Origin of the sequence: Lysinibacillus sp. UGB7, from assembly GCF_049058285.1 — a bacterium.
Lineage (GTDB): Bacteria > Bacillota > Bacilli > Bacillales_A > Planococcaceae > Lysinibacillus > Lysinibacillus sphaericus_B.
Genome location: NZ_JBMGUV010000011.1, coordinates 1 through 57,671, shown reverse-complemented (window position 1 = coordinate 57,671; position 57,671 = coordinate 1). Strand labels below are relative to the sequence as shown.

59 protein-coding genes, 3 pseudogenes and 1 other annotated feature (1 of these 63 running past the window's edge) are annotated in these 57,671 nt (G+C 34.2%); of the genes and pseudogenes, 44 read left to right on the top strand and 18 right to left on the bottom strand.

Translation table 11 applies throughout. The features are described 5' to 3' along the window. From ACOMCU_RS11820 to ACOMCU_RS11805, 4 genes and pseudogenes are all read left to right on the top strand, one after another. A protein-coding gene (locus ACOMCU_RS11820) for a leucine-rich repeat domain-containing protein (protein WP_421050291.1) crosses the window boundary here: on the top strand, window positions 1–675 show its 3' portion. The gene continues 177 nt to the left of window position 1, outside the view; the window shows 675 of its 852 coding nt (coding positions 178–852); its start codon lies off the left edge, out of view; its stop codon occupies window positions 673–675. 460 nt (window positions 676–1,135) lie between these two features. After that, a complete protein-coding gene (locus ACOMCU_RS11815) occupies window positions 1,136–1,594 on the top strand; it encodes an SRPBCC domain-containing protein (protein ID WP_421050290.1) in 459 nt (152 codons plus the stop codon). Window positions 1,595–1,666: 72 nt separating this feature from the next. Then, window positions 1,667–1,836 (top strand): annotated as a pseudogene (locus ACOMCU_RS11810) (23S rRNA (adenine(2503)-C(8))-methyltransferase ClbB); the annotation flags it as partial. 487 nt (window positions 1,837–2,323) lie between these two features. Then, complete coding sequence (locus tag ACOMCU_RS11805; RefSeq protein ID WP_421050289.1) at window positions 2,324–3,802, top strand: Lsa family ABC-F type ribosomal protection protein; 1,479 nt, start codon at window positions 2,324–2,326, stop codon at window positions 3,800–3,802. 466 nt (window positions 3,803–4,268) lie between these two features. Here ACOMCU_RS11805 and ACOMCU_RS11800 read toward each other — a convergent pair whose 3' ends face one another. Beyond that, on the bottom strand, window positions 4,269–4,484 hold the full coding sequence (locus ACOMCU_RS11800; RefSeq protein WP_010860998.1) for a DUF3923 family protein: 216 nt from the start codon (window positions 4,482–4,484) through the stop codon (window positions 4,269–4,271). A 473-nt stretch (window positions 4,485–4,957) separates the two neighbouring features. Here ACOMCU_RS11800 and ACOMCU_RS11795 point away from each other — a divergent pair, with 473 nt between their 5' ends. From ACOMCU_RS11795 to ACOMCU_RS11775, 5 genes and pseudogenes are all read left to right on the top strand, one after another. Further along, window positions 4,958–5,080, top strand: a complete 123-nt coding sequence (locus ACOMCU_RS11795; RefSeq protein ID WP_419185169.1) for a helix-turn-helix domain-containing protein — start codon at window positions 4,958–4,960, stop codon at window positions 5,078–5,080. Window positions 5,081–5,252: 172 nt separating this feature from the next. Continuing rightward, entirely contained in the window at window positions 5,253–6,077 is an 825-nt protein-coding gene (locus ACOMCU_RS11790; RefSeq protein ID WP_421050288.1) for an MBL fold metallo-hydrolase, read from the top strand. Window positions 6,078–6,645: 568 nt separating this feature from the next. Continuing rightward, window positions 6,646–6,888, top strand: coding sequence for a hypothetical protein (locus ACOMCU_RS11785; protein ID WP_421050287.1), 243 nt, complete (start codon window positions 6,646–6,648; stop codon window positions 6,886–6,888). A 178-nt stretch (window positions 6,889–7,066) separates the two neighbouring features. Next, entirely contained in the window at window positions 7,067–7,708 is a 642-nt protein-coding gene (locus tag ACOMCU_RS11780) for a hypothetical protein (RefSeq protein WP_421050286.1), read from the top strand. Between the two features lie 536 nt (window positions 7,709–8,244). Then, window positions 8,245–8,871: pseudogene (locus ACOMCU_RS11775) on the top strand (class I SAM-dependent methyltransferase). A gap of 462 nt (window positions 8,872–9,333) precedes the next feature. On the opposite strand, the gene ACOMCU_RS11770 reads toward ACOMCU_RS11775, so the two are convergent. Together ACOMCU_RS11770 and ACOMCU_RS11765 are read right to left on the bottom strand one after the other, a co-directional pair. Continuing rightward, complete coding sequence (locus ACOMCU_RS11770; protein WP_036132183.1) at window positions 9,334–9,777, bottom strand: hypothetical protein; 444 nt, start codon at window positions 9,775–9,777, stop codon at window positions 9,334–9,336. Then, entirely contained in the window at window positions 9,774–10,079 is a 306-nt protein-coding gene (locus tag ACOMCU_RS11765; RefSeq protein ID WP_010860990.1) for a PadR family transcriptional regulator, read from the bottom strand. The genes ACOMCU_RS11770 and ACOMCU_RS11765 overlap by 4 nt, the downstream gene beginning before the upstream one ends. A gap of 895 nt (window positions 10,080–10,974) precedes the next feature. Here ACOMCU_RS11765 and ACOMCU_RS11760 point away from each other — a divergent pair. The 4 genes and pseudogenes from ACOMCU_RS11760 (at window position 10,975) to ACOMCU_RS11745 (ending at window position 15,192) form a co-directional block, all read left to right on the top strand. Beyond that, complete coding sequence (locus tag ACOMCU_RS11760; RefSeq protein WP_010860989.1) at window positions 10,975–11,313, top strand: hypothetical protein; 339 nt, start codon at window positions 10,975–10,977, stop codon at window positions 11,311–11,313. 138 nt (window positions 11,314–11,451) lie between these two features. Beyond that, a pseudogene (locus tag ACOMCU_RS11755) lies at window positions 11,452–12,625 on the top strand (hypothetical protein). Between the two features lie 510 nt (window positions 12,626–13,135). Next, a complete protein-coding gene (locus ACOMCU_RS11750) occupies window positions 13,136–13,600 on the top strand; it encodes a phage holin family protein (RefSeq protein WP_010860987.1) in 465 nt (154 codons plus the stop codon). 1,130 nt (window positions 13,601–14,730) lie between these two features. After that, entirely contained in the window at window positions 14,731–15,192 is a 462-nt protein-coding gene (locus tag ACOMCU_RS11745; RefSeq protein WP_421050285.1) for a GNAT family N-acetyltransferase, read from the top strand. Window positions 15,193–15,256: 64 nt separating this feature from the next. Here ACOMCU_RS11745 and ACOMCU_RS11740 read toward each other — a convergent pair whose 3' ends face one another. Beyond that, the gene (locus ACOMCU_RS11740; protein WP_421050284.1) at window positions 15,257–15,922 is read right to left on the bottom strand and encodes a Ger(x)C family spore germination C-terminal domain-containing protein; all 666 of its coding nucleotides are present in this window, start codon (window positions 15,920–15,922) and stop codon (window positions 15,257–15,259) included. A gap of 33 nt (window positions 15,923–15,955) precedes the next feature. Next, complete coding sequence (locus tag ACOMCU_RS11735) at window positions 15,956–16,459, bottom strand: hypothetical protein (protein WP_421050283.1); 504 nt, start codon at window positions 16,457–16,459, stop codon at window positions 15,956–15,958. A 307-nt stretch (window positions 16,460–16,766) separates the two neighbouring features. Here ACOMCU_RS11735 and ACOMCU_RS11730 point away from each other — a divergent pair, with 307 nt between their 5' ends. Both ACOMCU_RS11730 and ACOMCU_RS11725 read left to right on the top strand, forming a co-directional pair. After that, window positions 16,767–17,642 (top strand): alpha/beta fold hydrolase, encoded by an 876-nt coding sequence (locus tag ACOMCU_RS11730; RefSeq protein WP_421050282.1) that lies wholly within the window; start codon window positions 16,767–16,769, stop codon window positions 17,640–17,642. Between the two features lie 1,020 nt (window positions 17,643–18,662). Continuing rightward, window positions 18,663–19,325, top strand: a complete 663-nt coding sequence (locus ACOMCU_RS11725; RefSeq protein WP_421050281.1) for an MBL fold metallo-hydrolase — start codon at window positions 18,663–18,665, stop codon at window positions 19,323–19,325. A gap of 450 nt (window positions 19,326–19,775) precedes the next feature. Here ACOMCU_RS11725 and ACOMCU_RS11720 read toward each other — a convergent pair whose 3' ends face one another. Then, window positions 19,776–19,955: a YjcZ family sporulation protein gene (locus tag ACOMCU_RS11720; RefSeq protein ID WP_421050280.1), complete on the bottom strand. Its 180-nt coding sequence runs from the start codon at window positions 19,953–19,955 to the stop codon at window positions 19,776–19,778. A gap of 469 nt (window positions 19,956–20,424) precedes the next feature. Here ACOMCU_RS11720 and ACOMCU_RS11715 point away from each other — a divergent pair, with 469 nt between their 5' ends. The 3 genes from ACOMCU_RS11715 (at window position 20,425) to ACOMCU_RS11705 (ending at window position 21,178) form a co-directional block, all read left to right on the top strand. Then, the gene (locus ACOMCU_RS11715) at window positions 20,425–20,706 is read left to right on the top strand and encodes a hypothetical protein (RefSeq protein WP_010860981.1); all 282 of its coding nucleotides are present in this window, start codon (window positions 20,425–20,427) and stop codon (window positions 20,704–20,706) included. Between the two features lie 122 nt (window positions 20,707–20,828). Then, entirely contained in the window at window positions 20,829–20,990 is a 162-nt protein-coding gene (locus ACOMCU_RS11710) for a hypothetical protein (protein ID WP_421050279.1), read from the top strand. A gap of 2 nt (window positions 20,991–20,992) precedes the next feature. Continuing rightward, window positions 20,993–21,178 (top strand): hypothetical protein, encoded by a 186-nt coding sequence (locus ACOMCU_RS11705; RefSeq protein WP_010860980.1) that lies wholly within the window; start codon window positions 20,993–20,995, stop codon window positions 21,176–21,178. A gap of 635 nt (window positions 21,179–21,813) precedes the next feature. Here the strand turns inward: ACOMCU_RS11705 and ACOMCU_RS11700 are convergent. Genes ACOMCU_RS11700 through ACOMCU_RS11690 form a run of 3 tightly spaced genes read right to left on the bottom strand, consistent with a single transcriptional unit; the run spans window position 21,814 to window position 22,763 of the window. Beyond that, complete coding sequence (locus ACOMCU_RS11700) at window positions 21,814–22,182, bottom strand: membrane lipoprotein lipid attachment site-containing protein (protein ID WP_010860979.1); 369 nt, start codon at window positions 22,180–22,182, stop codon at window positions 21,814–21,816. Window positions 22,183–22,242: 60 nt separating this feature from the next. Then, the gene (locus ACOMCU_RS11695) at window positions 22,243–22,581 is read right to left on the bottom strand and encodes a hypothetical protein (RefSeq protein ID WP_421050278.1); all 339 of its coding nucleotides are present in this window, start codon (window positions 22,579–22,581) and stop codon (window positions 22,243–22,245) included. A gap of 59 nt (window positions 22,582–22,640) precedes the next feature. After that, window positions 22,641–22,763 (bottom strand): hypothetical protein, encoded by a 123-nt coding sequence (locus ACOMCU_RS11690; RefSeq protein WP_421050277.1) that lies wholly within the window; start codon window positions 22,761–22,763, stop codon window positions 22,641–22,643. An 840-nt stretch (window positions 22,764–23,603) separates the two neighbouring features. Here ACOMCU_RS11690 and ACOMCU_RS11685 point away from each other — a divergent pair. Together ACOMCU_RS11685 and ACOMCU_RS11680 are read left to right on the top strand one after the other, a co-directional pair. Continuing rightward, a complete protein-coding gene (locus ACOMCU_RS11685; protein ID WP_421050276.1) occupies window positions 23,604–24,311 on the top strand; it encodes a DNA alkylation repair protein in 708 nt (235 codons plus the stop codon). Between the two features lie 117 nt (window positions 24,312–24,428). After that, a complete protein-coding gene (locus ACOMCU_RS11680) occupies window positions 24,429–24,902 on the top strand; it encodes a hypothetical protein (protein ID WP_010860975.1) in 474 nt (157 codons plus the stop codon). A 44-nt stretch (window positions 24,903–24,946) separates the two neighbouring features. Here the strand turns inward: ACOMCU_RS11680 and ACOMCU_RS11675 are convergent, their stop codons facing one another. Continuing rightward, window positions 24,947–25,120 carry a hypothetical protein gene (locus ACOMCU_RS11675; protein WP_155242507.1) on the bottom strand — a complete coding sequence of 58 codons (174 nt, stop codon included), beginning with the start codon at window positions 25,118–25,120 and terminating at the stop codon, window positions 24,947–24,949. 814 nt (window positions 25,121–25,934) lie between these two features. Beyond that, on the bottom strand, window positions 25,935–26,234 hold the full coding sequence (locus ACOMCU_RS11670) for a hypothetical protein (RefSeq protein WP_421050275.1): 300 nt from the start codon (window positions 26,232–26,234) through the stop codon (window positions 25,935–25,937). Window positions 26,235–26,599: 365 nt separating this feature from the next. Between ACOMCU_RS11670 and ACOMCU_RS11665 the strand changes: the two genes are divergently transcribed. The 9 genes from ACOMCU_RS11665 to ACOMCU_RS11625 all read left to right on the top strand — a co-directional run bounded on the left by ACOMCU_RS11665 (window position 26,600) and on the right by ACOMCU_RS11625 (window position 34,601). After that, a complete protein-coding gene (locus tag ACOMCU_RS11665) occupies window positions 26,600–27,067 on the top strand; it encodes a MarR family transcriptional regulator (RefSeq protein WP_010860973.1) in 468 nt (155 codons plus the stop codon). A 22-nt stretch (window positions 27,068–27,089) separates the two neighbouring features. Then, on the top strand, window positions 27,090–28,286 hold the full coding sequence (locus ACOMCU_RS11660; protein ID WP_421050274.1) for an MFS transporter: 1,197 nt from the start codon (window positions 27,090–27,092) through the stop codon (window positions 28,284–28,286). 327 nt (window positions 28,287–28,613) lie between these two features. Beyond that, window positions 28,614–29,648, top strand: coding sequence for a serine hydrolase domain-containing protein (locus ACOMCU_RS11655; protein WP_421050273.1), 1,035 nt, complete (start codon window positions 28,614–28,616; stop codon window positions 29,646–29,648). Between the two features lie 100 nt (window positions 29,649–29,748). Continuing rightward, window positions 29,749–30,288, top strand: a complete 540-nt coding sequence (locus tag ACOMCU_RS11650) for a DUF3986 family protein (protein WP_010860970.1) — start codon at window positions 29,749–29,751, stop codon at window positions 30,286–30,288. Between the two features lie 799 nt (window positions 30,289–31,087). Next, window positions 31,088–31,489, top strand: coding sequence for a hypothetical protein (locus ACOMCU_RS11645; RefSeq protein ID WP_010860968.1), 402 nt, complete (start codon window positions 31,088–31,090; stop codon window positions 31,487–31,489). 483 nt (window positions 31,490–31,972) lie between these two features. Further along, window positions 31,973–32,311 carry a hypothetical protein gene (locus ACOMCU_RS11640; RefSeq protein WP_421050272.1) on the top strand — a complete coding sequence of 113 codons (339 nt, stop codon included), beginning with the start codon at window positions 31,973–31,975 and terminating at the stop codon, window positions 32,309–32,311. A gap of 56 nt (window positions 32,312–32,367) precedes the next feature. After that, on the top strand, window positions 32,368–32,784 hold the full coding sequence (locus ACOMCU_RS11635) for a hypothetical protein (RefSeq protein ID WP_421050271.1): 417 nt from the start codon (window positions 32,368–32,370) through the stop codon (window positions 32,782–32,784). 48 nt (window positions 32,785–32,832) lie between these two features. Next, window positions 32,833–33,642: a GNAT family N-acetyltransferase gene (locus tag ACOMCU_RS11630; protein ID WP_421050270.1), complete on the top strand. Its 810-nt coding sequence runs from the start codon at window positions 32,833–32,835 to the stop codon at window positions 33,640–33,642. 35 nt (window positions 33,643–33,677) lie between these two features. Next, entirely contained in the window at window positions 33,678–34,601 is a 924-nt protein-coding gene (locus ACOMCU_RS11625) for a LysR substrate-binding domain-containing protein (protein WP_421050352.1), read from the top strand. 202 nt (window positions 34,602–34,803) lie between these two features. Here the strand turns inward: ACOMCU_RS11625 and ACOMCU_RS11620 are convergent, their stop codons facing one another. Then, a complete protein-coding gene (locus ACOMCU_RS11620; RefSeq protein WP_421050269.1) occupies window positions 34,804–35,793 on the bottom strand; it encodes an aldo/keto reductase family protein in 990 nt (329 codons plus the stop codon). Between the two features lie 208 nt (window positions 35,794–36,001). On the opposite strand from ACOMCU_RS11620, the gene ACOMCU_RS11615 reads away from it, so the two are divergent. The 6 genes from ACOMCU_RS11615 to ACOMCU_RS11590 all read left to right on the top strand — a co-directional run bounded on the left by ACOMCU_RS11615 (window position 36,002) and on the right by ACOMCU_RS11590 (window position 40,335). Next, window positions 36,002–36,295, top strand: coding sequence for an RNA polymerase alpha subunit C-terminal domain-containing protein (locus ACOMCU_RS11615; protein WP_421050268.1), 294 nt, complete (start codon window positions 36,002–36,004; stop codon window positions 36,293–36,295). Window positions 36,296–36,746: 451 nt separating this feature from the next. After that, the gene (locus tag ACOMCU_RS11610; RefSeq protein ID WP_421050267.1) at window positions 36,747–37,631 is read left to right on the top strand and encodes a GNAT family N-acetyltransferase; all 885 of its coding nucleotides are present in this window, start codon (window positions 36,747–36,749) and stop codon (window positions 37,629–37,631) included. A gap of 17 nt (window positions 37,632–37,648) precedes the next feature. Further along, window positions 37,649–38,116 (top strand): GNAT family N-acetyltransferase, encoded by a 468-nt coding sequence (locus ACOMCU_RS11605; protein WP_421050266.1) that lies wholly within the window; start codon window positions 37,649–37,651, stop codon window positions 38,114–38,116. Window positions 38,117–38,321: 205 nt separating this feature from the next. Further along, window positions 38,322–39,038 carry an SDR family NAD(P)-dependent oxidoreductase gene (locus ACOMCU_RS11600; RefSeq protein ID WP_421050265.1) on the top strand — a complete coding sequence of 239 codons (717 nt, stop codon included), beginning with the start codon at window positions 38,322–38,324 and terminating at the stop codon, window positions 39,036–39,038. 27 nt (window positions 39,039–39,065) lie between these two features. After that, the gene (locus tag ACOMCU_RS11595) at window positions 39,066–39,617 is read left to right on the top strand and encodes a hypothetical protein (RefSeq protein WP_421050264.1); all 552 of its coding nucleotides are present in this window, start codon (window positions 39,066–39,068) and stop codon (window positions 39,615–39,617) included. Window positions 39,618–39,825: 208 nt separating this feature from the next. Beyond that, on the top strand, window positions 39,826–40,335 hold the full coding sequence (locus tag ACOMCU_RS11590) for a hypothetical protein (RefSeq protein WP_010860957.1): 510 nt from the start codon (window positions 39,826–39,828) through the stop codon (window positions 40,333–40,335). A 182-nt stretch (window positions 40,336–40,517) separates the two neighbouring features. On the opposite strand, the gene ACOMCU_RS11585 is transcribed toward ACOMCU_RS11590, so the two are convergent. From ACOMCU_RS11585 to ACOMCU_RS11565, 5 genes are all read right to left on the bottom strand, one after another. After that, complete coding sequence (locus ACOMCU_RS11585) at window positions 40,518–41,699, bottom strand: multidrug effflux MFS transporter (RefSeq protein WP_421050263.1); 1,182 nt, start codon at window positions 41,697–41,699, stop codon at window positions 40,518–40,520. Window positions 41,700–42,351: 652 nt separating this feature from the next. After that, window positions 42,352–43,464 (bottom strand): Ger(x)C family spore germination protein, encoded by a 1,113-nt coding sequence (locus ACOMCU_RS11580; protein WP_421050262.1) that lies wholly within the window; start codon window positions 43,462–43,464, stop codon window positions 42,352–42,354. Further along, complete coding sequence (locus tag ACOMCU_RS11575) at window positions 43,461–44,540, bottom strand: GerAB/ArcD/ProY family transporter (protein ID WP_421050261.1); 1,080 nt, start codon at window positions 44,538–44,540, stop codon at window positions 43,461–43,463. The genes ACOMCU_RS11580 and ACOMCU_RS11575 overlap by 4 nt, the downstream gene beginning before the upstream one ends. A gap of 30 nt (window positions 44,541–44,570) precedes the next feature. Then, window positions 44,571–45,941, bottom strand: coding sequence for a spore germination protein (locus ACOMCU_RS11570; protein WP_421050351.1), 1,371 nt, complete (start codon window positions 45,939–45,941; stop codon window positions 44,571–44,573). A 417-nt stretch (window positions 45,942–46,358) separates the two neighbouring features. Continuing rightward, a complete protein-coding gene (locus tag ACOMCU_RS11565; RefSeq protein WP_421050260.1) occupies window positions 46,359–46,757 on the bottom strand; it encodes a glucosamine 6-phosphate synthetase in 399 nt (132 codons plus the stop codon). A gap of 89 nt (window positions 46,758–46,846) precedes the next feature. Here ACOMCU_RS11565 and ACOMCU_RS11560 point away from each other — a divergent pair, with 89 nt between their 5' ends. The 8 genes from ACOMCU_RS11560 (at window position 46,847) to serS (ending at window position 56,164) form a co-directional block, all read left to right on the top strand. Further along, window positions 46,847–47,044, top strand: a complete 198-nt coding sequence (locus ACOMCU_RS11560; RefSeq protein WP_421050259.1) for a hypothetical protein — start codon at window positions 46,847–46,849, stop codon at window positions 47,042–47,044. 286 nt (window positions 47,045–47,330) lie between these two features. Beyond that, complete coding sequence (locus ACOMCU_RS11555) at window positions 47,331–49,154, top strand: IucA/IucC family protein (RefSeq protein WP_421050258.1); 1,824 nt, start codon at window positions 47,331–47,333, stop codon at window positions 49,152–49,154. Next, window positions 49,126–50,880 (top strand): IucA/IucC family protein, encoded by a 1,755-nt coding sequence (locus ACOMCU_RS11550; protein ID WP_421050257.1) that lies wholly within the window; start codon window positions 49,126–49,128, stop codon window positions 50,878–50,880. Before ACOMCU_RS11555 ends, ACOMCU_RS11550 begins: the two co-directional genes overlap by 29 nt. 2 nt (window positions 50,881–50,882) lie before the next feature. Next, window positions 50,883–52,115, top strand: coding sequence for an AMP-binding protein (locus ACOMCU_RS11545; RefSeq protein ID WP_421050256.1), 1,233 nt, complete (start codon window positions 50,883–50,885; stop codon window positions 52,113–52,115). Next, on the top strand, window positions 52,112–52,369 hold the full coding sequence (gene asbD / locus ACOMCU_RS11540) for a petrobactin biosynthesis protein AsbD (protein WP_010860948.1): 258 nt from the start codon (window positions 52,112–52,114) through the stop codon (window positions 52,367–52,369). Before ACOMCU_RS11545 ends, asbD begins: the two co-directional genes overlap by 4 nt. A 13-nt stretch (window positions 52,370–52,382) precedes the next feature. Further along, complete coding sequence (locus ACOMCU_RS11535) at window positions 52,383–53,357, top strand: DUF6005 family protein (protein ID WP_421050255.1); 975 nt, start codon at window positions 52,383–52,385, stop codon at window positions 53,355–53,357. Further along, window positions 53,354–54,178, top strand: a complete 825-nt coding sequence (locus tag ACOMCU_RS11530; protein WP_421050254.1) for a sugar phosphate isomerase/epimerase family protein — start codon at window positions 53,354–53,356, stop codon at window positions 54,176–54,178. Before ACOMCU_RS11535 ends, ACOMCU_RS11530 begins: the two co-directional genes overlap by 4 nt. 367 nt (window positions 54,179–54,545) lie before the next feature. Beyond that, window positions 54,546–54,761: a binding site (T-box leader), on the top strand. A gap of 122 nt (window positions 54,762–54,883) precedes the next feature. After that, the gene (gene serS / locus ACOMCU_RS11525) at window positions 54,884–56,164 is read left to right on the top strand and encodes a serine--tRNA ligase (RefSeq protein ID WP_421050253.1); all 1,281 of its coding nucleotides are present in this window, start codon (window positions 54,884–54,886) and stop codon (window positions 56,162–56,164) included. A 350-nt stretch (window positions 56,165–56,514) separates the two neighbouring features. Here serS and ACOMCU_RS11520 read toward each other — a convergent pair whose 3' ends face one another. Then, window positions 56,515–56,988: a DUF2975 domain-containing protein gene (locus ACOMCU_RS11520; RefSeq protein WP_421050252.1), complete on the bottom strand. Its 474-nt coding sequence runs from the start codon at window positions 56,986–56,988 to the stop codon at window positions 56,515–56,517. Between the two features lie 303 nt (window positions 56,989–57,291). On the opposite strand from ACOMCU_RS11520, the gene ACOMCU_RS11515 reads away from it, so the two are divergent. Continuing rightward, window positions 57,292–57,453 carry a hypothetical protein gene (locus tag ACOMCU_RS11515; RefSeq protein WP_421050251.1) on the top strand — a complete coding sequence of 54 codons (162 nt, stop codon included), beginning with the start codon at window positions 57,292–57,294 and terminating at the stop codon, window positions 57,451–57,453. Window positions 57,454–57,671 lie beyond the last annotated feature (218 nt).

The window sequence follows — 57,671 nt, the reverse complement described above, 5'->3', positions numbered from 1 at the left end:
CCTGCTGAAATAGAGAATTTAACAGAACTTAAAATGCTGGATGCAGGGCATAATGAGATTGACGTTCTTCCACCTGAAATTGGCTCCCTTCATAATATGGAGGATTATTTATACCTTCATAATAATAAATTACAATCCATTCCACCTGAAATCTCTAAGATAGTCAAAGTGAAATATTTAAATCTAAGTGATAATCAATTAATGAAATTACCTGAAGAACTTGGACATTTGAGCAATCTTATAGAACTGCGTGTAATGAATAATCAATTAAAAGAGTTGCCGTACAGTATTAGTGGATTAAGTAACTTGAAGGAATTACATTTAAAAAATAATCAAATCACAACTCTTCCAGTAAATTTAGGGGAATTGTCGTTATTACGTGTTTTAGATATGGAAGATAATCAATTAAAAGAAATACCTCAATCGTTACATAAATGTTTAAGGTTGAGACGATTAAATTTGAGACATAATCAATTAACCACATTGCCTGAAGAGCTTGGACAATTGAAGAATTTATTAGAAATTGATCTAAGAAGTAATATGCTAACGGACTTACCAAAATCATTGCTGGAAATTAAGGGGTTAGAACGTCTGGATCTTAGATGGAACCACCAATTAAACGTACCAAAGTGGTTAGGTGAATTAGAAGAAAAAGGGTGTATTATTTATTTATAATTGTTTTAAAAGCACTTAAACTAATTGTCGAACCGTCTTTGAAATCTATTCTTCAAGATTTAGAAATTTCTGTTGCCGAAAGTTATAGGTTATTTATTATTTATCATAAAATAGAGAAACAGAACCGCAATCACGCCATATTGATCCTTATGGTCTTGTTTATTGGAAAGGTAATATGTCAGCATTGGTTATTTAGTCATGCTTTAATCGAACGAAAAAACAAAGCTCTTTTTAAGGTTGATAAAGAGTCTATTTATTGCTTTTGTACCTTACTTTCTTCTCCCCTATGGTAAATCTATCACCATTTTGAAACCAACTTTATTACAAGAAAAATTGGCAACTATCAGCTTTGAATTATTCAATCATTATCAAAATACTTCACTTCACTGACCGTACTTGTCAGTGAAGTTTTTTTATAATGTACATGTTCCAAATTAAATTTTTAGGAGGCATAAAAATTATGAAGAATTTGAAGTATCAATTTTATATTGCAGGTACACCAGAGGAAGTTTGGAAGGCACTTATCTCTCCTGAGGGTACAAAAAAAATTTATTATGGGTCCGTCATTAAATCTACATTTCAAGTGGGCGATCTCTTGGAGTATGTCGGTCCTGGCGTAGATGGAGATGAAACGGTGCATGTATACGGAAATGTATTGGAATATGAACCAAATCAGTTACTTCGATTTACTCACTATCCTGGAAAGTCTTATATAAAAGATGATCATGCATACGAGTCAAGGATTTCTTATCTTTTAGAGCCTACTGGTTCATGCACGAAATTGACACTCATTCATGACCAGTGGAAAGAAGCAGATTCCACTTATGAGAACAGCGACAAAGCTTGGTGGATGATTTTAAATAATACAAAGACTTTAGTAGAAACAGGAAGTACTCTAGACTTTGGTGAAGGTTCATAGGTCCATTACAAATGATTTAACAGAAGGAGTAGTAGAGCACAACTCCTTAACTAATTGGTATTTTAAGATTTTGTCAGTTCTCCTTTAAGGTTTGGTGAAGTTGATGAAGGTCATGTTGTTAATTTTTGCAAAAAATTAAAATCATCAGGTATAATGTGACCATTAGAAGTCAATTTGGAATTGATTTAGATGCTGCTTGTGGTCGATTGTACGGAAATTATCAAAAGAGCAACAAGCAGTAATTTGAGGTGAAAATGATGCTGAATTGTATTCCAGAAAAAAATTTGTTAATATGAAATTACAATTATGAGAGGACTGATGGATGGACAATGATTAACTAAACTATATTTTTATTTGAAATGAATAACTTCAAACTACAAAATATAGGATTAGTCTGTCCATTTTTATAAATCAGTTTAAACTTTATTTGTCATGATTCCAATGGCAAAAAAGAACTTATTTAGTATAAGTGAAAGACTAATCCTTCCAATGACAAATTGGGAGGATTTTTATTCTCTCATGATTAAAATTCATTATTTTAATCTGTAACTTTAATCTAATAAATAAAGGAGAGAGAAAAATGAGCAATTCAGACACTATTGTTACGCATGTAATACTCCGTATAAGTCGTTAATATCCATCAAACTTATACGGAGAAGTTTACAATAGATGGATGTACCGACTTTGTATAAAAAGTAAAAAGTGTTGATATACAAAGGAGGAATTATCATGTCAATGATAAAAGTTCAAGATTTAACTTTTTCTTATCCAGGTAGCTTTGACAATATTTTTGAAGGGGTAAACTTTCAAATAGATACGGATTGGAAACTTGGATTTATTGGTAGAAATGGGCGAGGTAAAACAACATTCTTTAATTTATTATTAGGGAATTATGACTATAGTGGGAAAATTACTTCTTCAGTAGAATTTAATTATTTCCCGTATCATGTTGCAGATAAAAACAAGTATACTTATAAAATTTTTGAAGAAATTTGCCCTCAAGCAGAAGATTGGGAATTTCTTCGTGAAATATCCTATCTAAATGTTGATGCCGAGGTCATGTACCGACCATTTAAAACATTATCAAATGGAGAACAAACAAAGGTGTTGCTTGCTGCACTTTTTTTGACTGAGAATCAATTTCTTTTAATTGATGAGCCAACCAATCATCTAGACACTGATGCACGTAAGATGGTCTCTGATTATCTAAGGAAGAAAAAAGGGTTTATTTTAATTTCACATGACAGAATCTTTTTAGATGGATGCGTTGACCATATCTTATCTATAAATAGAGCAAATATTGAAGTTCAAAGTGGTAACTATTCAACTTGGAAGTTAAATTTTGATCGACAGCAGGAACACGAAGAGGCAACAAATCAGCGTCTACAAAGAGACATAGGAAGATTAAAACAGTCTTCAAAGCGTTCAGCAGGTTGGTCTAATCAAGTGGAAGCTTCCAAAAATGGGACAACGAATTCGGGTTCTAAGTTGGATAAGGGGTTTGTAGGACATAAAGCGGCAAAGATGATGAAGAGAGCAAAGAACCTTGAATCAAGGCAACAAAAAGCTATTGAGGAAAAGTCAAAACTGCTAAAAAATGTGGAAAAAACTGAATCATTAAAATTAGGACCATTGGAATTTCATTCAAATGAATTGATTGTTTTGGCTGATTTGTCCGTTAAGTACGATGACCAAATAGTGAATAAGCCAATTAGCTTTAAAGTTGAACAAGGTGACCGAATTATACTTGATGGAAAGAATGGAAGCGGAAAAAGTAGTATCCTAAAACTAATTCTAGGAGATCCGATACAGCATACTGGCTCAATAAATTTAGGTTCAGGCCTCATTATTTCCTATGTCCAACAAGATACTTCTCATTTGAAGGGACTGCTATCAGACTTTATTGAAGAGCATGAGATTGATGAAACGTTATTTAAATCCATCCTACGTAAGATGGATTTTGACCGAATTCAATTTGAGAAAGATATATCTCATTATTCTGGTGGACAAAAGAAAAAGCTGCTTATAGCAAAAAGTTTATGTGAAAAAGCTCATTTATATATTTGGGATGAACCGTTAAATTTTATTGATATTTATTCGCGCATGCAGATTGAAGAGCTTATTCAAAGATTTAATCCCACAATGGTTATTGTTGAGCATGATCAGGCATTTCAACAAACAGTTGCAACAAAAACTATATATATGTAGTTAAATATGAAAAATTGAAGAAATAATCAGTAAATCAGGTATTAAACTATATGGTGCATTAGTTGAATACGCTTTAAGAAGACCACTCCGTGATGGGTGGTCTTCTTATTTATTTCCTTATTTATGTTTTTTCATTTATGTGCCTATTATCGTAACAGGTCAGGTTAGATGAACAACAAACAATAGGTAAATAATAAAATCTATTTTAATAATTTGGGGATTATATGTTGATTTACTTCATCATAAGAGATAATCCAAGTGGTAAAGAAGACTCTGGAAATGGATTGGATTGATATTGACAATGTTCGAGAACTCCTTGTCCACAATCATCATTATTGGGCGGTAAATGAGGGTTTAAAGAGGAAAAGCTAAAAGTTTTCTTGTTTAACGTGATGAACTACACTTCCAATTGAAATAGTGTCTAACAATTGGGGTGCAGTTCAGTTGAGATGGTCTTTTTGTTAAGTTATTGCGTTGTACTTTTTCTAACAAAATAAAGAAAAATCAGTTGGAATAGTACAACACCTATAAATACAATACCCAAAATAGCGAATGATACCAGTCTGATTTCAGGAGTTTGAACTGCCCCTGCAGCATCAACTTTCCTTACCCCAATAAATATTGCTCCAACCGCAAAAATGATTAGCCACACAATATTTATAGCCCACCAAATTATTCTCATAATAAACATCTTCTTTCTATCTTTAATGCTCTAATTAATGATTTTTTTTCCTTTAATGGTGTAATTGTAATGCTATTTCTTTTTATTGGCAACAATCTTTAGGCGGTGAGACCTCTCAGCCTTAAGACTGATTTCCTAGTTGAGGTACGTTCTTATTTTCAGAAACGCTATGGCGACCGTTACAACCTAGGAAGTAGAGAAAGACAGTTTGACGGTTACTGGGGCGGTTATATTTATTTCGATGATGTAGACGGACAACCTGCACAAATAAGAGAAGGCGGATCAGTACATGTAGTTTACTAAGTTGTTAATGGAAGAGAGGTGAAAACGATGGCATTTGAATACTTAGCACAATATACAACATTTGAATCAGTAACAGAAATGGATAAGAGTGTGGAGGACCACATAGCAGTTCATACTATGACTTAACAGAATCAGAACGTGCGATTGTTTTCAAGCCTGCTAGCCATTCATTGGAACATCCAGGGGCGTGTCACCTTAAAGTGAGAACCATAGCAGAAACTCTGGAGATTAGTACAAAGACGGTTTATCGAAGTATTAAGAAAAAAGAATCATTGGGCATCAGTGAAAACTAGAAAGGGAAAGTTGATGAAAGAATAAATAATAGCTTTCACAAAATCAATAAACTACATAATTATGAATTTCATCCTAAAGTTGTAAATAATTTTCAGGGTTTTGTTGGTAAAATAAGGTGTGTAATGACTTGAAGTAAAGAATAAAATAATACTAATTTAGGGGGAGTTAATTTTGAATTACTATATTTGTGAAACTTGTGGGGCACAATATGAAATCTCTATTGAAGTGCCAAAGCAATGTACTATATGCTCAGAAGAAAGGCAATTTGTCAGTGTAAATGGGCAAACTTGGACAACTTTGGACAAAATGACTTCTTCTCAAATCTATAAAAATAATATTAATCTTGAAGAAGATGGTCTATCTAGCATTACTACTAGTCCAACATTTGGAATTGGGCAAACAGCTTATTTAATTCAAGAACAGGGTTTTAATTTGTTATGGGATTGTATTTCATATATTGATCAGGAAACTATTGACAAAATAGAGGAGCTAGGGGGGGTTGATGCCATCGCATTATCTCATCCTCATTATTATTCAAGTCAAGTTGAGTGGGCAGAAACTTTTAATGCAACTATTTATATACATGAGGATGATAAAGAATGGATTACAAGATCAAGTGACAAGATTATTTTTTGGTCTGGTGAATCACTTACTTTACAGAATGGGTTAACTCTTTATCGTGCAGGTGGTCATTTTAAAGGAGCCACTATACTAGAATGGAAAAATGGTTATCAACAAAAAGGCATATTATTTGTTGGAGATATCATTCGTGTAGTTGCTGATCGCAATTGGGTGACGTTTATGTATAGTTTTCCAAATTTTATTCCTCTTCCTGTTAACACAGTAAAACGAATCTTGAATCAAGTAGAGAATCTACACTTTGAACAAATATATGATGCTTTTCTCCGTATTGTTAAAAAGGATGCCAAACAATCTGTTCATAATTCAGCTATAAGGTATATAAATGCTTTAGAGGGTAAGCTGTTCAATACTTAAACTAACGATGAGCTTTTAGTTGAATAATTCATAACAAGGCCACTCTGTGATGGGTGGTCTAATTTTTTGTCTATAAATAGAGTAGTTGTATATAGAAGAAAGAGCCCCTTTTTAGGGGCAGTCTTTGTTAAAAACAGGAGCCTTTAGGCGGCCAAAAAGCGACTAACATCTAAAATCAGGTAACTTTATAAAAAGTTTGAGAAAATTAAATAAATTGGCTGCACCGTTAGTTGAATAACTGATTAATTAGTTGTTTGGTATAGTGTAACGCTTTCACAAATATTAGTATATAATTATGGTGAGATTGCAGTAGCACATCATTAATTTGGTGTGCTTTTTTGACAGCATAATATTTTTATCGAAAAAGTATAGGTAACAATCTATAATTAATTAAGAATAAATAGAACAAAAGGAGAAATAAGTAAATAAAGAAAATGGGCATGTACATTGGTATAACGGTTATAGGTATAATAGCTGTATTCACAGGTAATTTACTTTTTACTGAATATCAATCGTACAAGTTTGAAAAGGAAATAGAGAAATTAGAAGAAGAACAAGAAAAAAAGAAATGGCAGAAGCAAAGGAATATGCTATGGAGAATGTTAAGTTTGGTAAACCTATAATTATGGAAAATGAAGATAAATGGGAACTAAAGATTTCTAATCGGGGGAATCAATATATCTATGGCTATTTCAAAGTTGAAATGTTTGATGAAAATGGAAATGAGGTTTTGAGTGAATTTGTAAATATTTCTTCGAGGCAACTACTTCCTTATGGAGAATTTATTTATAAGGGGGATATTGATAAATAATATAAAGACAAAGTTTATAATTACAAAATTAATAATGCTGAATTATATGCTAGTGAATAATAGCCATTTGGATAAATACATTGTTATTTTGGTGGAATTATTTCTTGTTGCCACAGTACGGTCATAATACATATTCCTCATATATAATTAATCAATTGGTAATATATGCTACAATTAAATGCACACTTATATAGAGGGGGAAAAGTTTTTGTTACACATATCCAAAAAAGTTGGAATAATAAGCTGGGTTGCTACTTGTTTGTATTTTGTGATTGAACCATTTTTTATTATGACTTCAATTGCCCCTTATAACATTATGAACCAAGCTATGAGTGATCTTGGAGTGACATCATGTGGTAATTACACGTATTCAATTGCACCTCACGAAATTTGTTCCCCTTTTCATTTTTGGATGAATGTATTGTTTATAGTAAATGGCTTAACATTTTCTGTTGGTGTTTTGTATCTTTCGCAGAACCTAACGAAGACCTGGTTAAACAAATCGGCAACAGTATTTATTCTCATTTTTGCTTTAGGAAATATTGTATCCGGTTTTATACCAGCTAACATCGATTTATTTTGGCATTCTATAGTAGCACAAGTAGGCATGATTACCGTTTTATTTGGACTGTGGATTTATGCAAAATCATTAACTAAAGGTAAGCGATGGACCTATTTTAATTTGTTTGTACTTATAACTATTCTTATCCTTATCGTTCTATTGTTTTTCTTTCCTTTGCCAGCAGGTTTATTACAAAGACTGTTTTATGGCGTGATTTTCTTGTGGGGTACTGTGTTAACAATTCTCTTAAGTGATTAATTTCTTAGAAATCTGCATATCAATTAAGCCCTTAAAAAGATATTGAAGAATTACATTTAAGTTCATCAAAATAAATAACCAGGTACTCAATTATGATATGCTCCCCATTAGGTAGACAGATTAAGAAATAAAAATCTGTTATCTAAGGGGAGTATTTTTTATGGTTCGAATTAAGCATCCAGTTGAGTTGAAATTAAAAATTCTTCATCTACTAAAGCAGGGGCATTTTTCTATCTGTTAATTATGTAAGCAATATGAAGACGTTGGCGAAATCGTCTTGAAATGAAAGGCGAAGAAGCGTTGAAAGATTTGAAGTCATGGAAGAAGTATCGAAGGAAAAATGGTAAATTTAACAATGAGATTGACTGATACAAGAACTGAGTAGTAGCTTCATAGAATCGTAGACCTATGATGTTGAGGCGGAAGTTAATGATTATTACTAATGAAGAAAGAAATAATGGCTTTGATATGATTGTTTTATAATATAAAACTCAAACACAAACACAAACGCCAAGCAACATAGTAGCCCAAGAGATATGACGGAATTCTGGGAATCGAGTTTTATAGAAAAACAAACGATGTGGGAATTTGATGATACACACTCCGCAATCTTAACAAAGGACTTTTTCCTTGAAAGGAATGTTAAGGATATACTTGTATCAGGTATTGGATATGGTAGGAATGCAAAGGTTTTTATTGGCAATGGAATAAATGTTACAGGTATGGAGATTTCAAAAACTGCGATTGATTTGGCGAGGCAAAATGGGCTTAATACTAGTATTTTTAATGGTTCAGTAACTGACATGCCGTTTGATAACAAACTCTATGACGGTATATTTTGCTATGCACTTATTCACTTATTGAATAATCGTGAGAGAAATAAGTTTATTAAAGATTGCTATAATAGTTAAAGCCAAATGGATATATGATTTTTACAACTGTTTCAAAAAAAGCCCCAATGTTTGGTAAGGGTAAACAATTGGATAAAGACTATTTCTAGATAATGGAAGGTAAAAATGTTTTTTTTTGATTCTGACTCCATAAAACAAGAATTTGGAAAATATGGACTGGTAGAGTTTTCAGAAATTGACGAGCCAAGTAAGAACATCAAAAATAAACCTCCAATAAAATTTATAGTTGTAAAATGTAAGAAAGAATTATAAAGATCATCATACAAAAAGTTTATAACAGTGAATTGTTAGGAGATAGGATGGATATGCTAAGGCTCTCCTAAAATTATAGGAAGCTTTTTTTATGTAACAATCTTAGTAGCATTCCTGTAATAAATGAGTGGAAAAAAGTGAAAAAAAAACAAGTTTGTGAATAAATCTACTTAAACTAAACCAGCTAATAAAATGCCAAGGAAAACATTTTAAATCGAACTTATGTTTCAGCATTGGATGCTCCAGGAGAAAACATTCCTTTAATCATACAGGTGAAGTTATTTATTAGAAAAAACTTCCCTAAACAGCAAAGACCAGCAAGCTAATTTAGTCGAGCTGGTCATTTTTTCAGGAACATTAGTTTTAAAATTAAAACAAAAGAATTTTCATAATAGAAATAAAATGTATATTTTCAGAAAAATTAGAAATTACGTGCGCATATATTTGAATCACTTAATTGAGTTAGTTTGCTAGTACCAAAAATACTATAAAACTCAGCCCATATAAGCCCATAAAACTGACAGCAATTTTCGATAATTTTGTTTTGACTGAGAAAGATCTTTGAATGCCAGCCTTAAAAAGATCTACAATGAAAATAGATACTGCTACAAAAAACGATACCATAGCAATGATTAATGCAACTTGTTCCATTAAAATAACCTCCCGTAATGATATATATTGCAGAATAATAAGTATATTAAGCAAACCAACAAGCAATAATACGTTGCTCATACGAATACCATAAACTTCTCGTTTATTTATTTCGTTCATCCAAGCATCAACTATACCTCTCAGTAAATCAATAGTCATGAAGAATGTCCAATCTGTTTGTTCTAGTAGATCTGTTATTTCATCGCCATATCGTTTTCTCCAACTTCTTGGATACAAATAGATCAACCACTTCATATGAGCCCAAGCCTTTTTGCGCCCAATGCAGTTATTTCTTGAATTTCTTTAATTTGGTTACTTAAATATTCACGTCCTGCATCTGTTAGCTTGTAAGGCTTTTTACGATCATTTGATTCAAGCACTTGGATAAAACCTGCTTTTTCTAAACGTGTAATTGCTCCATATAAAGTCCCAGCACCTAATTTAATATTATAATTCTTTTCTATATCTTCCATAATTGCGTAGCCATGACAATTTTTCTCCGCGAGACTAATTAAAACAAACAATGAGGGCTCTGAAAATCTATCTTTCTTTTTCATACAATACCTCCTTTTCTAATTTTATTACGTTTGGCGATATAACGTATAACGTAATAGTAATTGTTATATTGAATTAATGCAATAGTTAGATCATAAAAATGCAGAATATTTTTGAACCTGGTATTTTTTTATTGTTAAACAAAGAATATTTGTTCTTTAATGATATAAAAAGAACGAATGTTTCTATTGATGGCGTGTAGTTATTGAAAGTGCAATTGATTATAGAAATGCAGCGTAATCAATTTCTAAACATGATGTATGTATGGAGATTCGTTTTTCAAGCGTTTTGTTTTACAAGATATATGAAGCGTACTTTTACTATACAATAATGTTTTGCAATTATTTCAACCCTTCATAGAGAACGTAAAGTTATATGATTAATGGAGAACAACGCAAGCTATTACATGAATTTTTAATATTGACTTTAGCTATACAATCGTTGCAATGTAATTATGAAGTCATTGAAAACTTAAAATGAGCAAGGTTTATCTACCGGTTCTAAACGGTTATTAAAAAGCTATTCGCGACGATTATTTCAACCTTAAAAGTGTGCTGGCTAAAAAAAAATAACGATCGTTAAATGGGAAAAGGTTAGTGAGTATTTAGTGATTTGAAGTTCACAAGTCCGGGCAATGAGTATGTGTTTCGTTATGCAAATTTAGCCTTGAAAACACAGGTGGAAGAAATATTAATGAGTAGGCAAATGAATAAATGAAAAATAAAACACATCTAAAGAAATCTTATTCACAATAATTATTTATTGTTTTACGATAAAATATGATTGACTTAAAATATATTTTTGTTTATTATATCGATATTAAGTTAAGGAGGTCTTTTTGAAAAAAAAATTAACAAGTTGGTTGAAATTTAGATTAGAATGGAGAAATGAATGTTCATGAAAACGAAATTATCAAGATTCTTTTTTGTATTTGGTAGTGCTGTGTTATTGGTTATGGCTGCATGGATGTATGCTATTATGGATTTTGGTACGCCAGATGAATTCAGTAAAGAAGCATGGCCAAAGACAAAAGAATCAGCTGAACTAGCAACTATTGAACACTTTAAAAAAGAAAAAAATGTTGATGTTGTGATTAATGAAATTAGTTATTCAGGAGAGTATGCGACACCTGAAATATATATAGAGGGATATGTTACTGGAAATGAGCAGAAGAAAATCTCCGCTACTGTAAATTCTTCTGAAAATTATCAAGTTGAAATTACATCGGAAAACTAAGAATTATTACCTTCCAATTTAGACTCATGGATGAGAAGGATATTATGTACATAAAAAACACATTACTAATCTTAGCTCAAAGAAGAGGTAATGTTATTTATGTTATCTATTAAGGGGGATTACACAAAGGAGATTAGTATGAAAAGATTTTTAAAAAATATTTTTGGCTCTATTAATAATTTTTGTAGTGATTATTTTAGTTAACATCATCTTCAATAAGAATTATCATACGAAGTTTGTCTCGTTGGACGAAACGGATCAACGAATGTTACAAGAGTTATCAACCATATATAAAAACTTTGAAGATTCTAGCGAAAAGCTTTGGAATCAAGAGTATCATTTTGAAAAAAAACCTTTAATTCTTATACGTACGAATAAAGATGGTGGAATTATACGGAAACAAGTCTATGCCTTAAATGGGAAAGAAATGGAAAATAATATATTTGCAAAAGAGATTCAAGTCCCAAAATCCTTACATTTACCTAAGGTATATCGCCTTAGCAGTTTTGACCTTAGAACTATTTCTACATGGATTTCTTGGAATTTTGGGGAATTAAATATAAAAGATACTGATGTGTTTTATTTGAAATACTATCCTAAAATGTTTGAAAATCCAGAAGTATACTTAGATTTTTCTTCTTTTTTATTACATGAGTCTTTTCATGCTTATAAACAAAAAAGTTGGACATATGATGCAAAGGGTGGAGAGTCTATTAATGATTATCCTGTAAATAAAGGAAATTATGCGTTAATGGGATTGGAATTTAAGCTATTAGATAGGGCGATGGAAAATAATAATCCAGAAACTTTAAAACAAGTGTTACATGATTGGACCATTGTGCGTAATTATCGCTACAAAAAATGGCCGCAACTAGTTGGTGAAACAAATGCAGAAGCGATGGAAGGTTCTGCACGATATTTAGAATATCGTTATAGCAAATTAACAGGTGGGACCCTTACGGTACTTGCAAAGAAAGAAGAACCTTATCATGTTACTTTTATGGAAGCTTTCAATTTCATTGCTAACGGACAGGCAGAATCTCCGAGCTTCTTAGAAAGAAATATACGATATGAGACTGGCTCAGCTCTTGAATTAATAATGGATAAAGCAAATATTCCATGGAAAGAAGCCATTGAAGATAGTTCAACTAAACGAGGGAAGACACAATACGAAATTTTAAACGATTACTTTAAAATAAATGATTCTTCTATATTTGAAAGCAGAATGAATGAAATTAAATTGAACAACGATTATGAATCCCTTTTAGAACAAGGGGAAAAATTGGTGAAAATCAGTAGTACTGTGGAGTAGTCAATAAAATGTAATAAAGGTTACTCCCTCCCACCTGAAAACTGTAGGCTAAATTTAAATTGCACCTCCATAAAGAATAAGTCTTTTGCCTTCCACAATTATCTGTGGAGGGTTTTTATTATGCGAAAAAAAGAAGTGATGTAATAGAAAAAGAGATAGTAGCCGCAAGTGGAGGGATCGTACGTTCATCTCCTATTGTGTGGACGACTTAGAAATGGCTGTCACTGTTTTAATAGGCTTCATAGCTATAAGAATTATGGAACGATATCGTAAATCCAAATTTAAGCAGCCGTGATGGATTACATGGCATTATTCTAAAAAATTATTACTTAATGTTAGTTGGTTCGGTGTATTTGTTGGAGCTCTTTGCTCCAGGAATTGAATATGCTAGAGATGGGAGCGGTTATTTAGAAACAAAAACAAATGAATTTGACGAAAAATTTAGTAGATTTTTAGACCCTCCACAGATGATTGTGGAGGGTTTTATTATACGAGAAGGTGGGTGTTAATATGGAAACAAATACGCTTTGGGCATCAGTTATCGGCGGTATTACTGCATGGATTATATATTTAATTGGCGGTGTTGATGAATTGATAAGAGCTTTAACAATTTTAATGGCTATCGATTTCACATTAGGTTTAATGGTAGCTTGGTTAATTAAAGACGTAGATTCACGTAAGGCTTTTAAGGGGCTTTTGAAAAAGACAGCAATGATATTAATGGTCGTAGCAGCAGTGCAATTGGATAACGCTACAGAGAGTGGTGATTTTATGCGTAATGCTATGATTCTATTTCTAATCGGTATGGAAGGAATCAGCATGGTAGAAAACCTTGGTCACTTGGGTATTAAGGTACCCCGATTTTTGCAGAACGCATTTACACAATTAAAAAATAATAATGAAGATAAATCGAAAGATGGTGAGGATAAACCAAAAGATAATGAAGATAAACTGAAAGACGGTGAAGATAAATGACAAGCGTAACAACATGCGGAGACTTAGAGAGTTTTTTTCACCAGCACAAATAGCATGTCGATTGCTATTCCAAGAGTGATACAAAGGGTTTCCGCAACATCTTCATCATGGAATTGTATCGCTCGAAAACGCGACAAAGGTACTATTTCAGGGGAGAACTAGACCAAGGCAAATGGTCTCTTGGACATTAAATAGCAATCCTAAATCGAGTTTAGTGTGGGATATTGCAGTAGGTCCCTATAATCTTTATATGATATAGCGACACTTATTCGAGTAGGGCTATTGCACGTAAACTAGGCAATTACATGGGGCTGTGATTTTTGGGTAAGTAAAAGCTAATAGGTTAATGCCAAAGATATACAAGTTAGAAGGGAAAATAACTGTTCCTAGTAATAGCAAAGGACAAGTTCAATTCATTGTGGAAGACTAAAAGGAAGAAATCACAGTGATTGGATTATATATTACTTTTCAGCAAATAAGATCATCTAAATAGACAAAAACCGCCAGCCACTGTTAATAATTATTGTGGAAGGCGTTTTTTTATTCAGTATCTTAATATCTTTAAATGTGAAATGTTTGCTGCCGTAACTAAAAGTAAAAGTAGCAGTATCAGTATCTCCATCAACTAAGGATGGCTTAATGTGTGATTAGTTATCTGTTTCCTTATCTAGGCGCAGCAAAAAGTTCACCTAAATTTTTTATATCCATTGCAATCATTATTTCTCTAGTGCATCCTTTGGTTACATCTTCACTTTATTATTAGTAATTTCACTAATCAAACGTGTTGTAAGCGTTATTTGTTCAGCTAAATCCTTCTGACTCATATCCCTTTAGGCAAGTAACACTTTAACCTTGATTTGAGAAAGAAGCTGGTGTAGAAGATTATGAAGATTTATTTGCGATAGATAGTAGTGCTTATGAAGACAGTATCAAGGAACGTATTGAGAGACTACGAGATGAAACAAGTAGTTAAATATCGAGTTAAACCAATCAAAAGCGGAGGTATGTTAGAGGTTGAGGTATATCCTTTGTGGTGAACGGTAAAAGAGGGCAAAGACCAATTACAGGTATAATTATGAGGGATTTTGAAAAAATGTTAAGGTTGAAACATAGAATAGGAGGAAAATAAATTGATTACATTAAAACCTATGAACCAAGAGGAGTTCAAGCAATATATCAGTTATGCAATTGAAGACTATGCAAAAGACAAGATCGCTTCTGGAAATTGGAGTGAAGATGAAGCGATTGACTTGTCGAAGAAATCATTTGATCAACTGCTACCAAAAGATGAGAAGACCAAGAATAATCATTTATTCTCTATCTTTCACAATGATATCTTAGTTGGGATGATTTGGATTTCACAAAAAGCTACAAATCCTAATGAAGGTTTTATTTATGATTTTGTGATTTTTGAACAATATCAAGGGCAGGGGTATGGCAAGAAAGCAATGAAAGAAGCTGAAACTATTGCTAAAGAATTAGGTATGAATAAAATTGGTTTAAACGTTTTTGGTCATAACAAAATTGCACGCGGCTTATATGAAAAAATGGGTTATGAAATTACGAATATAACAATGGCTAAAAAAATTTGATAATGTAACACCAAAGCCCAGGTACTCAATTAATTTTGAGCGCCTGGTCATTTTTATTTAATAATTACTCTTCAATTGTTTCAGAAAATGTTTTTCTTCCTGGGTTTATTTTATCGACATGAATAGTTATTTTATCGACATGAATAGTTATTTTATCGACATGAATAGTTATTTTATTGATAGAATCTTCAGTCAATGGAATTTTCCCTTCATTCTCTATTTTTTTCCACGCTTTTACATTGTTTCGATAGAGGTATTCTGACAAGCGATAAATATCAACGTCCAATTTAAGTCCTTCTTCATAGGTTTCTTTCACTTCTTTTTTTACCTGTTTTATAACATTTTTTCTTATTTCGTCAGATGAAATTTTTCCTTTGAAACCATTAATTGTGGCATTTACTTTAATTTCAATTTCAAACTTCACTTGATCATTGCCTTCTACAATTGGTTTAACATGTACCTTTATTTTATCTAAATCCACTGTTAAATAATCTCTCTCATTGCCGTCTAATTTAAAGGTAATTTCTCCGCGATTTGTCTCGTTATGCATCCATTGAATACCTCTTGTTGTGGAATCTTTAATAAAGCCTTTAAAACCATCTTTTGAAAGTACTCCAACACCTTCGAAAGCAGTCTCCTCAGGTACTTCGTCAATGGTTTCCCATTCTTTTTTGATTGTAACGTAAGGTATGCTAACCTCATGGTTTGGCTCATTTAATCCAATAAGCAAATCCCTCAAGTTTATAGGTTCTATAAAAGATTCTTACTCTGTGGTATTCATAGGGTTACTTAATTTAGATGCGGCAAGGGAACTCCGCAAAATTGGTGTTACAAGAAGTACATCTTTAATAGGGTCCTTTGTAGAATACACCCAGACCTGATATCTTGTCTCTCTAAAACGTATAAACGTATCGATGACAGGAATAGCACGTTCATTTTCTAAAGCACGTTCTGAAAAAATAATATATCTCAAATGTCCCCAGAAAATTTCCTGATCAATGGAGCGATATAACTTGTAAATAGCTTCTTCAAGCGTTTTTCCTTGGGCATAGCCAACCTCAGCTGGTGTAACATTTCCACTAGGTTGTTCTGATTTAGCTAGATCGGCAAAATTAATAATTTGTAAGTAGGCTTTATACTGATTATCTTCAAAATCTACACCTACAGCGTTAATATAGTACAATCTTTGTGGTTCTGTAACGTCCCAACAACCAGCAAGTAGTAATGTAAAAGTTAGACATATTATTAATAGAGTTTTTTCTTTCATTTTTTATCCCTACTTTTAGAAGTTCGTGTACAATCTTGAAGAGCAGATGCTATATCTTTTGCATTTTTAGTTTAGACAAAAAGTGAGAGATTTATAAGTAACGGCAACTCCTCCCTTTGCTATACTAATCAAGCTTTAAAAACTCAGGTGGAAGAACTATTAATAAGTAAGCAAATGAATAAATCACAAAACCAGGTATTCAATTAATTTTGAACCTGGTCTTTTTCGGCGGATCGAGTGTGGGAACCTCTCAAAAGCAGTGAGCATAAGCTGATAATATATGTCGATTTGAAAGGACGTCTTGTACATGTTTCCTTATCACCAAGAAATTCATCAATTTCCCTATCCCGATTACAGGTTTATGCCCCGCGGGTATTATTACTCCCCTTATTATGAAGGGTGGAATGATGCCCTCGAATCGGATGAAAGGTGCTGTTTACCTGCACAGCAACGGCATACATTCGTGCTTGTGCATGGTTCTTGGGCTGACGCTCACTTTTGGGACGGTGTAGCGGCGATGCTGCGCTGTCGAGGGCATGTCGTTTATACGCCGGAATACGCAGGTCACGGCAAAGATCCGAACAAAAATGTCACGCATGCGATGATTACGAAGTCCGTCGTCGATTTTATAACGAAATTGAACCTACGCAATTTTGTTCTCGTCGGGCATAGCTTCGGCGGAACAGTCATCCAAAAGGTTGCAGAACAGGTACCGGATCGCATAAAGCGCCTTGTCTTCTGGGACGCGTTTGTACTGAAAGACGGCGAATCAGTTGCCGACGCGTTCCCGCCCCAAATGAGGCAAGGGTTCGAGCAGCTCAGAGCCGCCTCGAAGGACGATACGATCATGCTTCCATTTCCGTTGTTTCGAGATTCGTTCGTCAATACGGCCACTTTGGAGGAAGCCAAACAGATGTATACGAACGTCACTCCGGAACCGGCTAAGCCTCTTTTCGAAAAGCTGGATCTGAAAGCGTTCTACGCGCTACCTATGCCCAAAAGCTATGTTTATTTCTACCAAGACAACGCATTGCCACAAGGAGAGGGCTACGGCTGGCATCCAAATATGTCCAGACGGCTTGGCCAGTTCCGCCTGATCGTCGGTGACGGCGACCATTTTACGGACACGCGTACAAGACCGGCAATGGTGGCAAAGAAATTTTATGAGGCGGGCCGGGACTGATGAGTTGTAAGAGCATTTTATTGTGTGGCTAGAGCAAGATAGATTCATAATCCACCTAGATTTGGGAATTGATCGAACAGGAAACAAGAGGTATATAACAAAGCCAACCTTTGCAAGGTTCCTCATTGAGTATAGTATCTAATTAACTAACACTTAAAATCTTTCCAAATACTCAATATAGAATGAACGGAAGTAGCAGGAACTAGTCAGCGATTATAAGCAAGATTAAGTCAACGGAGTGCTTTGGTTGAATAATCTGAAAAGACTACTTCAGCAGGGGTGGTTTTTGTATGTGGTGGTTTAATTGTAAACAAGAAATAGACGAAATTAGAAAATTGCCTGGAATGGTAAAGAGGTTTTATTGTACGGAGTTAATCAGAATAGTTACTGTTCGGTTTTAGGGTGTTTTATTGATGGATTGGAGCATTATCTAATAGAAAAATCAGGGAAGTCTTATTTTATTAAACGTTTTTAATATAAATTTAATAATGTGCATTGCCTTCCACAATCATCTGCGGAGGGCTTTTAGTATGCAAAAAAGGAAGTGTTCAAATGTAGAAATGGATTGCTGCAGTTAGTGGGTTAATTGGTACATTAGTGTCCTATTCGGTGGATGGTTAGGAAAGGCAGTAACCGTATTTATTGCACAGGATGTTTATTTGAGTTTTGCAACAAATAGTAGTATCTTTTAATTAATCGGCAGGCAGTTTTTAGCAGCAGTTTATGGAACTTTCTTCATGAAGTAAAATAACAGAAAGCTAAATAGTGATTATTTAATTTTGTTCAGTAATCGGCCACATTGTTGAAGATCGGCAGAAACTTTTGAGAAGGAAGCAGTAGTTAGTATTATGTTTGTATTATTCAATTAACGTGTAGGTGATTGTGATAATGAATAATTATTGATAGTACGTAATAATAGTATATTACACGTACAATGTTAGCTATATTCTTTCAACTTCTTGTGTAACCAAACCCATTCTTTGACATCAATAAAATCTAATTATGAAGGAGACTAAAGTTATGGAAATATCTAAGGGTGTTGAAATGCTCCATCTTGAATTTCTTGGGAATATTATTCATCCAATTCTTTTATGGGATCAAGAAATGGCTGTTTTAATAGACACTGGATTCCCTGGACAAATTGAAGATTTACGTGTGGCAATGGAAAAGGTAGGCGTATCGTTCGACAAACTAAGAGTTGTGATTTTGACGCATCAGGATATAGATCATATAGGTAGTTTACCTGAAATATTACAAGAGTGTGGAAGTAATATTAGAGTATATGCTCACGATTTAGATAAGCCTTATATTCAAGGGGATTTAACTCTTTTGAAAGACGGTCACCTAGAGAATCCACCAAAGGGCAAAGTGGACGATACATTGAAAGACGGTCAAGAATTGCCGTATTGCGGTGGCATTCGTATCATCCATACTCCCGGCCATACTCCCGGCCATATCAGCCTATATTTGAAACAAAGTAAAACACTGATTGCCGGGGATTCGATGTACAGTGTAAACGGAATAATTGAGGGAATTCATGCCCCGACAGTCCTGGATATAAAAGAAGCTCGACTTTCTTTGAAAAAATACCTAGAACTCGACATTGAATCTGTGGTTTGTTACCACGGAGGATTGAGTAAGCTAAATATTAATGATCAGATTCAAAAAGTAATTTCATATTAAAACTCAGATCTTTCTTCAGTTATCCGGCGCTTTAGTCAAATAATCCATAAAAAGGCCACTCCGTGTGAACTGCATCCCAAGTAGTCATGCTGAATATTTCTATTAATATTTTCGATTCGTTCAGAGGTGAATAACTGCTTTTGTCTGTGTGTAGATTGCTTCAAGGATGGATGGTGCTAATTCACGTAAAAAAGCTAATTCTAATACACGCGAGTATGGAGCAGGGGAAAAGAGGGAGATAACTTCAAAGTCTTTATTGAAAAACAACAAAAAAGGGTCACCAGGCTGGGAGCGACCCTTTGGTCATAATAGGAGTGTATAAGGCTGGTAGATTAGCATTATACTGCTATTATGATAGTTTGCAGAAGGGATGATGGAGATTATTGATTGTTGCCAATAATGAAGGTGCTTACCTTCTTTTTATTTTCGTACACTTAAAAACAGTAAATATTAATAATCTTTTTGCATGAAAGTTGCGCCGACAATAATTAGTAGAATGAATAGAACTACGATTAAAACGAATGTTGAACTATTATCCTTACCATAGTCCATGCAATAACCCTTGCCATAGTCATTACCATAGCCTCCGCAACAACTATTATAATTACCTACATTTCCAAAGTATCCCATGAAAATCACTCCTTTCTTCAATTCATAATATGTATAGTCGTTGAAAGGAAAGGGGGCATTTATCCAATCAATAGCTCCTTTCGTTTTAGAAATTCAAAAATTAACAAAGTTAAGTTTGAGGAATAAGACAAAAAAGGTCACTTGTATGGAAGTGATACTGAATCGGAAGCCGCCAGATTAAAGGAGAGAATAAAAGTCATCGAATATGAGCTTACACATAAAATAAACGTTTACGAAAGCACACTAATACATTCCAAAGGATTGAGCATCAAATCGTTAATAAACGTAATATAGGAATGACTCACAAATGATTTATGTTACGTAGGATACATCAACCGTTTTTTGTACGTGTGTTCTGGAAACAAGCGTTTGAGGCTACTAAATTGGCAGTCTCTTTTCTGTTATATTTTTATTCAGGTTACATATAATACCATTATGGTTATAATTAGTGTGGATGGAGGCGAAGTAGATGGAAACAAAAGCACAAATTAATTTGATCGATCAAGTAAAAAATACAATCAGTAATAACGGACAATCAATCGAAAAACGTCTTGAAGAAAAGCACAAAGGATTTGAGAAGGGTTGGAAGATGGATGGAAACGAAGTTGTGTTTTGGGTAAGTCCAACAGTGAGACTTAGTGATTACACAGGAAACATATTGAATGAATTTAGGTTCATTATAAGTTTTGACGAAGAACAAAATAAGTTTTCTATATCAGGTAAAAGTGTTAAGGCTCAAAATTTATTATAAATAATTATGTCACATCTAACCAGGTGTGGCTTTTAATTATGCATTTAACTATTAATTGTGTAGGGATGAGGAATAGTGAACCGAAAAAAGTATTAATAATTCGATGATTAAGATTACGTGAAATGGCAAAGTATGCTGAGACATTATTCAATGAGTTATGTATGATTAATAAATCATTTACACAAAATGATTTAAGATTAGCAAATGGATTAAAGCCTATTAAGATTGGCAATGTACATTTAGAAAAGAAAGTGATTTGCCTGTGCTTAGAAGGGAGCGAATAAATATGAAGTTAGCAATCGATTTATTACAAGAATCAAAAAAAACAAAGTTATTTGATTTAGAAAACATTCATAGTGAAACGGAAAAATGTAATAATCAACTTTCAAAATTGAACAAGAAGAAAGAAAAGCTTGAAAGTGAGATAACTGAGATAGATAAGGCTATAGCTAAGCTTGAAGGAAGTAAGTAACATGGAAGCAATAGACACTAAGTGGAATAAGCTATGTGTTCATATCTTCTATGTCAGATACCTAAAGAAAGATAAAGGCATCACTTTCAAGCAGACATACTTCAAAGGGCGCGCATGAGGGGGAGGGCACGATGCCTTTACAGAGAGCGTGCGATTATATGATAAATGGGGAACAACAACGAAAGCTTTTACATGAATTTGTGATAGTAGACCTAGCAACAAAATCATTTTAACGTGATGATGATGTCATCCAAAATTTAAAGATGAAAAACGTTTATTTACCGAGATTGGATGGAATATTAAACGATTATTTCAACCTTACAAGGGTACTGGGAAATAAATGCTTGTAATGAATAAAAAAGAGCAGAATTAAACATCTTCCTTCTACCTTCTTCTAAAACACAGGTAGAAAAATTACTAATAGGTATCCAAAGATTATGCGCTTATTTATAGAGTGAGTACTGATATTATCCCCTTTGAGGTTGACCAATACCGCCGGGCCATTTAAGCGTTCCTATTGACTTATGGTGCCATAATAAAAGGGCTTGCACGTATGATTTTCATAAGTACAAGCCATTAAATTGATGTGTAATGAGATAACGTTTTGATTGTTGAAAAGGGGTATAATAGCCTCCTTATATACCTGTTACACTATCAATCGTTGTAGATTTACCATTAATGCGAATATCAATCGTATCAAGGTTAGGATCTAACGTTAATTTATAGACATGCTGTTCTATTGCATTATCTTGTTGATTCGTAACATCTAACTTTACTATTAATGTGTCACCTTGCGTTTCAAGGTCTGTTGTAACTGTTCCTTTTGACCGAAAAACGATATAAGAAATATTTTCACCTTCATTGATGATTTGAAGTGTATTTTTTTCATCAATTGCTTTTTGCACTTTATTTGGAACAATCTCAATTTCACTAATACTTAACGTTGATGAATTACATGCTGTTAATATAAATACTGCCAAAAATACTAAAAGAAATTTCTTCAATCCATTGACCTCCTTAACTGTCCATTTCTCTTGAAGATAAAGCCCTGTGTCACGAAATTGCTATGGACCACAAATTGAGAAACAAGTGTGCTCCTCGAAATTTTTTTGTACCCAACGATCTATTGTGTTAAAAAATCGAAGGAATTCGATGTTCACTGAATTATTTAAAGAACATGCCTTAAAAGTGATTTGATTCCATTGTTCAGGGGTAATTGAGTTTGGACCAAAGTAATTAAAATTAGGTAAAACCTCATCAATATATAAATGTAAAAAATCAAAAGCATCTTCTGTTAAAAAAATCGAAGATTCATGCCAATGTTCATTTTTAAAATCACTTCGCATAAATTCAAAAACATCACCCTTGCCATTTAAATTTTCTAAAGTAATTATTTTAATCATTTATTCCTCCAGCGTATGGTTTCGGGTGAAAAATAATAAAAAGCCCTCGTTTGAGTGACTTATTCTATGATAGTTGCAATAAGTGTTGGGGCACCTAATTCATCTTTTCCATCGAATGTTCCGTAAACAATTACTTCAGTGTCCATGTCATCTTTTAGAGTAAGATTAACAACGGAAAACATATTATGACCTGATATTACCATTTTAGGAAACTTAGAGATAAAAGTACATATAAAAAACCACGATTTTTATACAAATGTCATTTATTAAACATAAAAATATACGCTTAATTGAATTTCTTGTTTATGTATAGTAGTACCAAAATAAAAACCCGGAATTAATATTCCGGGTTTGATTACCACTTACATTTATTCCTCCATGACACACTGCCTCGCTTCCGTATTGGATCTTAAGATTATCCTAAGACAACAGTACTTTAGCTTTATTCAGTATTGATGGTCCTTCTGAGCTATCGATCAATCGTACTCATCGGGTTAACCCTCCTAGTCACATTGGATTCGAAGTGAAATCTTTAATAGTATAGAGCAATTGATTATTTTTTATACACATTATTTTTTGTAAAATAAAAGTTTTCGCTATTTGGAATAAATAACATACAAAAATTAAAGAAATTCCAATTATTAACTAAATTTTTTAATGCACTAATGGAGGTTAGTTGAACAAGGATTAAATTAGACCTTTCAATGATGGCTAAATTTTGTGAAATGGATACTGTGAATGTAAGATATAAATAACAGGGATGTCATTGTTGATTAAGGAAATGTTTATATTGAACTGAGTAATACCGTGATTCTAAAAATTGTAAGTAATTGTAAAAAACGTTTTTCTTATTCCAGTTCGAGAATAGTGCGCCACTACGCGTCAAGTGGATTCCTGTATAACAGTCCTGCGCTTAGATGGTAATTTTGCTGACAAATGATAGATTGTTATAGGATAATGGTGATGTATTTAATAGACCACATTTTAGGGGAAAGACTCCAAACAGAAGGAAGTGCTAAACGATGAATTTAGAAATGGTTATGCAGGAGCTTGAAGCCCTTGGCAAGGAAAGAACTAAAAAAATGTATATATCCAATGGTGCGCATGAGCCGCTTTTCGGCGTGGCTACAGGCACTATGAAACCAATCGCAAAGAAAATAAAAATAAGTCAGAGTTTAGCTGAAGAGCTTTATGCCACAGGAAACTACGATGCAATGTACTTTGCAGGCATTATTGCAGACCCAAAAGCCATGACTGAGTCGGATTATGATCGTTGGATGGATACGGCGTATTTTTATATGCTGTCCGATTATGTAGTGGCCGTCACATTATCAGAGTCAGATATTGCACAAGTAGTTGCTGATAAATGGATCGCAAGCGGTGAAGAGCTGAGAATGTCAGCGGGCTGGAGTTGCTACTGTTGGCTTTTAGGGAATCGACAAGACGTTGAATTTTCAGAAAGCAAGATTTCCAAAATGCTTGACAAGGTGAAAGATACGATTCACGATTCGCCAGAACGAACGAAAGCAGCTATGAATAATTTTCTATACACTGTGGGGATTTCGTATTTACCACTCCATGACAAGGCAGTCGAGACCGCTAAGGCAATAGGAACAGTAGAAGTCAAACGGGACAAGAAAAAAAGCAGTTTCCTAAATGCTTACGAAAGTATTCAAAAAGAAGTCGATAAAGGAAAACTGGGTTTTAAACGCAAGCATGTAAGATGTTAAAAGCAGCCTCGAATCTCGAACGATCTTCAATTATCCATGGCATGGATTATTTATCGTAATTTTCTTGGGATTTTTATAGTTATATCTGAAACCAAATAGTAAAAAGGAGATCTATTTATGGCTATATTAAAAGATTACTCTAATAAACCTAATTGTGAAGTTGAAATAAATTTAAAATTAGTTAATGATGCGAGTGTAAAATTCCACATTCATTTCCGCTCTGGTCCTGCTTTTCCAGAGGTGCATACGGAAATCGTTTGCTTAAAAAGAGATTTCTTAAAGTTATTAGATGATTTAAAACAAATCGATATTATGCATCTAAGTATGCTAGAGCCTCATGATCCAGGCTTGTGTATTTATCATATTCCACTATTTGGTGCTTATTATTACCCAGGAAATGGTTTTCTGCAAGTGCCCGAACATGAAAGGGATGAGTGGGAGCCTTATTATAGATTAATTTTTGTGTTAGATGCAGGTGAGAGAAATAATTATAGTGCGACAGAATGTGGTCCTGCATTATGTCTAAAACTAAAAATGGAACAAATAAATGAATTTGTTGATAGTTTAAAATTGGCAGTAAACAATTTTTAAATTCAGGGCTAGCAAGTGGGGCGAAAAATTAAAAATAGCCCCCGTTATTTATTCATTTTTATGGCTCTAATAATTAGTAAAAATCCTACAATACATAGACTTCCAGATAAGACATAAACGATGATAGTCCATCCTTCAACAACACTTTGAAAATATTTAATAAATAAAGAAATCCCATAGATGCACAATAAGGCACCCCAAAGTAATTGTAGTTTCATATAGTTCCTCCATCTTGCCTTTTTTAACTAAGCCAAGCTGTTTTCCTTTTAGTATGCTTTATCGAATTTCAACAGTATTACGAAATCATATTAGAATACGTTATTCTATTAATGGTAATAAAGAGGGGGTAAAAGATGCTTAGTAAAAGGGGTTTGTTGTCAACATTTTTTTCTATAATAGGACTTGTTTTTGTAGCTTTTTTTTATTTCTTTCAACTTAATACTGTATGGGTATTCTTAGTTGGAGTTATTTTGTTCGTTTTAGGAATAATATTTAGTGTCCAGAGTTTTATGAAAAGGGAAAAAGGATTTTAGAAGTATTCCCCTATTTTTGTTTTAAGAATTTATTTCATTGGCGTTTTATTGTCAGTCGTACTAATTATGTTTATGGGTGGAGTTTAAAAAATTATAGCACTTAAGTTGAATAAGATCAGGTAATGGATGATTTTTGTTTTTTGTCAATTTGTTAGTTCTAAGTCTGTGGAAGACAAAGCACACAGAGAGCGTCCAGGGCCGTTTTATAATTGGGAATGAGTGATAGTCGTCCGCAAACGATTCAATACGAATGGATGTTAGACAACATAAAAAAATCAAATCCAATTGAATCGAATTTGAGGTAACAGGAAGTGGATATCCAATATTAGTTTAATTAAGAATATGAGCAACCGACCAAAAATCGACCATTTTTTATAAAATGAGTTGAAGAAGTCGGTTGCTTTTTCTTTAACTTTCATTGATACAAGATTATAGATAGGAATGTTAATACTTGAATTTCAAATTGAGTGACAACTTTTTTTACTCGTTCTGATAAAGATTATAATTTTGATTTTGTGTTTTTATTTTTTTGTCTGTAAGCCATGAGAGTAGTTTTTAAGGATGCATAACTTCCGATAGCTGAGTATCCATAAAACCAACCCATAAATATTCCAGCTAATAGGTTATGTCTATGACTAATAAAAATTGAAATAATTAAACCGATGATTAATGCCATTGTGGGTACCCAAATTGGTTTAATATGAAAGAATTTCTTTAACAGTTGCGTAATGATCATAATAATAGGGATTGCTATTACGGCATCCCAAAAGTTTGTATGTATCGTTGGAAAGTGTTCCATAATTTCACCTCAATTGAAGAATTTATTTTTATTGTTTGCTTGTATAAATTTTTTATACTACTCAAAATAAGAAAGCAAAGATGTCGTTTTGAAAGTAGTTAGTGGACGTAAATATAAAATCCTTTTTGGAAAGTGTGTGGTAGGCAAGTGAGCAGTGGGCACTTTCCAAAGTCCTTATTCCGCGTTATTTGTTCATTCCTACAAAAAAATACTGGTATCTAGATACGAATTAACAACAGAAGAAAATATTGTGTATAAATTTGACAATCGAAATAAGGTAGTGTATACCTATTGTTAACCGGTTAACAATTTTAACGATTTGTAGTGAATTAATTTTTAACATGTAAACTAAGGAGGGAATAGGTATGGATCAGAAAGAACAAGTATTGGAGGCTCTTCAAAATTTAATAACTACGCGAGAAGACGCACAAAAAAAGAAAGTTGAAAATAGAGGGGAAGATCAAGAAGGCAACGCATTAACATTAGAGTGGTCACTTACTCAACTACATATTGTTGCAACGATTAAAGACAATGGCTTGGCAAACAATAGCTTGCTATCTCACAAGTTGAATGTATCTAAACCAGCTATTGCAAAAGCTGTGAAAAAGTTGTTAAAACATCATGTCATTATTAAAATTCAGCGAAATGATAATAAGAAAGAGATTTATTATGGACTTACAGAGTCAGGAGAGAAATTGGCTTTTATTCACGAACAGTTACACGAAAAAGCAAGAAATAAGTATTTGAGTATTCTAGAAAAATTTAATGATGCTGAATTGGGAGTTATCACAAGATTTTTATACGCTATCACTGAAAACATGAAAAATAATTAACTTCTAGAAGGATGTGATTTCATTGCAAAGTCGAATAACTGACAATAAAGTATTATTTTTATACTTATTGAGCATTAGTACTTTCTTCGCTTCTTTAAATCAGAACATTTACACCCCAGTAATTCCTCTCATTCGAAATTCTTTTGGAATTTCTATAAATTGGGTTAATTTCACAGTGGGTGGTTTTATTTTTATAACTGCGTTGATGCAGATTGCTTTAGGATCAGTAATTGATTCTAAAAGTCAGAAAACGTTGTTATTGAAAAGTTTGATTATAACAAGTATTTCGACGATTGCTTGTGCTTTATCAACTAATTTTACGTTATTCATGATTTTTAGAATGTTTCAAGCTATCGGTACTGCAATCATCCCTTTAGTTACAGTTAATATGATTGGGCAATTATTTGACGGAGAAGCAAGAGGAAGCGCAATGGGAACTTATCAAATACTTCTTACACTTGCGCCAGCAATTTCCCCTATAGTAGGAGGAGTTCTTGGGCAACATTATGGATATTCAGGTATTTTTTTCTTTCTTTTTGCTATCTCAGTTGCACTACTAGCTCTTCTTGCATTGATATTGCCTTATGATAAGCGAGAGTATCAGCCGATTAAGTCAAAGGGGTATTTTAGCAAATACGCAACCATTCTAGCTAATCGATTAGGTGCAAGTACAATGATTTTAAGTTTTTTTGTATTTTTTGTATACTTTGCGATTCTTGTATACTTACCTATTTTACTTAGCGATCATTATCATGTTTCCTTACAGATAATCGGAATGTTATATTTGCCTTTAACAATTAGTATGATTGTAGGAAGCCTATTATATAAACGATTGCAAAAAAAGATGGAACTACAAACCCTGTTTAAGTTAATTTTGTTGCTAATGCCACTACAAGTGATATTATTTGGGTTCTTACATACCCATTCACTTATTGGATTAAGCGTGGTGTTATTTGGATATGGCATGACTGTAGGATTCGCACCACCTCTTTTTGCTACAATTATAAGTAACGAGTTTAGTAGTAATAGAGGAGCAGCACTGGGGCTGTTCAATTTCATACGCTATTCTGGAATGGCAATAGGATCAATTGCTGCTGGATTATACAAAATGATTCCTGTGTCGTTGTTGTTTGTTGTTTTGGGAATTCTACTTTACTTTGTTTCAGCACAGCAGTATAGAACTTTGAAAAAACAATCATACAGTAGTGATTCTATATAAGTATATTAAATCTTCTAAAAAAGTAAGTTCCTTTCTTTCAAAAGTGTGTTCTATAGGTGAGTCTCCCAATGATTAATTGCTTCTATTGCTAATGGTATTTTACATCCAAATAAATTCAAATCGATTCGTCGATGTTAACTCATCACCGTGGAGACAATACGCACAAAGAACAAGTTTCAACCTGACTTGTGTAAATTCTAATAGTTCTTTATTATTATTGAAATAGGGAAAAATTAGTTTTTTTAGCAATAATAATAAGTGGATTTAATATGCAAGTCTATTTCTATTTCTTAAACTAAAATGTTATTAAAAATGGGGGGAATAGCTATGAACATAAACTTACAAGAGATTGTAAAGAGTATTCAAAAGAGAATTGATTTTTCGGGTGCAGTATTTGTAAAAAGTAAGGAAGAGTTGTTACTAAAACAAAACTTTGGTTACGCAAATCGTTCAGAACAAATAGAAAATAGTTCATCGACTCGTTTTGGAATTGCATCGGGTTGTAAACTCTTCACGGCAATAGCAATTTGCCAACTTGTTGAAAGAGGGGAAATTTCTTTTGATTCTAAACTGAGTGATTGCATTAAACATAATTTTAAACACTTTGATGATAAGGTAACAATCCATCATCTTCTAACACATACCGCTGGAATACCTGATTATTTTGATGAGGAATTTATGGATGACTTTGAAGAACTGTGGATACAAACGCCCATGTATCGAATGAGAACTTTAAAAGATTTCCTGCCATTATTCCAAGACCTACCTATGAAATTGAAAGTTGGAGAAAGATTTCATTATAATAATGCTGGCTACATTTTGCTTGGCTTAGTTGTAGAACAGGCAAGTCAATGCAACTTTGATGAATACATCCAAAAAAATATTTTCGACAAAGCGGGTATGACGAATGCAGGCTTTTTTGAATTAGATGCGCTACCAGCTAATACAGCACAAGGTTATATCGATTTTGACGATGGGACATGGAAAACAAATATTTATTCCTTGCCAGCAAAAGGTGGTTCTGATGGCGGCGCATTTGTTGCTGTACATGATTTGGAGAAGCTATGGGATGCGTTAATGAGTTATTCATTACTAAGTGAAAAATCAACAAAGCTGTTACTGACTCCACACGCTCAGGAAAATCAAGAAGACTACTATGGTTATGGTGTATGGATTAAAAAAAGAAATGATGCCGTTCTTAAATATCATATAATGGGGTATGATCCAGGCGTTAGCTTTCACGCTGCCTATTATCCTGACGTATCCATCAATGTTGTTGTTTGCTCTAATAAGTCAAATGGCGCATTTGATATAGTGAAGGGCATAGAAGAACAATTGATAAAAACCAAAACCTTGGAATAGAGTCTGAATTGTTAAACGATGGTGAGAGTATACCTTGTACATGGTAAAAAAAGAATATTTTGAGATTCGATAAGTGAGGCAAAGGACAGGTGCAGTTGATATGAAATTTGAGAATGTTGTTTATCCAGCGTTTATGAAAAGAGACAACGAGAAGTACGGCGTTTATTTTCCGACGTTACTTCTAGATTCAGGATGGGAATATTCTTTAAGCTCGGGTCGTACGAAACAGGAAGCGATTGAAAAGGCAAAGAGGGATTTAGCTTATTTGTTAGCGGGGGCTTTATATGATAATGAAGAGTTGCCAAGTAATGCATCGATTCCTGCTGAGTTCGTCACGGAAGAGATGGAGCTTGTTTTCATAAAAACGTCTTATAGCGATTATGCAGAGGAAATTGAGGAGCGTTTGCCTTGGCGCCATTGGCATATTTATTTTAATCGGGATGATGGCGATTTCCAAGCTGTAGCTTATAAGAACAAACATGGGCTGTGGGATGTAAAGATTGATTATTTACATACTGAGGTGGAGCAAGAGAAGTTGCTGCGAATTTGTCCGACGTATCCGTTAATTTGTACGGTTCGACTACGCACAGAGGCAGAGGAAGCATTCGATAGTTTTGTACGCAAAATAGTAGAGAAATAAATTTAAGCGGTCATTTTTTATTGTGAAAATCAGAGCGTTGTTCCAAAAGGAGTTGAGAAGGAGGCATCAACTCCTCCTTCATGTAGTTACTTGCGACGTGTTTCCTTGAGTGAAGGGCGTCGCTTTTTTTGTGCCTTCGAGAATTGAAAGCTTTAAAGGCGATTGCGACTAGCGCTGCCGATGCAAGGACTTTTTCTGAAACCAAATCACAATCGAGTTAATGAAACAACAAAAAAAATTTAGCAATTAAAAAGAGGGAAACGCCAACAATCAATACACCTGCAAAGAAATAACAGATCAATTTACATACATCGAAAATCGCACCAGCTAAATCATCAATAAATTTTAACATCATCAATTATCCTTTCACTTTTCTAAGTAGTTACTTAAACTTACTTTTTGTCTTGATTATGTAGTAATTCACTAACACAGCTTATTGTAGTCCTGCTATGTTGCCCGTTCACTTTAAGTCATCTTTCGTTCTTCCAATACCTCTTTGCTTTACTCATCTCCGTGATATTCACCCTCCCTCATTTAACCTAATGCAATTATCAATAATGTCCGTTTTATATTTTAAAAACGGACATATGATGATGATCTAGGAAAAAACGATGGCATTGGAATACTTAGCAAACTACACAATATTTAAACAAATATCAAATATATGGATAATTGTGTGAGTTGTAATTTAAAATGGCAGGTTGGTAGCAATGGTGAAAATGACAAAGTGAAAAAGAAAAGTACATAGTTAATTTGAAACCTCACACACTGAAAGAAAATAAAAAAGTGAGGTTCAAAAATGAAATTTATATTTAGTGGTTTACTCCTTTTACTAACAGTAATAATTTTTTCCTTTTCATCAATTGTTCATGCAGATAAAAATGAACAAGAAGAAAGTAATAATGATGAGGGAACATTAGTTTATCATGTCAAATATGATTACAATGCAATATCCAATTTTTTAGGTATTAGTCGTGAAGAATACGAAAAAAATTGGCTAGAAGGTCTTTCTATCGCTGAAATGGCGGAGAAGCAAGGCATTGAAAGATGGGATGTAGAAGGATATTTTTATAATTTCCACTATGAAGAAATGCAAAAGTGGAGAAAAAAAGGTGTCATGACAGAAAAACATTATTTTCATTTAGTTTATCGATTAGCTAACGATATAGAGGAGTTTATTGACCGAAATCCAAATCGATAATTCGTATGAGCTATGACCACTGATTTGTTGAATCTGCATTTGTGGAGGACGAAGTATGTGTGAATTATGTATGAACATACAATTTTTTAGCAGAGAGTCACAACGAAAGCTAATGTTAGTTATTGTCAAAATGAAGCTATCGTGTTAATAGTCAAATAGGATGAATTGTTCAGTAGCCAGATAAACAATGATCAGGTACTCAGTATATTATTGAGTCCTGTTTTTTTATCCATCAAAAAGGCCTCTTATTTGAGTTGCTTACTTGTACTATTTTCAATTAATCATCCCGTTCTTTTGAATTTGCCAGTTTGTATTGCTGTTATAAATCAGTTGCTTCATAGGGTTTTGTGGATTTCAGTTATTCTGTTACTTGGCGTGAATGTATCTAATGATTACTATACTAAGAAGGAAATTATATTGATTAAATTTCCATATTTGTTATTCTAGTAACGGTGGGCTATTCAGAAAGGGGTAGAAAATAATATGAGATGTTTATGCGAGCAACAAGTAACATTTGAGTTAAAAGTTGAAGGAGATATAGGCGCTGACCCTATATGGTGTGATAAATGTAGTTGTAACTTTGATATAGAAAAAATACCACTTTCAATTGAGTTGAAATCTGAATTAATGGAATGGGTATGGCGATATGGTAAATGGATTGATTGGAGTAACGACGGCATATTTCCAAATGGGATTGAACTTGAAGATGAACATAATAAACAAGGGGTGAATTTAACAGAAAAAGTAAGAAAAGAACTAGAGGGAAAATATAAAGTTGCATTTTCGCCTTCGACCTTTGCAAGAAGACACGCAGTTAAATAGCATCATTGGCCATCCATAAACAAAGTACAGATTCCATATATAACGGAGGGTTCTAGATGTTAAAATTATTATTTCAAAAAATTTCAATTGCAATTATTTCAACAATTATTTTGTCATGGATTTTAAGTCTTTATTTTGGTTATACACCTAATGCACAAGAAACAGTAGATACAGCACACTTTTCTTATAGTACACTATTTATAATTTATGCTGTATATTCATTGGTTATTTATACAACATTGGGCGTCATTATCTCCTGGATAATTGAAGTGAAAATTAAAAAGCAATTACACCAAATATTACTTTATATAGCAAGCGGCGCAATTATCGGTGGCGTATTTTATTTATACACTTCTGCAGTCAGGTATTTTCATGAATTGATGACATATATAATAATCGGGGTTTTTGCATCACTTTTATTCTTAGTAATTCAGAAAGTCTGTCATCTGACGATTTTCAAATTGATTAAATGATAAATATAGATCATACAATGTATTCAGTTAGGAGGAGGGGTCAATATAATGATAATTCTTGGTGAAAAAGATTATGAAAAAGCAATCACTATACTAGAAAATAACGAGAAAAAAACGGTTCCTACCTTTACCTATTCCGTGTTGAATAATTATATTAGTGGAATTGTTTATGCAGATTCTAAAAATCCAGAGACGATACTTATTGGAACACAATCGGGTATTTATTTCGTAGCAGGAAAAGAAGATAATCAAAAGTTCAATAATTTCCTTTTGGAATTGTATAGCCAAAGAAAAAGTGAGGAGCTACGTTTCACTTTATTTTCTTCAAATGAGCACTGGGATTGTGTCATTAATGAGCTATTTAAAGATAATTTAAAAAAGATGAACAGGTATTCTTTTATACATGATAAGAAAAAATCATATGAGAAGAGTCTATTTACTAATGAGTATTCTATGAGAAGAATAAGTGAAGAGCAAATTGCTTGTAGTTCAGCATATAATGAGGATTATTATAATGAGTATTGGGGCTCTGTTGCCAATTTTACAGCAAAGGGTTTCGGTTACTGTATGCTACATAAAGGGCAAGTGATTAGTGAATGCACTTCAATTTTTGCTTCACTTCAATTCTCGGAAATTGATATTGAAACCCACGAAAATTATAGGGGACAAGGACTAGGTTTAATTGTCGCAAAAGCGTTTATAAATGACTGTCTCGAAAAGGATATAATGCCTCGCTGGGATTGTGACATCAGTAATACATCATCAATAAGGCTAGCTGAAAAATTGGGCTTTAGTAATCCTAGTGAATATTCAATTTTTTTTAAAAAATCTAGTGAGTTTACGCCAAGACAATCGTAACTTCTTTTAAGCGAATAGAAGGGAAGGTGATGATATTGGATATTCGAAAAATGCGCTATTTCATAACAGTAGCAGAAGAGTTGAATTTTAGTCGAGCAGCGGAACGTTTAAGAATGGCACAACCCCCCTTAAGCCAAGAGATACGTAAATTAGAAGAAGAATTGGGCGTTCAACTTTTTTATCGTACGAAAAGAAAAGTAGAGCTTACGAACGCTGGAAAAATATTTCTTGATGGAGTTCGGCAAATTATGTTTCAAGTTGAAAAAACTATTAGAGAAACACAACTTGCAGACGAAGGAAAAATTGGTCAACTGACAGTTGGTTTTGTCGATTCTACTGAAATTGTTATAGAGATTTTAAAAAAATTTAGAGAACGATTCCCTAAAATTCAACTTGTATTACGTGAAATGACGACTGAGCAACAATTAAAAGCTCTCTATGAGAAAGAAATACAGATTGGGTTTTTTCGTACTAAACAAAATAATGGGATATTATCTTCAGAAGTTTGTTCTGAGGAATCTTTAAGGTTGGTTTTACCTCAAAATCACCCGCTTGCCTCATTAGCCGAAGTTTCTCTCCAATTGTTGGTTGACGAGCCATTCATTATGTTTCCACGTCATTTAGGTCCAGATTTTTATGATTTTATTACTAGCTACTTTAGTGAACAAGGTGTAAATTTAAATGTTGTTCAGGAAGCCATACAAATGCAAACAATCGTTAATCTAGTTGCAATTGGTATGGGGATTTCCGTTGTTCCATCCTCAGTGGAAACGTATAAACAATATGGAGTGATCTATAAAAAATTTAAAGAAACTCCTCCTAAAATAAATCTATATGTTGGGTGGAGGCAGGATGAAAAATCTGCAATTATCAATCAATTTTTAACGATAGTTCGAGAAGTATATTCTACCAGAAAATCTAATAAAAGTAATACTACCCATTCATTCTCGAATGAGTAGCGAATTCTCATCTTCCTTGAACTTAAAAATACGAAGATTTTTGATCAAGGATGAACAGTCAGTAAGCTGCCACCCAAATGGAAATTAAAGAGGTGGTCATTCAACTAAAAATCCGATTGCTTTAACTACCACTCTGTGGGGTTGAAGATAACCCCCACGGATTGAAGTTTCACTTGATATATTTACACATTGAGTTAAAAACTTAACCTGTTTTGCTTGAATCGTACTCTATGAATCCATGTAGTACTTCATCAATTTGATTCATTATTTCAGGTTGCAATTTGACATTGGCCGCGTATGCATTTTCTATTATCTGTTGCGGATTTGAGGCACCTATAATTGCTGAAGAAACATTGTCATTTTGTAATACCCATGCTACTGCTAGTTGAGCCAAAGTAAGGTCAATATTACGTGCAATGGGTTCTAGCTTTTGTATAGAAGTGAGTACATTGTCATTCATCCAACGACGTACTAGACTGTTGAAAAATGGTTTACCAGCAGTGGAATTAGCACGCGATTGAGCTGGTACTGGTTTTCCGGGTAAATATTTACCAGTAAGAATACCTTGCGCAACAGGTGACCAAACAACTTGGCCGAGTCCTTCACGTTGACATGTTGGGATGACATCCGTTTCGATAACGCGCCATAACATCGAGTACTGGGGTTGACTCGCGATGAGTGGGATTTTTAATTCACGGGCAAGCGCAGCCCCACGGGTGATTTGTTCTGCTGTCCACTCACTTACGCCTAAATATAAGACTTTCCCTTGTCGAACAAGGTCTGCGAAAGCTAACATAGTTTCTTCAAGGGGCGTAGATGGGTCAAATCGGTGGGCATAATAGACATCGATGTAATCAGTCTGTAACCGACGTAACGATGCATGACAATTTTCGAAAATATGCTTACGTGATAATCCCCTATCATTTTGGCCTTTCCCAGTTGGATGACAAACCTTTGTACATAACTCAATACTCTCCCGCCTTACACCTTGCAAAGATCGACCGAGTATTTCCTCAGCTTTCGTATCTGAATAAACATCGGCAGTATCAAATGTTGTTATACCGACATCCAAGGCTGTTTTTACACATGCTATTGCGGTATTCTCGTCTACTTTTCCTCCATGATTTATCCAGTTACCAAATGCAATTTTACTTATCGATAATCCGCTATTGCCAAGTTTACTATACTCCATTCCTATTGCCTCCTTCGAAAGTGATATTTACATTATAAAGATCGTACAATAATATGTATAATATATAAATTCTTCTAGATTTATATAAAAAATATATATTTATTTCTAATAGGTAGCCATACCCAATTATACAAATTGATTTCTTAGATGATCAAAAGGTAGTAAAATGAAGGTAACGATTTGTATCGAAAGAGGGGAATCACTATAAATGACAACTTCAAAGCGAAATTTAAGGATATGTGACAAAGGCCACGAATATTACAAGAGTAGTGATTGTCCAAGTTGCCCAAAATGTGAGCAAGAGCGTAAACCTGAAAATGGATTTCTTTCAAAGCTTTCTTCACCGGCTAGAAGAGCATTAGAACACGAGGGAATAATTACTGTAGAACAGCTTTCAAATTTTAGTGAAAAAGAAATTTTGCAATTGCACGGTATCGGACCAGCTTCATTGCCAAATCTTAGGGCTTCTTTAGATGAAAAAGGGTTATCATTTAAAAAGTAAACCTACTGTGATTTTAAGTAGTAGTTAAGATTTTACAATGTATCATAAATAATATATGGTTATATATGAAATAATTGTGAAAAGGGGTTTTGGTTGTATATGATGAAACTTATAATCGCTCAATAAAAATTCGAATGAATTTTATATGGTAATAGGTGAAATTAAGGGCTTACTCTTAGTTCTATTTTCTATTCCCTTTTACTAATAGCGATTAGAAGACATTGTATCTTATCAAAGCAAATTTCATGCTATTTCTTTGTATATCTATTTTTCGAGATAGATGTATTTATAGTAGACAGAAATTTGACCATGAGAAGAGATTCTTCTTATGGTCTTTTTTTGTCTATTTTAGTTTACATGACGTAGGATTAGGGGGGAGATTTTTATTGTCGATTGTAGCAACGCAGGCTCTTTTAAAAACGTAAAAATCACTGAGGTTGGAGGAGTAATCATGAATGACTATCAATTAATCAGTAACTACAAGCAAAATGTAAAATATAAGGAAAGCTTTAATGAACTGGCCAAACAAGTATTTGAACTCGATTTCAAGGAATGGTATGACAGGGGGTTTTGGGGAGATAATTATATTTGCTATTCCTATCTGGATGGAGAACAGGTCATAGCGAATGCTTCCGTTAATAAGATGGTTGTAATCGGTAATGGTAAAGAATACAAGGCTATTCAATTGGGTACCTTGATGACACATCCAGACTATCGTCATCAAGGATTGGCAGCTAAGCTGATGAATCATATCATTAAAAAATATGAAAAGGACTGTGACTTTATCTATCTATTTGCAAATGATACGGTGTTAGATTTTTATCCTAAGTTTGGTTTTAAAAAGGTACAGGAAAGTAGTTTCAGCTTGAAGACTTGCCATTTAAAAAAGCGGACTAAAAAGGCTACTCTTCGTAAGCTCGATATAAACAATCAAGCTGATTTTGCATTGATGAAGGACTTTGCCGTTAACAGAATACCTGTATCTTCAATTTTAGGGGTAAAAAACAATGAGCATCTCCTAATGTTTTACTTCATCTTAGTATTCAAAGACGCCATTTATTATATGGAGGAGGAAGACCTGCTGATTCTATTTGAACAAGAAAATCAGCAACTTCATATTTTTGATATTATTAGCAAGAAAAGAGTGGACCTTGATATGTTGAATGGTGTTCTTACTATGGATACGGAAATCATTAATTTCCATTTTACAATAGATGATGTTTGTTCAAACATTCATACAGAATTTATCACAACTAGTGATGATACATTGTTCGTTCGTCCATTAATAAATATTGAAACGAAACATTTTTTATTTCCACTAACATCACATTCATAATAATGGGGGTTTACACATTGCAATTATTTGTTAAAGAGATGAATAAAAAATTGGCAAGTGAGCTACTACAGTGGACGTATCATGCGCCATATGATTTATATAATAACGAGTGTACTACTGAAACCTTAAAAGAAATACTCGACAATCCGTATTATGCAATTGTCAATGACAACGAGGAGTTAGTCGGTTATTTCTGTACCGGAACATCTGCCCAAGTACCTAGTGGCCATGAAGTGGATGCGTATATGGGCAATGGGGTCGATATAGGAATTGGTATGAAACCGGACCTCACCGGAAAAGGTTTCGGTACAGTGTTTTTTTCATTTATTTTAAGCCATGTGCAACAAAAAGAGCATGCACCTCTTCGCTTAACCGTTGCAAAATTTAATAACAGAGCTATTCATCTATATGAAAAATTAGGCTTCGAAAAAAAACTAGCATTCAATCACCAAACAATAAGATTTATAACAATGTTGAAAAAATAATTACGCTCTCCTTTGTTTTGTAATTTTTGTAAAGAAATAGAGATGACCAGGTCTCATTGTGGGCCTGGTTGTTTTTTTGCTATTTTTTATCACTGTTATTAGATGCAATCTCCACTAGCTATGTGTATAGAAACAGATAAATTGTAATTAATTCGAGAACAATGGTAACATTTGGTTAGAATTAGAAAAGGAGAGTGTCATACATATGGTGAAAAATTACATGATATTTGGTGCTAGCAAAGGGTTGGGTGATGCATTTGTTAAAGGGTTACCTGAACCAGGGGACAAAGTGTGGATTGTCTCCAGAAGTAGACCAAAAAGCTTGGATTTAAACGATGGTGTTCAAAGAATATGGCTAGAAGCAGACTTATCACAACAAAATAAAAAAATTAGTGAACAGCTAAAAAATGAATGCGTGGATGTCTTGATTTATAACGTTGGTGTTTGGGAGGAAAAAGGCTTTGAAGATGACTATGACTTCGAACAGGATGATCCTGCAGATATAGCCAATATCATTAATATCAATATTACATCTACGATCACTTATATTCAGGGGTTACTACCAAATTTAAGAAAGTCGAAAAATGGTAAAATAATCTTGATAGGGTCAACGGTAGGATTGGATCATACAAATAACAATCAAGTATCTTTTGTGGCATCGAAATTTGGCATTCGCGGGATTACAAATGCTTTACGAGAACATGTTAGAAAAGATAGAATCGCCGTTACATGTGTTAATCCAGGTGAACTAGCAGCAGAAATTCCCTATGAGGATGGCCCTGAAAAAGCCATAACTGAATATAATGGTACTCGCATTCCAGTGCAAGATATTGTTGCAATCGTCAAATGTGTTGTGAGTTTGTCCAACGTGTCATGCGTCAAAGAAATTCACGTACCTGCAATCACGGATCTAAACGCATAAAGTAAGGGTGGTGACTGGTGTACACATATGACAAATAGAAAAATGGCATTGGTAAAAGCTTTTCCTCCGGATATAAAAGAAGATGTTTTGGAAGCAATAAGTATCATACGTCAAACAGACAAGCTAGATTTTTTAAATAGTTTTGAAGTGTATGTAAATAAAAATAGTATGAAAATTCCTGAACGAATCTATTTTAATGAACCTACATTGAGCGATTATAATTCATTATCTGCGCGATCTCAGATAATAATAGATTGCTTATTTACAAGACATCATGATGGTTTTATTCGACAAAGAAAGGTAGAAAAAGTTATAAAATACTGTGCACAATATAATTGGATTATTCCATTTGTAATAAGATTAACAGGAGAGTATGTAATAGAAATATTACAAACGATTAAAGCTAATTTAGCGGTAATGGATAAAGTATCCATCAAACAGTTTATTAACGATAATGAAGTGTTCTATCATAGGATTGAACAAAGAGTAATAAGCTATTGGAATTGTTACCACAGGCGGGAATATCCAAATGAAAACGATTATAGTGGTTTTGAAATTTTAAAATTTTATAACACATAAAGCGACTTGTTTTGAATAATCTGTTTGATAGGTCGTCTTCCGTTTCAAATGAAACTGGAAAAATAATATTAAAGGATATTGTTAACCTAGAAGACTCTACCCCATTTTTCAATTAGGTCCACAGATCAATGTCGTGTGAGTTAGGTTTCATTCTTTTTGATTAAAAATCTTTCCTTTTGTCGAACTTAATAAAAAGGGGAGATTTAGCGTGTATACAGTGTCAAATTTAAAATTACTGATTGATAAACAAGAGGAAATTGATGCGATTTATCAAAACTGCGAAGAATTAAAAAAAACGACTGTTACGCCTAAAATGAATTCTGAAGTCGATAAATTAGTGGATTCTATAAACAAGCGGTTAGTTGAACGAGGTTTTACTGTTACATTAACGTCTACCGGTTTAATAGCAAATTATAAAGAGGCTGTTGTAAATGTCGACAAACATTCAAAAGACTTGGAAGAATGTTTTTTTATAAATTTTAATAATTATGCGGAAGATAGGCTTTCCATTATTTTAGATATCAAACAAACTAACAATGCACAAACAAAGTCAAATTATCTAGATGGTTTTGCTGAATTTTTACATCAAATGAGTGATAAGCTGAATAACGCTAAGAATTTCCAAGATGCGTGTCGCGTCGCAAACCTCATTTATAAGACCCAAAATAATGTAACTTTCTATTCTGCAGAAGAAGTAGTCAATTACTATTTTAAATAAGCCAAAAACCTCCCTTATCATGAATATGGAGGTTTTTTTATGCAGAAAAAGGGTTGTTAAATTGGAAAATAACAGGATGGGGTTATCGATATTATGAACGTGCCAATGGGTTTTTTTTTGTAAAACAGCACTAGGGAAAGCCACCCCATTTAAAATAGGGTGGCATGAAGTGAACGATGGATTTAGTTTGTGTTAATATGTTTTTTCGCAAGCACCCACATGGTGATGGTCATTATCAAGAAATAGAGTGGCATTGTTATCAATGAACCATTATGAAGAAAACTCATTCCTGATGTTACGAAACTTACTAACAAGTAATAACCTAAACTGAAAATAGCTCCAGCTGTTCCCACAACATCTTGGAAATTTACCAGTGCTAGACTTAAACAGTTTGGTAAAGCAATGCCCGCTCCTAATAACACGATAAATATAGACGTTAATATACTAATCATTAACACGATATTTGGAAGTATAGTAAATATACTTACTAGTGTTAGTATTAAAGAGCCTACAAACATAACGCAACAGCCAAGGTGAATGATTTTTTCTGGTGGCCATATAGTTACTAGCTTTTTAGAAATCATAGCGCCAATAATAGATGCCAGTGCCACAACGATTCCTAAGAAACCAAAGAGCCCAGGAGACAGATGAAAGTGTCCTATAAATATGAACGGTGCTTCAGCGTAATAACTAAATAAAATGCCATTTATTCCACCAATGAGTAGTCCAAAAACGACAACCTGTGGAGATGAAATGATTCGTTTTACGACTGGTAAAATAGCAACGCGTTTTCTAGTTGAAACATTTGTTGTTTCAGGCAGCTTTAAATAAGCATAAAAAAACAACAAAATACTCATGATCACTAGTACCAAGAATACTGCCTTAAAACCGAAGACTTGATCGACCCAACCACCAATAAGTGGCCCTACAGCAGGGGTAAAGGCAATCACTGCCGATATTTGGGCAAACATGGAGTGTCTTTTATTTCCTGATATACTTTCTCGTAAAATCGTTTGTGTAATGACTGATCCTGTAGCTACACCGAAAGCTTGAACGAACCGGCTAACTAGCAGAAAACTTATAGAATCAGCGTAAAAACACATTAAACTTCCAATACCATAAAATATTAAACCGCCTAACATTGCGGGTCTTCTGCCAATAAAATCAGAGAGCCATCCCCAGCAAAAAACCCCTAGCGCAAATCCAATAAAATAGATACTTAAGGTTAGCTGTACGGAACTATTTGAAGTGCCAAGTGCAACAGCTATATCTGGTAATGATGGCGTATAGATTGTCTCACTAATTTGTGGAAAAGCGACTAGAACAATCATTAAAAGTAACGATGGTGCAGTATATTTATTCAATTTCTTTGCCCTCCTACAAGCATGGTCTAATTATTTAAAATAATTAGATCCTAGCTAGGGAAACGGCGGGACCATTATTAGTATACGTTCGTAGGATGTCATGATTTAATCACCTTTTATGCTTTGGAGTAGGAGTACATAGATAATTTAATTATAAGGCTTATTACTATTTTTAAAAGACTAAAATGGTAATTACTCAAAAATATGCATTTTTTAATAAATAACATAAATATGCCCTGCAGCACGAATCCCAAAAATGAATAAAGAATATTTTTATATAAAACCAGAATTAACAGTTGAACGATCATATGGAGAATATAAATTTTCGACCAATGGGTACATAAAGAAATAATCGAGTGCAGCTACTAGTTTTCGATAAAAAGCGGGACAGTCGAGACCCTAGACTGTGCGTGCGAAGGAAGTGGCTCGGCTCCGACCTCGATAAGTGCCCGTCTGCAGTGGGAATCCACAGTCATATTATCTATATTTATGATAAAAGTAAAAAGATTGTAGACAAACTTGAAGTTTTTCGAATTTGTCTACAGTCCCGTAATATGTGCTTATGTCTGGACAGGAAGATGCTAGTCATAAACATTTATGATTATGTGTAGTAAAGTACTGTCCTGAATAGAATATACATTCATGGTTACTGTTATTTCAACGTACCTGTACTTATAATAGATGTTTCGACATGGATATCCACTTCTAGTTTACGCACTACCTTATCCGTCAGTTCATTGTTCCATTTTCCTTTATAGTACATGCGAAAATTTTCACTTAAACCAATAGGATCAATTTCAAGCTTTTGTGTTTTTTCTATAAATTGTTGTATTTCTTGCTCAAGTTGTTTATCAATGTCATGCTCAAGTTGTGATAATTTATCAGGAGTATTTAATTTATTTTCTCTTTTTCCTTTGTATTCACTAAGCGTGCCTTTAATTTTCAAAGAAATGGCCAATTTTGGAGATTGTAAATCTTTATTGCTTTTCATTTTCACCTTACTTTGTATTAAATCAAGCAGTATTTTATCCTTTGTATTGTTTTGATTCAATTCTAAAGGTAATGGTGAGAGTTCTTTCTTACCTTGTAGTGCTTGTATGACAAGCGCTTCTTCTGGTGTAATCATGTCATACATGTTTTTATCTTTAAACAAAGCGACACCCTTAATTTCTACTTTGTCATCTTTTTTTGCAAGTACTGGAATGATTGGGTCGAGTACTGGGTTAGTGAGGGTGTAGATGAAGTCATGAATATTAGTATTTGGGTTGAAGGCAGTATTGATGCTAGGTTGCAATAAATCATTTAAATAAAAGTCGATGTTCGGTTTGTCAGGATAATCTCCCTTTAATATATCTTCGCCGCTATCTTTTACGATTGCGAGGTAAACTTTATTTCCAACCTCGGCACTTCTATATAAATGCTTAATGATTCTTTGTACGTCACCTTTACGAGCATATTCTTCATTGATTAGTACAACGCGTAATTGATTCAATACAATTTTTTTATCTGAAAGTTTTTCAACTTCTAGAATCCCATCTGATACTAAATCCGTATGGACAGTGAAAATCTGTGTATTTTGTTCAACATCTGGCATGAATTGAGGAATAGCAACGGTTAACTTGGTCGTATCTTCATCGATATAGTCAAATGCTAAAACGCCGACCATGCCAAAATCCTCTAAAGGCACCTTTAATTCTGGTGATGAGCAGCCGGCTAAAAAAGTAATTGTTATAAATCCCATAATACTTAAGAGCTTTCTACTCATTGTTGCACCTTCTTTTTTCGAATTACATAAACAAGACTCAAAAAGATGGGTGAAACGATGATTGCGTAACCTGCATAGTTACTTCCCAAAAATAATTTTTTCTGGAACTCTTGAGAAAATGGCATATTTACTATGAAAAAAATGATGATTGACAGAATGACTAAATAATATTTAGCATTTTTAGAAATTAACGATTCCATGCCTTGCTTTGCACACCATACATAACCAGATATTGCACAAAGAATGTGGAAAATCCACAGTGTCATGCCGAAAATATCGATTCTTTCGATAAAAGAAAATTCTCCAGCTTTAAATAAATTTAATATCGAAAATTTGACATTTTCCAGTTGCCATTCAGAAAAGTACATAACACTCACCGCAGTGGCTACAAAATAAAGTAGAATACTGATCCAAATGCCTATAAATGCATGTTTATAAGCTTTTTTTTGATTAATAATAAAGGGGAAATAAAACATGATTAACTCATAGCCTAAAAGTGAGAAATAGCCATTTTTTAACGCGTCAAAAAATTCGTGGCCAGTAAAATTAAAAATAGGAAGAAAGTGACTGATATCACCTTTTTCAATAGCCCATCTTGTGAAAAAAACCAAAATTAAAGTAATAAAAAAAGTTAATATACAAAAATTTGCGACGGATTTAATCCCGCCTTTAACGATATATAATAGTAACAAAAGAATTAACAGTACCGGTATCGTAATGGTTTGTTCCGGCAGGGCTGTACTTTCGATAAGATTCATGTAATCCGTTATAATACCAGCTGTAAAAATAACGAATTGAAGAACAAATAATATATTGAGACACTTGCCGAACCATTTGCCTAACAATATTTCATTTATGCGAAATAAATTTTCATTTGGAAACTTCGAACACAGCCAAATCATTGGCCATAGTGTGAAACTCGCGATTATGCCCATGATGAAAGGAAAAAAGGTTTGACTGTATCCTAAAGGACTAAGCTTTTGAGGGAGGGACAGCAGTCCGGTACCAATCATGACACTTTGTGCCAGAAAAACGACATGATATTTATTTAATATTTTTTGATTGTAAGTATTCAAGTCAAATTACCTCAGCTCCCAAGAAATGCGTTATTTTTTTGGTGATTTTGAAATGCCTTTTTTGGCAATTAAAAATATTGTGGGAAATCTAATCACACTATCCAATAAATCACTAATCTTACGAGGGATGAACGGCGTGATATATGGTGTTCCCAATGATTTTAAATGTTGTAAATGAATAACTAGCCAAGCAAATGCTAACATTTGGCCAAATAATCCAAAGAAACCGGCTGATAAAATAAAAGTATATCGAACGACTCTACTTGTATTACTCATTAGAAAAATAGGTGGTAGGAAAGAAAGTAATGCAGAGGTAGCTACTAATACAATTAAGATATTACTAATGAGTCCGGCTTCTACAGCAGCCGTTCCGATGACAATACCTCCTACGATACCGATTGTTTGTCCGACTTTCGCAGGCATTCGAGACCCAGCTTCTCTTAATACTTCTATAATAAGTTCAATAAATAATACTTCAAAAAGCGGTGGAAAAGGTACTTTGCTTCTTGATTCTTGTAGATTCAATAAAAGTTCATATGGAAGAATTTCAGGATGAAACGTTAAAGCAGAGATATACATAGGTGTTATCATAATTGTCAAGAAAAACCCGAAAAAACGTAACATTCGTAGTAAAGATGCTGTTGTCCAACGATTATAATAGTCTTCAATAGAAATGAACATTTCAAGAAATGATGTAGGACAAACGAGAGCGGATTGACTATTGTCCATAAAAACAATGATTCTTCCATCGATGAGGTATTGACTAATACTATCTGGTCTAACACTCATGTAATATTGTGGAAAAGGAGATAAGGGATTATCTTCAATCAACTGTTTCAATATTGAAATGTCTGTAAATATGGGGTAGTTTATATTTTCTATTCGCTGTCTTAAAGTCACTAAATTTTCCTGGTTTACGATATCTTCCATATACATAATGGTTATTTTATTGTTAGCTTCTGTACCAATAACAAAATCTTCATTTTTCAGTTTCGGACTGCGAATGCGTCTTCTTACTAAGGATATATTAGTATCTAACGATTCAGTAAATGCATCCTGTGGACCAATCACTGTAGATTCTGTTTCGGTATTTGTAATAGCTCGTGTTGGAGCACTATATGTGTCAATACTTAGTAATTTATGTGATTCGTGAAAATACAAGAGAGTATGTCCAGCATTCAACTTCGTTACAACATCTTTAAAATCTGTTTGATTTAGTACTTCAGATACTTGATGAATCTGATGAATATAATTCGTTAAAGGAATATAGATCATAGTTTGTAATGTCATCTTTTCCACAAGAGAGAAGGAGAAAATTACCGTTACAATGCCCTCGAACGTAGGGATTTTCTTAAAAACAACATCATCGATCTGTTGGGTACACTCTCTTAAAGCTTCTATGGTTTGTTCAGCTACTTCGCTAGAAGCATTCGAAGCTTGTTGTTTTAAATGTTCACTTAACGTGGTGCGTACTAACTTTTTATATTTCACACGTACCACACGCCTTTCTGTCTAGATATTGCAATTTTGACCATAATTTGTGAAATGTATGCATTTATAGTAATGTTTATAAAAAAATTTGTGGTAAGTGGAGGAATTCGTATGATGGATGTGAATTGGAAAGGAAAGTGAATTAAACTACATGCAGGTAATCACAAAGATAGGGACAGCGTGGTTATCCAAAAGGGGGGAATGAGCACATAGAAATGCTTCATGCAAATAATGGTACTCTAAGATAATATAAAAATCATGCACTAAACAACATGAATTTGTTTAATGCATGATTCTTATTACTCAGTTGATGATGATTCCGTATATTTAGTCGTTAGCTAGCGTTAGAAGAAACTTATCGCGATCGGCTTCCTCTTGCATTTTACTATCCACAAGCATTGCGCCATACTGCACCTTTGTCATGTCACGATCCACTAAAAATTGAACATTCACTTTAGATTCTTTGTTATTGACAGGACAATCCCCTTCGAATTCAACAACATCCTGTCCTTTTTGCGTTTCGAAATATACCCAATATGGATTTTTACATGTCGAGGAAAAGGCTATGTCGTATGTTTGGTTACTATTTTCAATCGAATAGTTTTTAACATATGTAATATATTCATTATCTGTAATATCCTTTTGTGGACCGTAAAAATACCAAAACACCCCTAAAATGCCGATTGGTATAATCCATAGAATAGTACGTTTGTTTAGTTTCCCCATGGTTTCATCCCCCTTTATAAGAATATATTATCATTATTTTACTGGATTTTGCTAGCTTACTATAATATTTTCTATTTTGGGGTTTTATCTTGTTAGACGTAGCTGCGATAAGTAATATAGATAAATCTGAGCGAACTACCGATATAGATTTTTCGGAGGTTAAAAAAGCAATTGAACGCCAAAATAATATATTTGGTGACAAGTTAGATGAACCATCACGTAGTATATTTTTATTAATTATTGATAAAAAAATGTTAAAGGTAGGTGGCCTGTTCATGAATCAATAGGTCCTTAGACAGTTGAGCCATTTCCATCATTCCTGTAATATGTAATTATGGATGAAAATGATAATCATTATCAATCGTGAAACATAGCTATTAATCAACTGTTATTTTATAAATTTAAAATTTTCTTTTAATTAACAGGGAGTTGTATCATTTGTCAGCAACACATTTGTTTCCATTTACTTCTTATTATGAGTCTTTCTAATTAGAAAGACTAATTTTTTTAACAGTAAATGATAATGATTATCATTTACTAGAAGGAATGCTCTGTGAAAGGATGGTTAATTACATGCAACAGATTGCTAAACAGATTGCAGAAAATGCAACGTTTCAGGCGTTTATGAATTGTTATATACGAGAAGTGAGTAGCGGACATTGGGTCAAAAAGGAGGAGTGGATAAAAGAACAGCAACTATCTATCCTGATTACAGAGGCACATATGTTAGAGCTTGAGTTGCCGATACAAAACACCCGTTTTGCATTTGGTGTGGAATACAAATCTCTTGTTGGAAGACATATATTTGGCGTCTCGTTGAAGTATTGTACAAAACAAAAACAATGGCTTTTTGAAGATAAATTAACGATACTCATCACGCTCATTCAAGAACTACATTTAATGGCAAAGGCGGACGGATGTCCTGGTCTTTCTTCCCATTTTGATGAACTCATTCTTCGCATAATTGAGAGCTATCAAACGATGGCAAATTATATTGAAAAGAGTTTGGAAGATAAGAAACAAAATGGAGCTAACGATACGTTTATTGAAGCTGAGCAGTCTCTCTTATTTGGACATTGGCTTCATCCGACACCTAAAAGCAGACAAGGAATGGCAAATTGGCAACAAGCGAGTTTTGCTCCAGAGCTACAAGGTTCTTTCCAACTTCACTATTTTCGTGTCGACCGTAATATTGTGAAAGAGTCCTCTGTATTAGAAAAAAGTGCGAGTGAACTTATTTTTCAGTCTTTAACAAAATCGCAACCTGATTTTGTTATGTCAGAAAAGGAGTGTCTCATTCCGATGCACCCGCTTCAAGCACAGTGGCTTTTACAGCAACAGTATGTAAAACAAGCGCTTGCTGAAGGATTGATAAAATATGAAGGTGCACTTGGGGCATTTTATACAGCAACTTCTTCGATAAGAACGGTATATAGTTTAAATGAAGAAATGATGTATAAGTTTTCAATTCCTGTCCAAATAACGAATTCATTGAGGGTAAATCGAACTCATGAACTAAAAGCTGGAATTGTTATGGCTCGGTTAATGAATAAGATTGATTTCTTACAGAAACATTCATCTTTTCGGATGATTGATGACCCAGCCTATATGACTGTAGAGTTTCCAAATCAGACGGAATCAGGATTTGAGGTTATTTTTCGCTCAAACGTATTTCCTAAAGGACATGATGAAGGAATCTGCATGATCGCTGCTCTTGTTCAAGAGCCTCTGCCTAAAGAAAAATCGAGACTGTGTCAGCTCATCATGAAAATCTCTCAATCAGAATGTCGCTCATTAAAAAGCGTAAGTTTAGATTGGTTTAAAGTCTATTGGAAATGTGCGATTGAATCATTATTAAGGTTATACGATGAGTATGGGATAGCTCTCGAAGCGCATCAGCAAAATAGTGTGTTAAACATTTCTTCAGGTTATCCAACTACTTATTATTATCGTGATAACCAAGGCTATTACTTATCAAAAACATATAAAGAAGAACTTCTTTCAATAGAGCCTTCTTTACATGAAACAGAAGAGCTATTTTACGAAGATGACCTTATTCATGATAGATTTACATATTATTTGTTTATGAATCAATTGTTTCCCGTTATTTCCCGATTCGGAGCAGATCAAATAATCGATGAAAAAATTCTTTTGAAGTGGTCTATCGATCAACTGCACTTATTAGAAAAAGAATTTACAGGTCTCGGGAAGGCATTTGTTCGTAACATTTTAAAACAAGAAAAGCTGGCGTTCAAAGCAAATTTATTAACAAGGTTTCATGATGTAGATGAACTAGAAGCCGAACTTGAACAAGCGGTATACACGAAAATTCCAAATCCGTTTGTTCTTCAGTATGAGGAGGCAGAATATGCAGCAGCTACAGCCTTTAGCTTCTAAACAAGGAGAGTTACGTGTAAGGCGGCAGCTTGTGGAAGCAATGATTTTTGAAGGACTAATCAAATATGAAGAAACTCGTCTAGATAAAAGGACTTCAATCCTTACTCTTGTTGGACAGAAGTGCACCTATCGTTGTGAAGGGACAAGAATGGCATTTGATCGCATCCGAATAAAGGGAGATAGTATTTTTCTAGTAGGAAAAGATGAAACGTTACTAGAGGCAACACTTGAGGATCTAGTAGATGAATTACTTTCGACTGTTAGAGACAAAGCTCGATTACTGAAAGAACTTCATTTAACGAGTAAGCTTTGTGAATGGAATGATCGTCATCTCCAAATGCAAATGTCAAGAAGAAATTCGAGCTATGAAGAATTAGAATCAGAAATCATTGAAGGACATCCTTATCACCCTTGTTTTAAATCAAGAACCGGTTTTACGATCGACGACCATAAAGACTATGGCCCTGAGGCAAAGCAATCATTTACCCTTCAATGGGTTGCAGTGAGAAGAAGCTACGTACGAATCACTGTTCTTGAAGAGGAAGAGAGCTTTTGGAAAAGAGAGCTAGGGCAATTGATGTGGGAAGACCTTCTTGCAAAGCTTGCGGTATTCGATGGAACACATGAAGAATATACGTTTTTACCGGTTCATCCTTGGCAGTGGCATAACATGAAACATGAACTAGCTGGATTAATTGAGCAAAAAGATCTAATTCCCCTAGATGTGAAAGGAGATTACTATCGGGCAACACAATCGGTGCGAACATTATGGAATTTTTCAAATCCTGAAAAAGCGCAATTAAAATGCTCGATGAATATGGTGAATACCTCTTCATTACGAAAATTACATTCTCATGCTGTTTGTGCCGCTCCTCATATTTCAGCATGGCTTAAACAGGTGATTCAATTAGACTCCTATTTACAAAAGGAAGCATCTCTTATTGTACTGGAAGAATATGCAGGAATTATTTTTGAACCGAATGCAAAAAAACATAGCAGAAAACTAGAAGGTCAACTTGGCTCAATATGGCGAGAAAGTGTGCGCTCGTATATGAAGGATGATGAGGAAGCGGTACCGTTTACGGTGCTAATGATGATGGAGAAAGATGGGCGTCCGTTTATAGATGAATGGCTTTTCCGATATGGAACGGAGGAGTGGGTAAAGCGCTTGATCGAAGTGAGTGTTATTCCTGTATGGCACTTGCTTGTTGCTCACGGTATTGCTGTTGAGGCCCATGCACAAAATATGATTTTAATCCATCAAAATGGCTGGCCGACTCGGGTTGTACTGAGGGATTTCCATGACAGTATCGAATATATAGAAGAATTTATTGCGGACAGAAGCCTCGTTCCAGACTTCGAAACGATACACGAACGTTTTAAAGATGCACCTGTCGATCATTATTATTGGATGTCTTCTATAGAGGCTTTACGAGAGTTAGTTATGGATACATTATTCGTGTTTCATTTAAGTGAATTATCTTATTTGTTAGAAGAGCAGTATGGATTTGCAGAAACACGTTTTTGGAGTCAAGTTAGAGAAGGAATACAGAAGCACTTTGAACGTTTTCCATCATTATGCTCAAGAAATGAACAGATTCAGCATAATAGTACACATATTTATGTTGAATCTTTGCTAACAAAGAAACTTCAAAATCAAGAAGAAGGTAATTTTCGGCATATCGTCAGCAATAGGTTGGCGCAAGCGGATAAAAAGGGGGAATGATGATGTTTTATGTCAATGATCAATTTTATACAGTAGAAGATATCGACAAGCAATATGAAATATATGAAAGCTTATCTCATCTAAGAGAGTGTAACAATCGCAGACTAGCTATTTGTACGGACGATATTTTCCAATATATAGCTCTATGTTTATATATTCGCCAAAAAGGTGGATCAGTCGTCCCAATCCATCCAGCGACACCAAAAGAGGGGGCTGTGCGGCTTGCTTCTTCAGCAGGTAGTCATCTTTTGTTGTTCCAATCGATCGATTCTTTCATCGAACTATCAAATCATTCTAATCACCAAGAAGGAGTATTAGTTCAAATGAGCTCAGGTACAACAGGAGCTCCGAAATGTATTGAACGAACGTGGAATTCAGTGGAAGAAGAGATTGAAAGCTATGTGAAGACGTTACCTGTCGATTCCTTGACAAATTCTATTGTCGCTTGTCCGGTTACTCATTCTTATGGATTCATTTGTGGTGTCTTGGCTTGCATAAAAAGGGGAGCAAAGCCGGTTATTATTACGAATAGTAATCCTAAATATATTTTGAAAAAGCTTAAAGAATTTCCTAAGCACATACTCTATGGGGCTCCAGCGTTACTTCATACATTAAGTCGTTTATTGCCTATTGATCAACAATTTGATCGTGTGATGACGTCAGGAACTGTGATGCCGCATAGCTGGTTGACATCATTAAGAGAGAAATCTCGCCAAGTATTACAGCAGTATGGATGCTCTGAATCCGGGTGTGTTGCGATTCACCCTAATGTGGAAGATCCTAAAGAAATGGGCTACCCCCTCCCTCATGTGAAGGTGACAGCTGGTGACAAACAAACACCGAGCGAAATTATCATTGAATTGCCTACACAAACGATTTATACAAAAGATCTTGGCTATATAGAAGATAATGTTCTTTCTTTTCTTGCAAGAATGGATGACACGATTAATGTAGCAGGCTTGAATGTGTATCCGCAAGAAGTTGAAACCGTGTTAATGGATGACCCAAGAATAGTCGAAGCAGTCGTATATAAGAAACAAAACAACCTATCAGGAGAGCGAGTATGTGCACTATACGTGTCTACTGAACCAATCGATAATATGGAGCTTAGAGAATGGTGCCGGAAATTTCTCGCTCCACATCAAATGCCGATGGAGTTTATGTTTGTTCATGAAATTGAAAAGCTGCCAAATGGAAAAGTAAGTAGAAAAAAACTTGGAGGCATTCCAGTATGACGAGACAACAATTGATCAAGAGCATCTATGATATTATGGAAAATTCATTAGAGTTGCAGACACTGTCTTCTTTTAATGAAGATGCCCGGTTAAATGAGGATTTGTATATGGATTCAATTATGGTCCTTCAACTGATTCTTCATTTAGAGTTGGATCTTGGCATTTCCATTCCCGATGAGATTCTCGTTCCTAAAGATTTCAAAACAGTAGGAACATTAGCAAGCTTTTTAGAAAAACAGCAAAAAGTAGAATAATCGGAGGAGAAAAATGATAAAAGTTCATTGTTTTGTAAGCTGTGTTTGTGAAGTTATTAAGAAAACAAAAGGCGTTGATCATAGGCCCTACTATTTTGGGGTATGGGATGCAGATTTTGATGTGCTCGATAATGGAGTGCTAGCATACCACTCAGATCGTATTGATCATCATTTCTTTCAAACATGGTATGAAATGCTCTATGGAATCAAGCTTTACAAATGGTATGACGAAGAACAATCAAAACAAGAAAATATAAACAAGCTGCAAAGGTTATTAGAAAATGAATCTCCACATCAACATGTGATGGTGATGCTGGATTTATCGATGCTTCCAGAGCGAGAGAATAAATTTCATCAACGTCCATTTCCACATTATGTGATGCTAGAATCGACAGAAAATGAAGCAGAGTGGTTTATGTATGACCCTGATTTTCGCTGGGAAGGGATTTTGCCGAAGGAGAGGATTTTAGATGCAATTCAAGAGCCAACTGTCGGAGGTGGCTATTACTTTGATTCTGAGACGATTATTGCTCCAACTACAGAGACGGTTGAAGCCTATTTTAATACATGTATAAAGCTTCATAGTAATCCGATGACAGAAGCAATTACCGAAATTATTAAAGGGTATACCGTAGGAAAAGAAAAAGAAAGTATGTCAAAACTTCCGACTGCCTTAAAACAATTGCCGGTTTTAGCGATTAGAAAGTATGCATATGAACATGCGTTTGCGTTTTTTTGGGAAGCTCTTGGCCGCGATGAGAAAGGCTTTGAAACATGGTGTGATGAAATTGAGCGTCTAGTGAATGGTTATACAACGATTCAGTATCGAGCGATGAAACTTGCGATGACGCAAGTTTTGTTATTAGCTGAAGATATTTTTGTGAAGTTAGAAGAACAAAATCTCCTTGAGTTCAAGATAAAGCAAGGATTACAAGAATGTTTTAAAGCATGGTTAACATTACAGCACAAGAAAGAGGTTATGTTATGAAACTATCTATCTGTACGATCTCGTTTCGGCACCATCTCCACTCGATTGATCAAATAGCTCACTTTGCAAAAACTCAAGGTTTTCAAGGAATCGAGCTCTGGGGTGTGCATGCAAAGAACTTGGCAGAGGAACTTCAATATGGAGCAGATTGGCTAAGCTCCTACGGTTTGGAAACGAGCATGCTTAGTGATTATTTGCCATTAGAAGCACCAGTTTCTGAGATGATGGCTGAAACAGAGAAGTTATCTTCACTTGCAAAGCGCTGGGGAACGAATAAGATTCGTACATTTGTAGGAAAACAGGGCAGTTCAGACACGAGTAAGAAAGAAAGGGCAGAACTTATTTCTAGGCTTAGAATGCTCTGTGATTATCTTGAGTCAAAAGGACAATATTTGCTTGTTGAAACTCATCCCAACACATTGACAGATAATTTACCTTCAACGATGCAGTTACTCGAAGAAACGAATCACTCAAGCCTACGAGTGAACTTTGACGTTTTGCATATATGGGAATCAGGGTTAAACCCTATTGTCGCCATGAAGCAACTTCGTCCTTACATCTCACATTTTCACTTTAAAAATATTGCCTCACGTGCATCACTTGGTGTTTTTTCTCCCAACAATGTTTATGCTGCATCAGGGTCTAGAGAAGGGATGGTTCCATTGTTTGAAGGTGCAATTGATTATGATGAATTCCTAGCAGGAGTACATTCAATCGAGGAGGTAGATGCGTCATTGGAATGGTTCGGATCGAATGTGAAGAGCGTATTAGCAAAAGATGTTCAGGAGGTTAAGAAGGCGTTGCAGTTGGTGCAAATATAATGTAAGGTTGTTTAAAACATATAGGAAAATCGTTTGATTCAATCTAAATTAAAACTATCTCTACTATAACTACTAGAAGGTTCTTTTTGTTAACAATGAATGGGGAAATGGTAGAAAGGGCTATTGGCGAAATCAACAGCCTATAAACTTTATCGCATGACTCATATTACATGTTTACATGCATTAGTGATTGTTGCTAACAAGATAATAAATGATCATTACTTCGTTAAATCTCAACAGCCCTGTTGGGTTGTGCATTTCATCTGGAATTAACCGGTGATTCAAGAATTCTAGAATATTTTGTATCCTATGGTATGACTTGCAAAAACTGTTTTCATATAGTACAGTATGGTTAAAATTTAAATAACTGAACACGATGATGGGAAGTAGTAGCAAGCACGTTTTTTTTAGAGAGTCAGCGGTTGGTGGAAGCTGATAGAAGCACTTGTGAATCCGTCCTGGAGTTGCACAGTCGAAGTAATGTAAGTAGGCTGTAGCCGGCTGAAATGCCGTTATGAAATAAGTGGATTAGGTATATGCCTAATCAATTAGGGTGGCAACGCGGGTAGCTCTCGTCCCTTTTTAGGGATGGGGGCTTTTTTGTGTTTATTTTGATTCAAAGCGGAGCTATTCGAGTTTAGCTTGCAACGCAATTACACCAAGACTTAATGGATGCAATGTCATTAAACTACTGGAGGTATGACTATGTTAGATATTAAACGCGTACGCGATAATTTCGCGGAAATTAAAGAAATGCTATTAACACGTAATGAAGATTTAGGCAACTTAGATGACTTTGAGGATTTAGATGCAAAGCGTCGTGAGTTAATTGCTAAAACAGAAGAATTAAAAGCAGAACGAAATAAAGTATCTGAACAAATTTCAATTATGAAACGCAACAAGGAAAATGCAGATGAAGTTATTGCTCGTATGCGTCAAGTAGGCGATGAAATTAAAGAGCTAGATGTTCAACTAAATGATGTTGAAGAGCGCTTTAAAGATATGATGATGCGCTTGCCAAACATTCCACACGAATCTGTACCAGTAGGGACAACAGAAGACGACAATGTAGAAGAATATACTTGGGGTGAAATTCCAACATTTGATTTTGACTTTAAAGCACACTGGGATCTTTCTACAGATTTGAAGATTGTTGACTTTGAACGAGGTACAAAAGTAACAGGTAGCCGTTTCTTATTCTACCGCGGGCTTGGAGCTCGTTTAGAACGTGCATTAATGACATTTATGATGGATTTACATGCAGAGGAGCATGGTTATGAGGAAATGCTACCACCTGTCATTGTTAATCGTGATAGCTTGACGGGTACTGGAAATCTTCCTAAATTTGAAGAAGATGTATTTAAATTAGAGGAAACAGATTATTTCATGATTCCAACGGCAGAGGTACCTGTAACAAACTTCTATCGTGATGAAATTTTACTGGCCGAGGCTTTACCACAAGGCTTTGCTGCCTATAGTGCGTGCTTCCGTTCAGAAGCGGGATCTGCAGGTCGTGATACACGTGGTTTAATCCGTCAACATCAGTTCAACAAAGTAGAACTAGTTCGCTTTGTAAAACCAGAGGAATCATACGAACAATTAGAGCTATTAACAAACCATGCGGAAAAAGTATTGCAATTACTAGGCTTACCATATCGTAAGCTAAAAATGTGTACAGCTGATTTAGGTTTTACTTCAGCGAAGAAATATGATTTAGAAGTTTGGATTCCCGCACAAAACATGTACCGTGAAATTTCTTCTTGCTCTAACTTTGAGGATTTCCAAGCACGACGAGCGAATATCCGCTTCCGTCGTGAGCCAAATGCAAAACCAGAATATGTTCATACATTAAACGGTTCAGGTCTTGCCATTGGTCGTACAGTTGCCGCTATCCTAGAAAACTATCAACAAGCTGATGGAAGCGTAGTAATTCCTGAAGTTTTAAGACCATACATGGGTGGTAAAGAAATTATTGCACCAAAATAAATAACGGGTAAAAGCTATTTTAGATATCCTTTAACAGGTAATTGTCTTGCCTTTTTATCGATTTACAGGTGCTTTTAATAGTATCGGGTGGTGTAAACGCCGTGGATTTGAAAAAAATGCTTTATTTCTTAAAGGAATTTTAGCGAGACTAAAAAAGATGTTACTATAATCAAGGATGGGGTGCATTAGAAAAAATTTAGAAATGACATTTTGCAGCTCTTTCGCATTTTCCACTATTTCGCAATCGGGCGCAATTCTTGAAAAAGAATAGGCGCCTATTTTTCATTTAAGAGCCATTTAATTTAATAGGGAAAGAAGATATTATACCTGCAAAATAAACATCTACATTTTTATTTCTTTTTTTCTAGGATATTTTTTAATGGCTTTTGAAGTACGTCCATAATGGCAGCGATGATAGCTGTTGCTAATATCCCTATTAGTCCAAGTGCTATTGGACCTGCTGGGTCATCACCCGTGAACATGGCATACACCCTTAAGTAAACTATTACTAATAAAATTAAGAAAATAATTGTAAAAGCGCATTTTTTTATAACCTTCAAGGATTTAAGGGATAACTCGGAAAAAGCGTTGTTACTATCGATATAACTCAATAGTTTATATGCTTGATACAAAGCTACAGAAAACGTAATGCATACTCCATACGCACATATTAACAACGGATATATCGAGTAATCTCCTGGACGCAATATAGCATCTCTTCTGGCTGCTTCAGGCAACAAAAATATACACACGGCAAGTACCGCAATTCCAATAAGAAAAGCAACAACCTTTAAGAAAAAAGTTGAACCTAGTTTACCATTCATTTAAAGCACCTCACTGATTTAATGATTATATGATTTTAATATAACATTTATCGATTATCAATAAATTTATTTTGTTTTTTATTATATTGTTATTGTTTTAAATATTGATTTGATTGTTATGTGGGAATCGTACTTGAATTATTGTAAGTTTTATTATGAAGTAACTTAACAATCGTGCGCAATTCAGCAGCAAGAATTGTGCTTTTTCTATTTGAAAAGGTTAGATTGGAAATCGAAAAAGGTTTCTGATAAATAGAAGGAGAAATACACATGTATGGCTAGCAACACAAAGATAAATGCCTTATGAAATTAGCGAGGCAAAATGAAGCCGAAGAATGTTTTTTAGAAGCATTGAAATTAACAAAAACAAAAGAAGATATCTCATTGATTGACTCAACTCAAAAAGCATTGAATCTGTTAAATGAATTGGAGTGGAAAGCCTCTAGTGAAAATCCTGATGTATAAGAATAAAAGAAGAGTATAGGTTTATTCAACAAATCGGGCGCGATTGTTGAATATCATTTAGATTAAACGATTTTATTGTTATATTTTTTAGTATAGTAAAATATCTTAGATCTAAAATTAAACAATATATTTTTAACCCCGTCTAAATTTAGAACGGGGTTATGCTTGTTTGAGCTTTTAAAATTAAATACCTTTATTATCATTTTACATCTGAATGA

What these genes read in the sequence shown, in the direction of transcription:
- ACOMCU_RS11815 (WP_421050290.1), top strand. Translation starts at nt 1,136, where the DNA reads ATGAAGAATTTGAAGTATCAATTTTATATTGCAGGTACACCAGAGGAA.
- ACOMCU_RS11805 (WP_421050289.1), top strand. Translation starts at nt 2,324, where the DNA reads ATGTCAATGATAAAAGTTCAAGATTTAACTTTTTCTTATCCAGGTAGC.
- ACOMCU_RS11800 (WP_010860998.1), bottom strand. Translation starts at nt 4,484, where the DNA reads ATGAGAATAATTTGGTGGGCTATAAATATTGTGTGGCTAATCATTTTT.
- ACOMCU_RS11785 (WP_421050287.1), top strand. Translation starts at nt 6,646, where the DNA reads ATGGCAGAAGCAAAGGAATATGCTATGGAGAATGTTAAGTTTGGTAAA.
- ACOMCU_RS11780 (WP_421050286.1), top strand. Translation starts at nt 7,067, where the DNA reads ATGCACACTTATATAGAGGGGGAAAAGTTTTTGTTACACATATCCAAA.
- ACOMCU_RS11770 (WP_036132183.1), bottom strand. Translation starts at nt 9,777, where the DNA reads ATGAAGTGGTTGATCTATTTGTATCCAAGAAGTTGGAGAAAACGATAT.
- ACOMCU_RS11765 (WP_010860990.1), bottom strand. Translation starts at nt 10,079, where the DNA reads ATGAAAAAGAAAGATAGATTTTCAGAGCCCTCATTGTTTGTTTTAATT.
- ACOMCU_RS11760 (WP_010860989.1), top strand. Translation starts at nt 10,975, where the DNA reads ATGAAAACGAAATTATCAAGATTCTTTTTTGTATTTGGTAGTGCTGTG.
- ACOMCU_RS11750 (WP_010860987.1), top strand. Translation starts at nt 13,136, where the DNA reads ATGGAAACAAATACGCTTTGGGCATCAGTTATCGGCGGTATTACTGCA.
- ACOMCU_RS11735 (WP_421050283.1), bottom strand. Translation starts at nt 16,459, where the DNA reads ATGAAAGAAAAAACTCTATTAATAATATGTCTAACTTTTACATTACTA.
- ACOMCU_RS11730 (WP_421050282.1), top strand. Translation starts at nt 16,767, where the DNA reads ATGTTTCCTTATCACCAAGAAATTCATCAATTTCCCTATCCCGATTAC.
- ACOMCU_RS11725 (WP_421050281.1), top strand. Translation starts at nt 18,663, where the DNA reads ATGGAAATATCTAAGGGTGTTGAAATGCTCCATCTTGAATTTCTTGGG.
- ACOMCU_RS11720 (WP_421050280.1), bottom strand. Translation starts at nt 19,955, where the DNA reads ATGGGATACTTTGGAAATGTAGGTAATTATAATAGTTGTTGCGGAGGC.
- ACOMCU_RS11715 (WP_010860981.1), top strand. Translation starts at nt 20,425, where the DNA reads ATGGAAACAAAAGCACAAATTAATTTGATCGATCAAGTAAAAAATACA.
- ACOMCU_RS11710 (WP_421050279.1), top strand. Translation starts at nt 20,829, where the DNA reads ATGGCAAAGTATGCTGAGACATTATTCAATGAGTTATGTATGATTAAT.
- ACOMCU_RS11705 (WP_010860980.1), top strand. Translation starts at nt 20,993, where the DNA reads ATGAAGTTAGCAATCGATTTATTACAAGAATCAAAAAAAACAAAGTTA.
- ACOMCU_RS11695 (WP_421050278.1), bottom strand. Translation starts at nt 22,581, where the DNA reads ATGATTAAAATAATTACTTTAGAAAATTTAAATGGCAAGGGTGATGTT.
- ACOMCU_RS11690 (WP_421050277.1), bottom strand. Translation starts at nt 22,763, where the DNA reads ATGTTTTCCGTTGTTAATCTTACTCTAAAAGATGACATGGACACTGAA.
- ACOMCU_RS11685 (WP_421050276.1), top strand. Translation starts at nt 23,604, where the DNA reads ATGAATTTAGAAATGGTTATGCAGGAGCTTGAAGCCCTTGGCAAGGAA.
- ACOMCU_RS11680 (WP_010860975.1), top strand. Translation starts at nt 24,429, where the DNA reads ATGGCTATATTAAAAGATTACTCTAATAAACCTAATTGTGAAGTTGAA.
- ACOMCU_RS11675 (WP_155242507.1), bottom strand. Translation starts at nt 25,120, where the DNA reads ATGAAACTACAATTACTTTGGGGTGCCTTATTGTGCATCTATGGGATT.
- ACOMCU_RS11670 (WP_421050275.1), bottom strand. Translation starts at nt 26,234, where the DNA reads ATGGAACACTTTCCAACGATACATACAAACTTTTGGGATGCCGTAATA.
- ACOMCU_RS11665 (WP_010860973.1), top strand. Translation starts at nt 26,600, where the DNA reads ATGGATCAGAAAGAACAAGTATTGGAGGCTCTTCAAAATTTAATAACT.
- ACOMCU_RS11655 (WP_421050273.1), top strand. Translation starts at nt 28,614, where the DNA reads ATGAACATAAACTTACAAGAGATTGTAAAGAGTATTCAAAAGAGAATT.
- ACOMCU_RS11650 (WP_010860970.1), top strand. Translation starts at nt 29,749, where the DNA reads ATGAAATTTGAGAATGTTGTTTATCCAGCGTTTATGAAAAGAGACAAC.
- ACOMCU_RS11645 (WP_010860968.1), top strand. Translation starts at nt 31,088, where the DNA reads ATGAAATTTATATTTAGTGGTTTACTCCTTTTACTAACAGTAATAATT.
- ACOMCU_RS11640 (WP_421050272.1), top strand. Translation starts at nt 31,973, where the DNA reads ATGAGATGTTTATGCGAGCAACAAGTAACATTTGAGTTAAAAGTTGAA.
- ACOMCU_RS11635 (WP_421050271.1), top strand. Translation starts at nt 32,368, where the DNA reads ATGTTAAAATTATTATTTCAAAAAATTTCAATTGCAATTATTTCAACA.
- ACOMCU_RS11630 (WP_421050270.1), top strand. Translation starts at nt 32,833, where the DNA reads ATGATAATTCTTGGTGAAAAAGATTATGAAAAAGCAATCACTATACTA.
- ACOMCU_RS11620 (WP_421050269.1), bottom strand. Translation starts at nt 35,793, where the DNA reads ATGGAGTATAGTAAACTTGGCAATAGCGGATTATCGATAAGTAAAATT.
- ACOMCU_RS11615 (WP_421050268.1), top strand. Translation starts at nt 36,002, where the DNA reads ATGACAACTTCAAAGCGAAATTTAAGGATATGTGACAAAGGCCACGAA.
- ACOMCU_RS11610 (WP_421050267.1), top strand. Translation starts at nt 36,747, where the DNA reads ATGAATGACTATCAATTAATCAGTAACTACAAGCAAAATGTAAAATAT.
- ACOMCU_RS11600 (WP_421050265.1), top strand. Translation starts at nt 38,322, where the DNA reads ATGGTGAAAAATTACATGATATTTGGTGCTAGCAAAGGGTTGGGTGAT.
- ACOMCU_RS11595 (WP_421050264.1), top strand. Translation starts at nt 39,066, where the DNA reads ATGACAAATAGAAAAATGGCATTGGTAAAAGCTTTTCCTCCGGATATA.
- ACOMCU_RS11580 (WP_421050262.1), bottom strand. Translation starts at nt 43,464, where the DNA reads ATGAGTAGAAAGCTCTTAAGTATTATGGGATTTATAACAATTACTTTT.
- ACOMCU_RS11565 (WP_421050260.1), bottom strand. Translation starts at nt 46,757, where the DNA reads ATGGGGAAACTAAACAAACGTACTATTCTATGGATTATACCAATCGGC.
- ACOMCU_RS11555 (WP_421050258.1), top strand. Translation starts at nt 47,331, where the DNA reads ATGCAACAGATTGCTAAACAGATTGCAGAAAATGCAACGTTTCAGGCG.
- ACOMCU_RS11550 (WP_421050257.1), top strand. Translation starts at nt 49,126, where the DNA reads ATGCAGCAGCTACAGCCTTTAGCTTCTAAACAAGGAGAGTTACGTGTA.
- ACOMCU_RS11545 (WP_421050256.1), top strand. Translation starts at nt 50,883, where the DNA reads ATGTTTTATGTCAATGATCAATTTTATACAGTAGAAGATATCGACAAG.
- asbD (WP_010860948.1), top strand. Translation starts at nt 52,112, where the DNA reads ATGACGAGACAACAATTGATCAAGAGCATCTATGATATTATGGAAAAT.
- ACOMCU_RS11535 (WP_421050255.1), top strand. Translation starts at nt 52,383, where the DNA reads ATGATAAAAGTTCATTGTTTTGTAAGCTGTGTTTGTGAAGTTATTAAG.
- ACOMCU_RS11530 (WP_421050254.1), top strand. Translation starts at nt 53,354, where the DNA reads ATGAAACTATCTATCTGTACGATCTCGTTTCGGCACCATCTCCACTCG.
- serS (WP_421050253.1), top strand. Translation starts at nt 54,884, where the DNA reads ATGTTAGATATTAAACGCGTACGCGATAATTTCGCGGAAATTAAAGAA.
- ACOMCU_RS11520 (WP_421050252.1), bottom strand. Translation starts at nt 56,988, where the DNA reads ATGAATGGTAAACTAGGTTCAACTTTTTTCTTAAAGGTTGTTGCTTTT.
- ACOMCU_RS11515 (WP_421050251.1), top strand. Translation starts at nt 57,292, where the DNA reads ATGAAATTAGCGAGGCAAAATGAAGCCGAAGAATGTTTTTTAGAAGCA.